The sequence below is a fragment of the Aeromonas sp. R1-1 genome (genome assembly GCF_040908495.1).
Taxonomy (GTDB): domain Bacteria; phylum Pseudomonadota; class Gammaproteobacteria; order Enterobacterales; family Aeromonadaceae; genus Aeromonas; species Aeromonas veronii.
Genome location: NZ_JBFODV010000281.1, coordinates 1 through 42,294, shown reverse-complemented (window position 1 = coordinate 42,294; position 42,294 = coordinate 1). Strand labels below are relative to the sequence as shown.

Sequence of the window (42,294 nt, the reverse complement as noted above, 5' to 3'; positions counted from 1 at the left end):
GGTGGCATTGACCCCCTTGTCGGTCAGCAGCAGCGGGCGACGGGCCCCGAGGCTGGCCAGCTCGCTGGCCAGCTGCTCCAGCGCCTGTTCACCGGCCAGCAGTTTGACCGGGCAGAAAAAATCGTAATAGCGGCTCATTTCAAGGCTCCTTGCGCGTTAGCCGGTCACCAGACCCAGATAGATGTTGCAGGCCCGGCCGATCTTGTTGGTCGGGGCTGGATAGTGGCGCAGCAGCGGCCGCGCGATAAAGGCGGGCAGGATCAGGGACTGCAACTGTTCAAGCCCCCGTACCAGATGCATGGCAACGGTCAGGTCCCCCTCCACCAGCAGCCGGTTTTCGCCAAATGCCTGATTGACCCCGAGCCGAAAACTCAGGGCGCGAAAGGCGATATTGGGATGCTTGAAGCGCACCCGCAGCGGATGAATGGTGGCATGGGGGGCGACTGGCGCACCGGGATACCAGCGGCCCCCCTGCTTGTGCATGTTCATGGCGTAGCCGATGCCGCCCACTTCGAGGCGGATTGCCAACCCGTCCGGCAACGGCGCCAATTCGCGGCGTACCGCCTCATCGGTGCGGGCGGCGCGGCAGAGGGTACGACCCACCACCCAGAGCAGTGTGGTGATCCAGAGGCGGCGGCCAAGTGCGGCCAGAGATTCAACGGTCGGAGTTGTCATAGGGGTTGGCTCCTGAGATGGCTGACCAGAAGAGGGCGAACGCACTGGCTTGCCAGTAGTCGTCCTCTCCCAGCTCCGGTTGATCGACAAACAGTGATGCGCAGGCGAGGAACTGGCCCTGACACACCTCCAGCAACAGTGGCGCGGGGGCCTGCATCAGCTCGCCGCTGGCCTGCCCCTTTGCCAGCAGGGCAGGCAGAAAGCGCAGGGCATCGTTCAGGATCTGGCTGCGGGCTGGTCTGGCCAACAGCGGAGAGTGAAAGAAGCCCAGCACGAATTTGAGCTCATTGGGGTTAGCCTGCATCCACTCCATCGCCAGCTGCCAGTAGTGGCGGGTCTGGTCGTACAGCGGCAGGGTGGGATCTGCTTCATGGATGGCGCTCCCCATCCGGGTTTTCACATCCTGATAGAGGGCGAGGATCAGTGCCTCCTTGCTCGGAAAGTGGTGGAACAGAGTGCCGTTGGCCACCCCGGCCGCCTTGGCGATACGGGCGGTGGCGGCCCCCTGCAGGCCATCTTCGGCGCAGAGGGCGAGGGCGGCATCCAGGATCTGGCGGCGCTTGTCGGTCATGGTTTGTGGCTGCGGGATAGCCTGGTTCATGGTCATCTCCATCAGCGCAGGAAGAAGGCCATCATCAGCTTCTGGATCCAGCTGTGGTAGGGCGGATGGATCAGGGAGCCGGTGGTGAACTTGCCGCGGGTCAGCACGGTTTTTGCCTTGGAGAAGGTAAGAAACCCCTCGTGGCCGTGATAGTGGCCCATGCCGGAGGCGCCGATGCCGCCAAACGGCACATCGTCGGCAGCCACCTGAAACAGGCTCTCGTTGATCGCCATGCCGCCGGAGTGGGTCTCCCGGGTCACTCGTGCCTGCAGCTCGGGGTCAAAGCTCATCAGATAGAGGGCCAGCGGGCGGGGTCGCTCGGCCACATAGGCGAGTGCCTCCTCCAGGGTGTCGTAGGGAATGAGCGGCAGCAGCGGCCCGAAGATCTCCTGCTGCATCACCTGACACTGACCCGGCACCCCGGTCAGCAGGTGGGGCACCAGCAGGCGACGCTGGTCATCGCGGGCCGGGCTGCCACAGGGGTGGAGCTGGGCACCCGCCTGCTCGGCTTCATCCAGCCAGCTGACGAGACGTTGATACTGGCGGTCGTTGATGATGGCGCCGTAGTCAGCACTATTGAGCCCCTGCGGGTAGAGCTTGCTGAAGTGGCGGCGATAGGCGGCGATAAAGTTATCCACCTCGCTGCGGGGCAGCAGCACATAGTCGGGGGCGACGCAGATCTGCCCGGCGTTGAGGCTCTTGCCGAAGATCATCCGCTCGACCGCGGTGACGACCGGCATGTCGGGGGCGATGAGACAGGGGCTCTTGCCACCCAGCTCAAGGGTGAGGGGGGTGAGCTGGGGCGCGGCGGCAGCCATCACCAGCTTGCCCACCATGGTGGAGCCGGTAAAGAGCAGGTGATCGAACGGCAGTGAGCTGAACGCCGCCGCCATCTGGGCATCTCCCTCGATGATGGCGATCTCGTTTTCGTCAAACACGCTGGTGAGCATGGTGCGCAGCACGGCATTGGTATGGGGGGTGAACTCGGAGAGTTTCAGCATCGCCCGGTTGCCCGCTGCGATGGCGGTGATGAGGGGGCCGAGGCTCAGCATCACCGGAAAGTTCCATGGCACGATAATGCCGACCACCCCGAGCGGCTGGAAGTGCACCTCTACTTTGGCGGGGGCCAGCAGCAGGCCGGTGTGGCGGCGGTGGGGCTGCATCCAGCGTTTGAGCCGCTTCTGGGTGTAGTTGATCTGCATGATGCAGGGCAGCACATCGGCGATCAGGCTGTCGTAGTGGCTGCGCTGGCCATAATCTGCTGCCAGCGCCTTGCACAGCTGCCCCTTGTGGGCGAGCAATGCCTGCTTGAGTTTGGTCAGCTGCGCCCGGCGCTCGGCCAGGGTTGGCATGGGGTGAGCCAGACTCGCCCGCTTGAGCCGCGCCAGCTGATCCGGCAGGGACAATTTGATGGCGAGGATATCCTCAGGAGTGTGTTGAAGCTGCGCCGCACCCATGTTGTTCTCCGCATGAAAAATGACCGACTGATTAGTCGGTCTAAATCTAGCTGTTTGTTACCGGAATGTAAAGCTGGCAAGCTGTCTGCCGTTCACCACGAGCTGGACGCAAGAGAGAACTGTGTGTCTCCCCACACTTTTGTGGTTTGCTCGTTGGTGACTTATCTAATAAGGGGTAGTTTTTGGCTATTAACCTACACGGAGAGAGCACTATGACCAGGGAACTGAACAGCTTGTTGGCCCGGCTTGAAGATGTGGTTGAGCGGATGCCGGATTGCTTCAACACCTACGAATTCGCCCAGAAGCTGGCACTGCAATATCAGCCGGAATTCTTTGCCGCGGGCCACTCTCTGGCCGAGCACGAGGGCAAGGTACTGCGGGTGCTGCACCAGAAGATCGCCGAAGCGCTGGCAGGCAGCGAGATGGTGATTGAAGGGGCACTGCTCCCCTGCGTCACCCCTTGGGGGGAGAAGGCGACCTCACCACGCTGGCACCGCAAACACTGAGGATCCGGTCAGGCAGATCACTGCCAGATAGCAGATAACGAACAACGATAAAGGGCGCGGCGCTGGCAACAGGGCCGCGTTTTTTATGCTAATTGTCACCAGCAGCGCCCCCGCTGCCGGGAGCAAAGGCCCGCTCTGTGATCCCATGCCGGGATACGAGGCCGTCAGCCGGGTAGACTCTCCCTTTTGTCGCAGGGTTTGTCACCGTAGGAATTTATCATGACCCATAAAATCATTCTGGATACCGATCCGGGTATCGACGATGCCATGGCCATCCTGTTTGCCGAGGCCCACCCCGCCATCGAGCTGCTCGCCATCACCACAGTTTTTGGTAACGCCACCATCGACAATGGCACCCGCAACGCCCTCTGGCTCAAGCAGAAGTACGGCATGAAGGTGGATGTGGCCAAAGGCGCTGCCGCCCCGCTGCTGCGCGAGCCGGTCGGCCCCACCACCATAGTCCACGGCCCGAGCGGCTTTGGCGACATGGAGGCGGGGGAGGTGACCATAACCCCGGATCCCCGCCCCGCTTGGCAATATATTGTCGAGGCGGTGAAAGCCGCGCCGGGGGAGATCACCCTCGTCACTATCGGCCCGCTGACAAATCTGGCGCTGGCGCTACAACAGGCGCCCGAGATTGTCTCTCTGGTGAAACAGGTGGTAGTGATGGGCGGCGCCTTTGGCGTCAACGGCCATCGCGGCAACGTGACCCCCTATGCCGAGGCCAATATCCACGACGATCCCGATGCCGCCGACCGGGTCTTTACCGCCGATTGGCCGGTAGTGATCATCGGGCTGGATGTGACTCAGCAGAGCTTCTTCAGCAGCGCCTATTTGGATGAGCTCAGGGACAAGGCAGGGGAGCCGGGCCGCTTCCTGTGGGATGTGAGCCGCTTCTACCTGCGCTTCTACTCCGAGAAGCTGGGGCTCTCCGGTTGCCATGTCCACGACCCGTCCGCCATCGCCTATGTGATTGATCCGACCCTCTTTACCCTGCGCGAGGGGCCGGTGCGGGTGATCACCAGCGGCCCGGCCATCGGCCACACCCTGCAAAAGTTCGATGGCAAACGCCACTCCCACGATGACTGGGCAGCCTATCGCCCGCAGCAGGTCGGGGTGGCGGTGCGCGATGAAGCCTTGCTGGCGCTCTATCGCGAGACGCTGGTGGGCTGGGGCAAGGATTGCTGAGCTAAGAGGCGCTATTGCGCTGACGCGGGGGCTGTGATCGGCGCCAAACAATCGGAGCGCACGGCCGCTTATACTGCCTTATATCAAGAGCTTGGGAGGGATGAAGATGGCCTGGATTTCCTTGATAGTGGCGATAGCCCTGATCTGGTGGTTGATGAAGCTGGGGCGTGGCGCCCTGTTCGAGATCCGTCTTGCACCCGGCAAGGTAGTGGTCAAGCAGGGCAAGGTGTCACCCGCCTTTATTGAGCATGCCAAGCAGATCCTGCGCCACGACACGGTGCGTGGGCGCATTGTGGGGCAGCGCGATGGCGATGGTGTAAAGCTGATCTTCTCCCGCTCCATCCCCGAGCCGGTGGCCCAGCGGTTTCGCAATATCTTCCCCTATGGCGATTACCGCCAGCCAACGGCGCCACTGCCGGGGCCAAAATCCCGCAAGGGATAAGCACCGGAACCTGGTTCATCAATAGCAAACGGGCCTCCAGTGGAGGCCCGTTTTTTATGGCACTTGGCCAAGAGAGAGCTGACCGCCCTTACTCCTTGCCGTGCAGCTCGCGCTGGGCCTTGACCGCCGCCGCCTTGACGGCGGTGCCTTCATTGCCCCAGGAGGCGCGCAGGGTGTTGACCAGCTCGGCGAGCCGCTCGTCATCCATGGTCCAGCCATAGCCCGGCATGTGGTAACCCAGATGGCCGTGGGTGACCGGGGTCTCGGCACCGTGCAGCAGCACATTGATCAGGCTCGACGGATCGCTCGCCAGCACGGTGCGGTTGTTGACCAGCGAGGGGATGACGTGGTCATTGCCCTGGCCGTTGACCCCGTGACAGGTGGAGCAGTACATGGCGTAGTCCGCCTTGCCGCTGGCACTGGCGTAGGCGCGGGCCCCTTTCTCCGCCACCGGTTCATCTTTCAGATCGGTGAGATAGGTGGCGATGCTGGCCAGATCGGCGTCGCTGAAATACTGGCTGCTGTGAGTGATCACTTCCCCCATGGGGCCCGCGACCGCTTCATGCTGGCTGCGGCCGGTTTTCAGCAGGTCGATCAGCGCCTGCTTGCTGTAACGGCTGCCGCGAATATCGGGGGCATACCAGCCATCCAGCGCCGCACCGCTCAGGTAGACAGGGTCCGCCTCGGTCAGCGCTTTCTCCTGCATGCCAAGCCCGCGCGGAGTGTGGCAGCTGCCGCAGTGACCGGCACCCTGCACCAGATAGGCGCCACGGTTCCACTCTTCGCTCTTGCCTGCGACCGGGGTGAAGCGGCTGTCATCGTGGTAGACCCAGTTCCAGCCCATCAGCGGCCAGCGCATGTTGAGCGGCCAGGGGATGTCGCTCTCCTTGTTGGCGATGGCCAGCGGTTGCACCTCCTTCATCAGGTAGTGATAGAGATCTTCGAGATCTTTATCGCTCATCTTGGCGTAGGCGGTGTAGGGCATGGCCGGATAGAGGCGATGCCCGTCGCGGGCCACCCCTTCGCGCATCACCTTGATGAACTCCGGCAGGCTGTAGTTGCCGATACCGTGGGTCTTGTCGGGGGTGATGTTGGTGGCAAATACGGTACCGATAGGGGTCGGGAACCCTTTGCCGCCCGCCAGCGGCTTGCTGGTTTCGCTGGTGTGGCAGGCGGCGCAATCGCCCAGCTTGGCCACGTATTCGCCTGCCGACATGGCGGGGGCTGCGTTGGCGGCAAGGGCGGGCAGGGCTAGCAGCAGGGCGCTGGCGGTCAGTGACAGGGCGCGGTTCATTGGGCACCTCCCTTGCTCATGGCTACCAGCTCGTTGACGGCGCGCCACGCTTCGTCGATGGCGGCGTGGGCGTAGGGGCTCCAGCCTGCATCCGAGTTGGCGATGGTTATGTTGCCGATCGGCTGGCGACCCAGTTCAATCCATTTTTCGCACTGCGCTTCGTCATCAAACAGGGTGTTGGTGACATAGGAGTAACCGTGAGACCAGCGGTTGACCGTGATGGCGAGGATGTCCTGCTCATGGTTGAAACCGGCGCTGCCGAGCATCCCCTGCAGCTGTTCGCGGATCATCTGTTCATGCTGCTCGAACGGCATGCCGAGGATCATGGCGCGCCCCTTGCGGGACTGTTCGCGGGCCGACAGACCGCTGCCCGGCAGGGTCGGCACATAGACCATGTGCAGGCACATCGGCTGATCCGGGCTCTTGGGATGCTCGTAGCCACCCATGCTGACCGGATAGTCGAGCTTGACCCGGCTGTAGGGTGCGGCGGGGGAGTAGACCTCGTGTACCCCCAGCTTGACGAAGGCTTGCCAGTTCTTGACCACCACCTTGGTGTAGACCAGCGGCGCCTTGGCATTCTGGCGCAGCGCCTCCTTCTGGGGCTCCGGCATCTCGGGCACCATGTAGGGGATCATCATGTTGTAGCCAGCCATGATCGACTGTTTGGCCCGCACCCGGTGCAGTTTCCCCTCCTTGATGTAGGTGACATCCACCGCCAGCTTGCCGTCGGCGAGGCGCACGTTTTTGGCCTGCAGGGCGGTACTGCCAAGACGCAGCTGCACCTTGTGCTCAGGCAGGTCGAGCTTGCTGTAGTCAAACTTGGCCAACACCACATCCTGCATGGTGTGACCCGGCGCCACCTGCGGAATGAGCTTGCGCACCATCAGGCGGGTGAGACCGGCGTTGCCATCGGGGAAGTGGAAGATGTAGGGGTCGTCCAGCTCCGCCTGCTCCTCGGCATCCAGCGGCGTCAGATTGAGGCCGTCGAAACCCGGCAAGGCGCAGAGGCGTGCATCGGCGCAGGCGGTGGCGTCGATGCCGACCGCCTGGAAGTCGTTGGTGCGCTGCTGGAAGTAAGTGATCGCCCGCTCGCTGAGACCCACTTTATCGCGCAGGAAGGTGGTGTAGCTGTTGCGAGTCACCCACTCGTCCTGCTGCTCGCGGGTCATGCCGCTCAGGTAGTCGATCTTCGATTCGTGCAGGGCCAACAGGGCGGCCTTGTCGGCATCATCGAGGGGGAAGTCACCGATAAATTCTGCCAGCGGCCGGCCGTTCAGGCGATCGCGCGGGATATCGTCCGCTACGTTGTGGCCCGGATCGCCGTTCACTATCTTGTTGACGCCAAAATGCTTCTCGTCGAAATAGACGCCGCGGCTCAGCCCCAGATCCGGATAGAAGGTCTGCTGGAAACCGGCGGCCAGCTCGTCGATGTTGACCTCCAGCGCCTTGAGCAGACCGAGCGCCACCGGGCTGTAGACCGAACGCGGTGATTGCAGGGATTCGCTGCCGCCGTAACCCAGACGCAGGCCATCGGGGGTGGTGAACTCGTTGCGCTTGGCGTGGCCGCCAAAGTCGTCGTGGTTGTCGAGCAGCAGGATCTTTTTATCCGCGCCGAGCAGTTGCTGATAGAAGCAGGCGGCGGCCAGACCGCTGATCCCGGCGCCGACGATCACCAGATCGTACTCTCCCTCTAGGGGAATATTGGCAAAATCATACTGCTTGCCGTCACGGGCGATGCTGTGGGCCGGTTCGAAAGAGCCCGGGTGGTTGCCGCGCAGGCCGGTGAGGGCGGGCGGGTAGGCCAGGGTTTTATCCGCCAGCGTGCTGCCGCCTTCGGCAGCCTTGAGCAGATTGATGGGGGCGACGCCTGCCGCAATGGTGATGGCAACGCCGTTGAGAAAATCTCTGCGTGTAATACTCATGGCTATCCCTGTGTTAGGAGAAGTAATGAATAAGTGGATTCATTATGGGAGGGAGACACAGATCCTGTTCAGGATTGGGCGCCGAATCTACCGCTATCCTCACGCTGAGTCCATACGATTGCTAATGGATTATTAAGCACCATTTTCCTGCTTGTGACGAGAGTGATGCGCTGATGGGGGGGATTTGCCCTGTTGCAGGGCAAATTATCTCTCGGCTCGGTCGGTCAATGATTGCCGCAGCTGATTAGTTTGGGAGGCGTTCGGGCGTCATTGTCGACTCGGGGGGATGATCGCGCTAAGCTCTTAACTACTTGTTTTATCAACTCTCTTTTTTATTCATAGGCATAAAGGCCACTCAGGAGGCGCAATGAACTGGTATATCTCGGTCCTCAAGCAATATGCGGTATTCAGCGGGCGGGCCCGTCGCACCGAATACTGGATGTTTGTGCTGTGCAACGTCATCGTCATGCTGTTGCTCGGCATGGTGGACAAGCTGATTGGCGGCGACAAGGAGCTGATCAGCTCCATCTATTCGCTGGCTGTGCTGCTGCCCTCGCTGGCGGTGGCGGCCCGTCGCCTGCACGACACCGATCACAGCGCTTGGTGGCTGTTGCTCGGACTCATCCCCGTTATCGGCACCCTGGTGCTTATCTACTTTATGGTTTGCAATGGCCAGCAGGGGCCAAACCGCTTCGGTGACGATCCCAAAGCGCCCCCCTCGCAGGGCTTTATCGTCAGCTAACGGGCGAGGCTTGGCTAATAATCGGTCAATAAAAAGAGAGGGAGGCATCACGCCTCCCTCTCTTTTTCGTGTTGATGGCGGATCAACGCTCGATTAGCGGGGCGGATCGGTAGCTCCACATGCCGTAGGTGCGCAGGGCGTCGCGGTAGATGCCGAGCAGCTCGCTCTCGCTCGGGGTGGCCAGCTCCTCGAGGGGCTTGTCGGGGTAGCTGACGCTCGCCACCTTGATGTTGGCCGGGCCAATCTGGTCGCAGGCGATTTCCAGTACCGTCTGGCCGCGGCGTACATGGCTGGCGGAGCTTACCAGCACCGCATAGTCAATCTGGTGGCGGGCGAGGGCATAGGCGCTGTAGAGGGCGTTATCCACCGTGCTGGTGGCGTAGTTCTCTTCAATCAGGCGGCTGCGGTCGATGCCGTGGTTGGCCAGCCAGTCAGCCATCAGCTTGCCCTCGGTCTGGCGGTTCTGGGGCACGCCGCCGGTCAGGATGATCAGCGCTTCCGGATCGGCCTTGGCCAGCTCAAGGGTGGTTTGCAGCCGGCCCAGCAGGATCTTGTCCATGCTGCCGTCGGGATTGAGAGCGTAGCCCAGGGTGACGATGGCGCGTTTGCCCTCCCTGCTGGCCTTCACCTGATCCTCGGTCAGTTCGGTTTGCAGCGGGGCGGCGGTGATCCGCTGCACCCGGGCGATGATCTCTTCCAGATCGGCGGCGCGGCCACTGTTGCGATCCGCCACTTTCGCCAGATAGCTGCGGGAAGCCTCCTTGTTACCCTTCACCAGCTGCCAGAGGGCGAGATAGCTGTTGATGTCGAGATCATCGGGGGCGACGGCCTGCGCCTGCTCCAGCAAGGTGATGGCGCGGCTCAGGTTGCCGTTGTAGATCTGGGCGTTGGCCGCCGAGATGAGCAGGTCGGTGCGGTAGGGCTCAAGCTGGTAGGCGGCCAGCAGCCGCTCGGTCACCAGCTCCATATTGCTCGGCATCTTGGCGGTAAAACCGGCGTGGGAGATCTTGGCTGGCGACTTGTAGATCTGCAGCGCTTCGCCGAGCAGCATGTCCACCGCCTGGCGCTTGCTGACCAGGGTATTGAGGTCGTGCTCCATTTGCATCGAGCTCTCGGCCGCTTGCAGGGCGAGGGGCGAGAGCGCCAGCAGGCCGCCGAGGGTGAGGGCAAGAAGGGTCTGTTTCATCAAAAGGTCCTCTGTCGGGCTGAATCGCGCCGTGGTGCGCCGGCTTGTGGGCCGATGGGATAAGGCAAATATGCGTCGATTCAGTCTGTTAGTGCCAAAGAGGGGGCAATATAGCAGCTAACGGCGTGGCAAACTGTGAGTCGGGACGGGTCGTCGGGTGATGCCACTCCTGTGGCCGCAAAAATGGCCGCAACGGGTCAGCTGCCATCTGAAAAGGGCAGGGGGAGCGTGACTCCCCCTCCCTCTGTTGCGATGCAAGACAGATGGGGTGTCAATCCATCTGTTGGTGAGTGTTCGCGGTCAGTTCCACATCGGGGAGACACGGGCTTCCAGTGTCTCCTGCTGTTCTTCGGGCATATCGCTGAAGAAGTTGAGGTGAGTCTGCTCCTCCACCTCGCGCACCGACACCCGGTAGTCGGCGATCTGGCTGATGGGCACCTCTTCCTGCGGCATGATAAAGGCGATGGCCTGCAGTTTGGCCGGATCCATCACGATCTTGTAGTAGGCGCTCGGGATCGCCACACCCTGACCGATGGACTCTTCAGAGCCGGTAAAGATGGGGCCGGTGATCACCTGCACATCCTTGCGGGAGACCGCCCACTTGTTCACCTTGTCCTCCAGCACGCGCCACGCCTTCTGGTTGAGCACCCCGATCTGCGGCGTCATGTTGCTCAGCAGGAAGCTCTCTTTCATGGTGTTCTTGTTCGATTTCATGTCCCCCGCCGGGGCCTGATGGCCACGGTCGTAGCCCGAGCCCTTGTAGTCGGAGAGGGTGGCGCGGTAGGCGACCGGGATCTCCCTGTCCTCGGCGAAGGCATCCTTGCGCGGCACTGTGCCCTGTGCGCTCTGGGCGGTCATCCGGTAGGAGACCCAGTCCGCCACCTTGTAGTCGTAGTTGTAGCCGACGGCATACCCTTCACGGCAGAGCTTCTGATCCGATTCGGAGGGCAGGCCGAAGCGCACGTGCTCACCGCACTCCCAGTGGGCGGCCAGCAAGGGGGTGGCAGTGAGGGTGAGGGTAACAGCCAGAACCAATTTATTGATTTTTATCATTTTTGTGATGCTCCAGTTTAGTAGGCGGAGCCATTTGACATGAGATCTGACCAGCGCTTCAATTGCTGTTTTTTTACACGTCACCGTTCTGTGACGGCTCGCCAAGATCCGTGATGTGACTGGTTAATATGTTTTAAATCAGTGGCTTGGTCGGTGGGATGATATGCGGTTGCTCGGCAGGCAACGAAAAGGAGCCCGTGATGGGCCCCTTGTACTGGTTGGTCTGACTGCTATCAGGCGGCGTTGGCCTTGTTGCCCAGCGTGCGGGCCAACAGTGCTTCCGGATTGTGGATCGCCTCCTTGGTCTTCACGTCGATGACCTCGATATCGGTGAAGCGCTCGCGGTTCTTGATAGCCACGTCGTGGGCGAAGATGACGCAGCGGGCGTTGGCGACATCCTTGGCGGTAATGCGGTTGATGATGCCGTTGGCGCCCTGGGTCTCGACCTTGATCTTGATCCCCTGCTGGGCAGCGGCCTTCTGCAGGCTTTTGGCGGCCAGGAAGGTGTGGGCTACGCCAGACGGGCAGGCAGTGATGGCCAGTACGTCCGCTTCTCCTTCCGCTTCAATGACTTCGAAGTAGGTTTGGGTGGCGGTCACGTCATCTTCTTCGCTCACCGGCTTCTTCAGCAGGTTGACGATGATGGCGGTGGTCAGGGCGCCGAGGATGGTACCCAAGATGTAGCCCATCTTGCCTTCAACAACCGGCAGGACAATCCAGCCACCCCAGGGGGCGTGGTTGATACTGTGCATCATGAAGCCGGTGATGTTGCCGACGATGCCGCCTGCGACGATGGCCGGGATAACACGCATGGGGTCAGCCGCGGCGAACGGGATAGCACCTTCACTGATCCCGATCATGCCCATGATGGCGGCCGCTTTACCGGATTCACGCTCCTCTTTCTTGTAACGCTTCGGAGACATAAAGGTCGCCAGTGCCATACCGAGCGGCGGTACACAGATGGCGATACCGACGCCGCCCATCAGCCAGGGCTGGGTGTTGACCTGAGTCTGGGCAAACAGGGTCGCAACCTTGTTGACCGGGCCGCCCATATCGAAGGCGGTCATACCACCCAGAATGGCACCCAGCATCACTTTACCTGAGCCCGCCATGCTGGAGAGCCAGTGGTTCATCCCTTCCATCATGGCGGCGATCGGGGCACCGATCCCCCACATCACGATGCCACACACCAGGAAGGTACCGATCAGCGGATAGATGAAGATGGAACCAAGGGAGGCCATTGAGTCAGGCAGCTTGATCCGTTTGAGCTGATTGACCACGAAACCTGCGATAAAGCCAACCAGAATGGCGCCAAGGAAACCGGTTTGATAGTGCTGAACGGCAATCCAGGAGCCGATCATGCCCGGGGCCAGGCCCGGCTTGTCAGCCAGCGAGTAGGCGATGTAGCCACCCAGTACGGCAGTAAACAGAGTCAGACCGGCGATACCCATGGTGGCCATGTCTTTGAGGAAGCCCGCCTCCGGCACGGCGCCCTTGCCGCTCATCATCACCGACAATGACAGCAGCACACCGCCTGCCACGATGAAGGGGATCATGTGGGAGGTACCAAACAGCAGGTGCTGCTTCATGGTGTTGAGGCGATCCTTGAAGGTGCGCTCTTCGGGGGCCGCCGGGGCAGTGGCTGCCGGTTTGGCGGCTGGCGCCGGTTTTTCCGCTTTCGGGCCTTGCTTGAGCAGGGTCAGGGCTTGTTCGACAGTGGTGGCCGCCTTCATCTGCTCGATAAAACCCGGTTCCAGCAGACGGGTAGAGAGCTCCGCCAGCACTTCGATGTGGTGGTTGGCGCCGCCATCCGGTGAGGCGATCATGAAGATCAGCTGGGTCGGCTTGCCATCTTCGGCGCCGTACTCGATACCTTGGCGGCTGACACCGATGGCAATGGCCGGACGACTGACCGCCTTGCTCTTGGCGTGGGGCAGGGCGACACCCTGCTCGAAGCCGGTGCAGTCCAGCTGCTCGCGGGCCCAGATATCCTTGACGAATTGCTGTTGATCAGACACGGCGCCATCGCGCGCCAGCATCTGTGCCATCTCGTCGAACAGGGCCTCCTTGCTGGTGGCCTTCAACTCCAGGCAGATGAGTCTGCCGTTGGTCATGGTGGGTAACATATTACTCTCCTGGCTCCGTTGCCGAGCCGCATGATGGGGGGAACAATTGACCTAGATATTGTTCTCCCGTTGGCGCGGTGCCGAAATCGGACAAATGTGCCGTTTACTGGATTTTTGTGCTGGCAAGAATGAGCTGTGACTCTCATCTCGTTTTGGTGTGATGATTAAATTCTATGTGGACATGAATTTAGTCATTTAATATCAATAGCTTATTTTGGTTTTGTTCGTGCAAAATCTTATCTGAGTGTCCAGGTCGATGATGAGTTTCCTGTGATGGAATGGATATTTGTGTGATTTGTTATGGGTCAATAGTGTGAGCTGGTTGGCAAATAGCAGGCGCATCAAGTGATTTTATTGTCACTAAGTTGGGAGGGAGATAACTCTATGAGTCTGGTCAACCGTGTGATTAAGCGGTGAAAGGGGATGGCAGGGGATAAAAAACAAGGGCCATCATTGATGGCCCTTGTGCATATTCGGATGAGGCGTAGCCCCAGGATGTGCGAGTTAGCAGCGGTTGCCGGCGCGGGCGACCCGTCCTTCGGCCAGCAGTTGATAACTGCCAGTCGCTGCAGGAATAAAAGCTGATTGCCCCTTTTCCAGACGCAGTGACTGTTCGCCTTGCTTGAGGGTCACTGTGTCATCGATGGCAAACAGGATCTCGGCGCTGGCAGTTGTGAGCTGATGCTCGCCAGCCGGGTAGACGCTGAAAGTGAAGTCAGGTACCGGCACGTCGAAGTGCTGTACCGCACCATCACAGCGGGGGGCCAGCAGGATCTGGTCGTCCGGCTTGGGCAAGCAGCGGGTGCAATCCAAGAGCTCTGCCACATCGATGTATTTGGGGGTGAGGCCGGCGCGCAGCACGTTGTCCGAGTTGGCCATGATCTCGAGGCCGGTGCCGCGCACATAGGCGTGCGGGGTGCAGGCATCGAGGAACATCGCCTGACCGGGCTCAAGCGTCACCACGTTGAGCAGCAGCGGCGAGAACAGACCCACATCTCCCGGGTACTGGGCCGCCAGACTGGTGATGAGGGCAAATGTCTCCTCATCCTGATGGGCGGCGGCATAGGTCAGCAGCCCTGCCAACGCCTCGTCCTTGCGCGCCCCTTCCAGTACCAGCAGCTGGTGGAAGAAGTGCTGCAGGCCCGCTTCATTCTGGCTGGCGGCAAGGGCTGCGGTCAGATCGGCGATGGCCGTCAGATTGACCCGCTCGAACAGTGCCAGAATGGCCGGGATGGCGCGAAAGCCGTTCATCGCCTGATAGGGGGTGAGGGCAAAGACCAGCTCAGGTTTGTGGTTCGGGTCCTTGTAGTTGCGATTGCTCGCCTTGATATCGATGCCTGCGGCCTCCTCTTTGGCAACGCCCGCTTCGGCCTGAGCCTTGCTCGGGTGCACCTGAATGGAGAGAGCCTTCTCGGCACACAACACCTTGAACAGGAACGGCAGGCTGCCAAAACGGGCGAAGGTGGCCTCACCCAGCGCGGCGGCCGGAGCCCTGTCGATCACCGAAGAGAGCTTTTGCACACTGCCCGCCAGCGTCACCTCGGAGCAGCCGTTGGGGTGAGCCCCCATCCAGAGCTCGGCCTGGGGTTTGCCTTGCGGGTTGGGAATGCCAAACAGGGTGGTGAGGGAGTCATGACTGCCCCAGTCATAGCCTTGAATCGGGTTTTGCATCAACAGAAAGGAGGGCAGATCGCTACTGCTCATAAGGGACGCCTCGTCTAGTTTGAAGAAAATCGGGTGCAGAAAAGGGTGGCATTACTGCTGTGGACCGGACTATAACATGGGCGGTCGTGCGCGCCGCAACCGCTTGCCTCTCTCTTGATCAGGATCACCATGTCTCTCATCTTCAGCCAACTGCTCGACGGAGCCCTGAGCGAACAGGTTCCATTTGACCAAATCTGGTTTGCCAGTGAACAGGGGGTGCCACCCAGTTTCAGCTATCAGGTCAACTTTCCCCGCCTCGAGCTGGTCTTTAGCGGCGAGTATCTCAACCAAATTTGGGACAGGGAGGAGGGGGTCAGAGAGATCAGTGTATTGCCGGGACAGGCGCTCTATATCCCTCCCAACGGCTGGAACAAGCCGCTCTGGACCACCGACTGCTCAGTACTGAGCCTGCTGTTTGGCAAGCGCCAGCTCGGCTTCAGCCTGGTGAGCAAGCGCCGTGAAGATCCGGACTTTTTCGATGTGCAAAAACACAGCATCATGGCGCGAGCGGGTCATGTGATCGAACACATTTTGGCGGCGCTGAACGTACTGACCGAGGATCCCGGTCGTTCCCCCACCGATGATCACCTGCTGCAGGCCCTGCTGGCGAGTGCCCGTCAGCTGTTGCTGGAGTCCGCCACGGATCGGCCACGGGGGGCAGAGCTCTTTCACGGGATCTGCATCTATATCCAAGAGAACTTTCACCGTCCCATCACCCGTGACTCCATTGCCCACCGCTTCAACGTCTCGGCCAGCCATCTCTCCCACCTGTTCCGCGAGCAGGGTCATATGCGCCTTGCCGATTACATCAGCTGGGTGCGGATCGATCGGGCCAAATTCATGCTGAAAAAGTACCGTTTTCGTCTTGAAGAGGTGGCCAGTCGCTGCGGTTACAGTGACGTGAACTACTTCTGCCGGGTGTTCAAACAGAAGACCGGCTTGACCCCTTCGCAGTACCGTTCCCTGAGTCAGCCGCAGGCTGCGGCCAGCGAGCTGGAGGGATAACGGGGCTGTGTCGGGAAGGCGTGGTGACGGCGCACTGGCGGGTGGCTACCTCTTTGGTCTGACATGCTTTCTTGTCGTTTTATTATGAAAATGAATGGGCTAAGATGGCCGCGCGCAACAAACAAGTTGATAACAAACGGAAGTTAGGAGATGCCGATGGAAAGCAAAGTAGTAATCCCGACCCAGGGTCAGAAAATCACAGTCGATGCCAACGGCAAGCTGCAGGTTCCCAACCATCCGATCATTCCGTTTATTGAAGGGGATGGCATCGGTGTTGACGTAACCCCTGCCATGTTGAATGTGGTGAATGCTGCGGTCGAGAAAGCCTACAAGGGCGAGCGCAAGATCGCCTGGATGGAGATCTATACCGGCGAGAAATCGACTCATGTCTATGGCGAAGGTGCCTGGCTGCCGGCCGAAACCCTGGATTTCATTCGCGAATACTGCGTGGCCATCAAGGGCCCGCTGACTACTCCGGTCGGTGGCGGTATCCGCTCCCTCAACGTGGCCCTGCGTCAGGAGCTGGATCTCTACATCTGCCTGCGCCCGGTGCGTTACTACGACGGCACCCCGAGCCCGGTGAAACGTCCTGATCTGACCGACATGGTGATCTTCCGCGAAAACGCCGAAGACATCTACGCCGGCATCGAGTGGAAGGCCGACAGTGCCGAAGCGAACAAGGTGATCGCCTTCCTGCAAAACGAGATGGGCGTGAAGAAAATTCGCTTCCCCGAGTCCTGTGGTATCGGCATCAAGCCGATGTCCAAGGCCGGTACCGAGCGTCTGGTGCGTGCCGCCATCGAGTATGCCATCGACAACGATCGCGACTCTGTGACTCTGGTGCACAAGGGCAACATCATGAAGTTCACCGAAGGTGCCTTCAAGGATTGGGGCTATGCTCTGGCCCAGAACGAGTACGGTGCCCAGCTGATCGATGGCGGCCCATGGTGCTCCTTCAATAACCCGAAAACCGGCAAGACCATCGTCATCAAGGATGTCATCGCCGACGCCTTCCTGCAGCAGATCCTGCTGCGCCCGGCCGAGTATGACGTCATCGCCTGTATGAACCTCAACGGCGACTACATCTCCGACGCGCTGGCCGCTCAGGTAGGCGGTATCGGTATCGCACCGGGTGCCAACATCGGTGACGGCGTGGCCCTGTTCGAGGCGACCCACGGTACTGCGCCGAAATATGCCGGTCAGGACAAGGTTAACCCGGGTTCCCTCATCCTCTCCGCCGAGATGATGCTGCGCCACATGGGTTGGGTCGAAGCGGCCGATCTCATCATCAAGGGGATGGAAGCGGCGATCCGCAACAAGACCGTCACCTATGACTTCGAGCGTCTGATGGAAGGGGCCACCCTGCGCTCCTGCTCCCAGTTTGCTCAGGACATGATCGACCAGATGTAATCTGCTGCTTGCCAGAAACGCAAAACCGGCGCCATGTGCGCCGGTTTTTTATCGTGAAAGAGTGCAGGGGCTTATTGCGCCTGCTCTACGTGTTGCTGATAGCGTTGCTGCCATTTGCTGGTTTCTGCTTCATCACCCTGGGCCTTCCAGAAGGCGCAGATGGTGTTGGCAAGTTCCGAAGCCATCGCGTGATCTCCGTCACGTCGACTCATCAGATAATCTCCCAGCCAGCTTTGATATTGTTTCATTACCCGATCTCCTTATCTCATGTGCCCTTGAGGGTGCCCACCTTGACGGAAGCCTGTCGGCTCATCCTGGGGGGAACATCATCAGGCATGATGGTGCAAAGTCACGACCCGGGCAGAGAGCCCGATGGGCCATCTGGCGGCGAACGTGACGCGAGATGTCAAAAAATGAGCGCCATTTTAGCACAAACTGACCAACTTGGGGAAATTGTCGCCATGGATTGCGACAGAACTGCCCCATCCCCTTGTTCCCAAAACAGAAAACCCGCCGTGATGGCGGGTTGATTTGCAGATAAAAGTGGCGAAACAGCCTAGATCTTGGCGCTGGCCAGGTACTTTGCCATCTCTTCGGCGGGCACCATGCCACCGCCGGTGGCCCACACAAGATGGGTGGCCTGTGCCATGGTTGCGGCATCGCAACCGCGCCCGGTGAGCCACTCGGGATTAGCTGCCACCCGCCACGGGCCAGCCATACCAGCCAGAGCGGAGGGCTCGAGTGTGATCTGCTCATCGCGCGCCAGCAGCCCCAGCAGGTCATACATCTCCTGATCGCTCAGGGTGTAGAAGCCCGCCAGTAACCGCTCCATGGCGCGGCCGACGAAGCCGGAGGCGCGACCTACCGCGAGGCCGTCGGCTGCGGTGAGGTTATCGATGCCCAGATCCTGCACCGCAATGGCATCGTGCAATCCGGTGTGGACCCCCAGCAACATGCAGGGGGAGTGAGTGGGCTCGGCGAAGAAGCAGTGGACGTTGTCTCCGAACGCGAGCTTGAGACCAAAGGCCACGCCGCCCGGGCCGCCACCCACGCCGCAAGGGAGGTAGACAAACAGCGGGTGGTCGGCATCCACCTTGATACCCATCTGGTCGAACTGCTTTTTCACCCGCTCGCCCGCCACCGAGTAGCCGAGGAACAGGGTGCAGGAGTTCTCGTCATCGATAAAGAAGCAGTTGGGATCGCGCTCGGCCTCTTTGCGCCCCTGCTCCACCGCCACCCCGTAATCTTCGGCATATTCGACCACGATGACGCCGTGTTCACGCAGCTTGCGCTTCTTCCACTCTCGCGCATCGGCTGACATGTGGACGGTGACGGTAAAGCCGAGCTTGGCGCTCATGATGCCGATGGACATGCCAAGGTTGCCGGTGGAGCCCACTGCGATGCTGTACTGGCTGAAGAACTGGCGAAACTCGTCGTTGAACAGTTTGCGGTAGTCATCCTCTTCGCAGAGCAGACCAGCCTTGATCGCCAACTGTTCGGCGTGAGTCAGCACCTCGTAGATACCGCCACGGGCCTTGATGGAGCCTGAGATGGGCAGGTGGCTGTCTTTTTTCAGCAGCAGTCGACCGGTGACCTCAACCCCGTAGCGCTGGTTGAGCGTAGCCTGCATCGCCGGAATAGCGGCGATCTCGGACTCCAGAATACCGTTGCTGGGGCGGGTCTCGGGGAAGGCTTCGCACATGTAGGGGGCGAAGCGGGCCAGCCGAGCGGAAGCGTCCGCCACATTGTTGTTATCGAGCCCCACATAGGGCAGACCGGCAGCCAGAGTGGTGGTGTTGGGGTTGAACCAGGTGACTGGCTCAAGCGCGATCAGGGATTGCACCAGTGGAAATTGCGCTGTGAGCTGTTGTACGTCGATGTTTTTCATAGTGTTCTCGGTCTTGTTACACGATAAAGGAGAGCAGGAAGGTACCGGCCAGCGCCATTAGGGAGGCGACAAAGGTGGCGGTGGTGTAGTACTTGAGCGTTTCGTTCAGGGTGGCGCCGCAATACTGCTTGACCAGCCAGAACAGAGAGTCAGTCACCATGGTGCAGCCAATGGCACCGGAGCCGATGGCCAGGGTCATGATCTCCGGGCTGATGTTCGGGTAGTGCACCATGATGGGGGAGACGATGGCGGTGGCGCCCATCATGGCGACGGTGGCGGAGCCCACAGCGGCGTGCAGCACGATAGCCACCAGCCAGGCGAGCAGAATGGGGTGCATATCCAGCTGGGAGAGGATGGTGGCCAGGCTATCGCCCAGGCCGCTTGCCTTGAGCACCCCATTGAAGGCGCCACCCGCACCGATGATGAGCAGAATGTTGGCGATGGAGGAGAAGCACTCCTCGGTCTTGTTAAGCAGTCCCTCCATCTTCATTTGCTGGCGGATCCCCAGCACGTAGTAGGCGGTGAAGGCTGCGATAAACATGGCGGTGATGGGGTTGCCGATAAACTCCAGCACGGTGTAGAGGTGGCTGGCGTGCTCCATATTGAGCTCGGCGACCGTCTTGGCAAGCATCAGCAGGATGGGCAGCAGCACGGTAAAGAGCGAGGCGCTTAAGGTCGGGAGAGTTGCCTCATCGCGCGCCTTGATGTCGGCAAAGGCAGCGGGTACCTCCTTGAATGGAATCCGGTTACCCAGCAGCTTGAGGAACAGCGGACCGCCCACCAGCGAGGCAAACAGCCCGACCGCCAGACCATAGACGATGACGGATCCCACATCGGCGCCCAGCTGATTGGTGACGTAGAGGGCTGCCGGGTGGGGCGGTACGATGCAGTGCACGGCCATCAGGGCGGTGCAGAGCGGAATGGCCAGGGTCAGCAGCGAGGTTCTGGTCTTGCGGGCTATGGAGAAGGCGAGCGGGATCAGCAGTACTACCCCCACTTCGACAAACAGGGTGATGCCGCACACCAGACCGACCAGTACCATGATGACCTGTGGTGAGAGCCAGCGGCATCTCTGCAGGGCGAGGCCGATGCGCTCTGCAGCCCCCGACACCTCCATCATCTTGCCGAGTATGGTGCCAAGACCGATGACGGCGGCGAGAAAACCGAGGGTGCCACCAATGCCCGCTTCCATGGCGCTGACCATCTTGAGAGGGTTCATCCCCATCAGGGTGCCCACATAGAAGCTGGCCAGCAGCAGGGCAAGGAAAGGATGCACCTTGCCCTTCACTATGGTGACCACGATAAGAACGATGCTACTTAGCAAGGTAGCGATGACCCATACCTCTGAACTCATACTGCGCCTCGACATCTGTTGTGTGTGATTGTTTATGCGCTTATTGAATGAAAATGGGGCGGGGCTGACAAATGATGAAATCGACCACTTGGGTGAGTTGAGGTGATGCAAAGGCGCTACATTGGTCACAATTTATCGAAATCACACTCTTTGGGTCTTTTGGTTTCATCCTGAAGGTGGCCTGTGGGTGTATCATCGGCGGCTATTGCGAAGAGGGGGATGAATGTATAACGGGGATAATTACATATCGCGCAACAAGCTGCTGAGCGGCTACCAGTTGGCCAAGCTGCACACCTTCGAGGCGGCCGCCCGCCACGGATCCTTTGCCATGGCAGCTGATGAGCTGTCGCTGAGCCCCAGTGCCGTGAGTCACCGGATCAGCGCGCTGGAAGAGGAGCTGGGGTTCAAGCTCTTTGAGCGTTTTCACCGCAAGGTGGTACTGACGGCGGATGGGCAGCGGGTGTTCTGGGCGCTCAAATCCTCGCTGGAGTTCATCAATCAGGAGATCCTGGAGATCAAGAATCAGGAGCTCTCCGGTACCCTGACCATCTATTCGCGTCCCTCCATCGCCCAGTGCTGGCTGGTGCCCAGGTTGGCTGATTTCTCCCGCCTGCATCCGCAGATCGAGCTCAATATCATCACCGGTAACGAGAACATCAACCTGCATGGTTATGGCATCGATTTGACCCTCTATTTCGATGAGAAGAGCCCGGAGCGGCTTGCCATCCACCCACTGATGGATGAGTTCATGCTGCCGGTCTGCAGCCCGGAATATGCCGAGCAGCACGGGCTTGTCGGCAATCCAGCCAACTTGTCTTTGTGCCGTCTGCTTCATGATCGGCAGGCATGGGGATTTGACTCGGATACCGACGAATGGAGCAGCTGGGCTCGCCACGGCGGGGTCAGCCTGGAGGCATGCCAGCTGAGCATGGGTTTTGATCGCTCGGATCTCGCCATCATCGCCGCCATGAATCACGCCGGGATCGCCATGGGGCGCAAGAATCTGGTGAGCAAGCGACTGGCACGCAACGAGCTGGTGGCCCCTTTTGCCGGGCTGGAGGTCAAGTGCGAGCAGCGTTATTACATGGCGACCCTGCCCAATCGGGCGTGTCCCAAGATCCAGGCCTTTATCGACTGGGCGCAGGAAATGGCTGCCGAGATGGAATGAACAGAGGCCGGTGCGCAAGAGCAAAATGAAGATGGTAAAGCGCGAGTGAACGAAGGTAGCGGTTTAACGTAGCGGGAAAATTGGGGGAGAGGGGTTGGCTGATGGTGGTTGGTCGCAAGTGGCCTTGCTGCCAACACCGGGTGGCTGGCAGCAAGGCAACGGTCGGGATCAGGTGGTCTTTTCCAGATGGTTCTGGTAAATCTGCTGCCACTTGTCCAGTTCGTTTTCATCACCCTGCTGCTGCCAGAACTCGCAGATGGAACTCGCCATCTCGCATGCCATGGCGTGGTCACCGTCACGGCGACTCATCAGGTATTGCCCCAGCCAGCTTTGATACTGTTTCATTGCACGATCTCCTTATCTATTTAACCCTTGATACTGCAGCTGTGGGACACCCGTCCGGCAGTGTTGCGCCACACTCCACTTTCGCCGCGCGTTGCTTGTTATCGCCGCGCTTGTTGTCAATCAGGACAGAGAGCGTATGAGAAAGCGGCGAAAGTGTTAAAAATTGGTCACCACCTTATCACAAAATGGTGTGATATGCAGGCTTTGGGGCCAATTGAGTTATAAGCACGGGTTGTGTGTCCCGACATAGCGACAGGAATTGACGGAGAGTATCGGCACGCAACTTGTGCCGCAAGCAGGCGTTTGAGTGGTTACTGGGTTACCCGACGTGCCTGCCAGTAGCGACTGTTCCAGTAGACGTTGTCGAGGCGGGAGCGGATCACTCCCTTGCTGGTGGAGGCGTGAATAAACTCGCCGGCACCTGTGTAGACCCCCACATGGTACTGTTGCCAGCCGGTCTTGAAGAAGACCAGATCCCCGTGTTGCAGCCGGTAGCGATCCACTGGTTTGCCAATGCTGGCCTGAGATTCGGTGGTTCTTGGCAGGTTAAAGCCCAGCACCTGACTGTAGGCGAGCTGGGTGAAGGCGGAGCAGTCTAGCCCGGCGCGGCTGGCGCCGCCCATCCGGTAGGGCACTCCGCGCCACTGTTGGTAGAAGCCATCAAAGGCACTGCTCTGCCGGGGGGCCGGAGGTGGCTCTGGCGTGCTGGAACAGGCGGCCAGCAGCAGAGTCAGCAGGGATAGCAACAGCTTGCGATACATCGGGCTCTCTCCACGGACGGGTCTACCAAACGAGACATTTATCGAGCGCCATATCCTGCCAAATCGTTCTGGGGGCAGGAGGGCACGCGACAACTTTTCCATCATAAACAGGGATCTGGCTCCAGACCTAGTCTCCGAGAGGAAAAATGTGGTGGGGAACTGAAAAACGCCAACCCGAGGGCTGGCGTTTGTTGTCACTCGTTGTGGCTGATCAGCGGTTTAAGCAGCTCGGCCAGCTTGTAGAAGGTCTGCACCCGGGTGGTGCTGGGGCGCCAGACCAGCCCGATCTCGCGATAGGAGGTCTCTCCCGGCAGCGGGATGGCCACCAGATCGGAGTTGGCAAGAATGCCGGCATCGATGGCCATCTGCGGCAGGAAGGTGGTGCCAAGACCCGCTTCCACCATCTGTACCAGGGTGTGCAGGCTGGTGGCGGCGAACGGGTTGATCTTGCTCTTGTCCCGCAGGCGGCAGGCGCTCACTGCGTGCTCGGTGAGGCAGTGCTCCCGCTCCAGCAGGAAGATGCTCTGGTTGGGCAGCTCCTTGTAGTCGAACGGGGTATGCAGACCGGCCGCCATGCTGGCGGGCATCACCATGTGGAACGGATCCTGGCCGACGGTCTTGCAGTGAAATCCACCGATCTCGATGGGCAGGGCGAGGATCAGCAAGTCGAGCTGACCCTGTTCCAGCTGCTTGAGCAGATTGCTGGTGGTGTCTTCACGCAGCAACAATTCGAGGTCAGGATAGGTTTTGCTGCATTCTTTGAGCAGCTTGCTCAGCAGGAAGGGGGCGATGGTGGGAATGCAGCCCAGACGTACCGTCCCCTGCATCACGCCGCCCTGATGTTGCCCGAGCTCCATGAGATCCCGCGCATCGGAGAGCAAATTGCGAGCGCGCTCGACGATTTCCATGCCGACCGGGGTCATAATGAAGCTCTTGTGGTCCCGTTCCACCAGTTGCAGGTTCATCATGTCCTCCAGCGTCTGGATCCCGGTACTCAGGGTCGACTGGCTGACATGACAGGCCTTGGCGGCGCGGTTGAAGTTCTTGTGCTCATCGAGAGCGACCAGATATTGCAGCTGTTTGAGGCTGGGCCAACGTTGCATAGAAAAACCCGATTAATGCTATCTATTTAATTTGATTTAACTAATCTACCACCGGGTCTATAGTTTGTCGCTTGAATTAGATGGACTTGGCTCTAGGTAGCCCAATCCTCACCGGATTGTTCACTTCACATAAAGAGGAATTGAATATGGTATTGGTAGGCCGTCCCGCACCCGATTTTACCGCCGCAGCTGTTCTGGGTAATGGCGAGATCGTTGATTCATTCAACCTGTCATCCCACATCAAAGGCAAAGCTGCCGTTGTCTTCTTTTATCCGCTCGATTTCACCTTCGTCTGCCCGTCCGAGCTGATTGCCTTCGATCACCGTTATGAAGAGTTCCAGAAGCGTGGCGTGGAAGTGATCGGTGTTTCCATCGATTCCCAGTTCTCCCACAATGCATGGCGCAACACCAAAGTGGAAGATGGCGGTATCGGTCAGGTCAAGTACCCGCTGATCGCCGACGTGAAACACGAAATCTGCAAAGCCTATGACGTTGAGCATCCGGAAGCCGGTGTGGCGTTCCGTGGTTCCTTCCTGATTGACAAGAACGGTGTCGTTCGCCATCAGGTTGTCAACGATCTGCCGCTGGGCCGCAACATCGACGAGATGCTGCGCATGGTCGATGCCCTGCAATTCCACGAAGAGCACGGCGAAGTGTGCCCGGCTCAGTGGGAAAAAGGCAAAAAAGGTATGCAAGCCTCTCCGGACGGCGTTGCCAAGTACCTGTCCGAGAATGCTGACTCCCTGTAATCGGGCTGCACTCTCCTTGAAGAACCGGCGTCTTGGCGCCGGTTTTTTTATACCTGAGATTTATCTATCTCCTGACATTGCGGTCACACTCTTCTCGTTCCATCGTTCCATCGTTCCATCGTTCCATCGTTCCATCGTTCCATCGTTCCATCGTTCCATCGTTCCATCGTTCCATCGTTCCATCGTTCCATCGCTCTCCTTGCTACTCCAAGCTGCCGTTCGCTGGCGTACTCGTCGTTTCGAAATGAGGTGCTGACCCTATGGTTGGGAACGGGATGTGCCGACAGACAATAGCCATAAAAAAAGCGCGCCATAGGCGCGCTCAGTTCACAAGCGGGGGAGCTATTCCTCAAAGATCCCGAAGTGCTCCTTGGCGAAATTGACCCGCTGCTCCACGTTCATCTTCACCTGTCCCAGCTTCTCGATGGTCTTGAGGTTGGGCACCAGGCCGCGACCGTTGGCGATCTGGATGGCAAGACCAGGGCGGGCGTTGAGCTCCAGCAGCATGGGGCCGCGGAACTTGTCCAGCACCATGTCAGTACCGATATAGCCTAGACCCGACATCTCGTAGCAGGAGGCGGCCAGGGTGAGCAGGGTATCCCAGTGTGGGACCTTGAGCTCATAGAGGTCGAGGCCGGTATCCGGGTGGTGGCGCAGCGGATTGCCAAACTGCACTGCCCGCAGGGCACGACCGGTACGCAGGCACAGACCCACCCCCACGGCGCCCTGGTGCAGGTTCGCCTTGCCGTCGGAGGCGGCGGTGGAGAGGCGCATCATCGCCATCACCGGGAACCCTTTGAAGATGATCACTCGGGCATCGGGTACCCCTTCAAAAGAGTAGCCGTCGAACACATCATCAAAGTTGATGAGGCCTTCGACCAGCGCCACGTCGGGCTTGCCGCCAAGGGAATAGAGCCCCGCCAGAATGTTGGAGACATGGCGCTCCAGATCCTGACCGTTGGAGGCGCTGCCGTTGGGTTTATAGAAGAGGCCATCTTCCTGACGCAGGATCACCAGGATCCCCTTGCCGCCCGAGCCACGGGCCGGCTTGATGCAGAAGCCCGGCCAATCTTTTACCAGCTCGGTGATGCGACCCACATCGTGCTGGGCACGGATGGTACCGATCAGCTCAGGCACGGTAACCCCTGCATCCAGCGCAATTTGCTTGGTCTGCAGCTTGTCATCCACCAGCGGATAGAGGCTGCGCGGATTGTAGCGGCTGATGTAGGAGTGGTTGCGCTTGTTCATGCCGAGGATGCCTGATTGGGACAGGCTCCACGGGGTTGTGTATTTTTCCCAGAACCACATCGGTTACTTGTCCTTACCCGGGGTGACGCCAGATTTCATCTCGTCCACCAGCGGCTTGAAGCGCTTCAGTTCGCTCAGCTTGTAGCCGGTGTAGTTACCCATCAACAGCACGGTCGCCATCAGCACCAGCTGCAGGCCGAGGAAGTTGAAGGTGAGGTGACGAATAAGCTCGTTATCCATGGCCAGATAGGCGATGACGGCAACCAGCAGAGAGCCACCACCCTGACGGAACACCTCTTTCGGGCCCTCTTCTTCCCACAGGATGGACATCCGTTCGATGGTCCAGGAGAGGATGATCATCGGGAAGAAGGTGATCTTCATACCGTCGGTCAGCCCCAGCTTGAAGGCGAACGCGGAGAAGATACCGATCATCGAGATAACCATGATGATGATGGCCGATATTCGGGCGACCAGCAGCAGGTTAAGCCGAGACAGATAGGAGCGAATGATGAGACCGGTGCCGACAATCAGCAGGAAGCCGATGAGACCGGTGACTAGCGAGGTCTGGATAAAGGCGACCGCGATCAGCACCGGCATAAAGGTACCGGAGGTCTTGATCCCCACCAGCACCCGCAGGAACACCACCATCAGCACGCCGATCGGGATCAGCAGCAAGCCCTTGAACAGGGTCTGCTCTTCCAGCGGCAGGCTGTGGATGGAGAAGTTCATCATCTCTGATTTTTCGAACTTCTGCGCCAGTGCCACGCTCACCGGCTGCTCTTGCTCGATCATCGAGAAGCTGACACGGGAGTTGTGACCACCGGTCACGTCCAGCAGGGCGCCGGAGTTATACTCCCACAGCAGCAGGTTGGCCGGACGACCCTGTTCACCGGTTTGCGGGTTGAACAGCTTGTAGTCGGTCGGGCTGTTGAATACCTGCAGGTAATCCACCAGCTCCTGACGACGGCGGCCATCTTCCAGATTCAGGGCATGCACCACGCGGGTCGGCACGTCAGCATTGTTGAGCAGCTCGGCTATCAGGTTGGCGCGGCTCTTGTGCTTTTTCAGCAGTTCGGCATTCTGCTCCTGCTTCTCGATCTCCTTGATGATCTCGCGAGTCAGGGTGTAGCCGTCGGCAGAGCGCTCCTGTGCCCGCTCGAGGATCTGCTTCATGGCGGTGGCGTAAGGCTCACTCTCGATCTGCTTCTCGATGGCAGGCGGCTGCGGATTGGCGGCCGGTTTGGCATGGGCATCCGCCATCATGTCGACGCGGTAGTAGAGCTCCTGACGGCCGGAGGCGGTGCGGATGGACCACTCGGCGCGGGCATCGCCATCTTTCTCGACAAAGGAGAGGCCGTAGCCGGGGCTGGCGGCGTTCTCGTTCATCAGGGTGAAACCGGGCTGGGTGCCCGGAATGGCCAGGGAGGCGATCACCGGCTCACCGGTCGCCTCAAACTCCAGCTTGGCTTCGATGGACCAGATTTGGCGCTTTTCACCGGGCGTCAGCGGCACATCCAACGCGATATGGTGATAGATCGTCATCCCCAGGCCGACAATGTACAGCAGGGCTACCAGCAAATAGAACGGCTTACGGGAAACCATGGATTATTTCACATCCTTGAGCTTGGGTTTGGGTTGGATATATTCGCGGGCCACATCAACCACGGCGATGTCTTTCAAAAATTCGCGACCCAGCAGCACAGGGAAGGTCATGTCGCTACGGTCTTTCAGGGTAAATTCGGCTTTCTCGGTCATGTCGCCAATGCGCACGGCCAGACGCACTACCGGACGGCGGTCCAGATCGTCGGCAGAGGCCTGACGCACCCGTACATGGCGTACCAGCGGCGCTTCGATCTGGATCTTGTCGTCCACTTCCTGATGGCTCAGGAAGAAGCGCACCCAGTTTTTGCCGTTGCGCTCGAAAATGGTGATCTCCTGCGCACTGATGGAGGAGGTGGTCGCACCGGTATCGACCCGCGCCTGGAAGGCGTCGTTGGCCGCATCAACCCAGATCCACTCGGCTTCACCGACCATCAGTTTGCCATCGATGGTGTGACCCTGATTGGGGGCCGGGCACTTCTCGGTGGGGATGGCCATCGGCTTGGGCGGCTCGGAGGGGAGGGTGGCGAGCTTGTGGTCTACTTGCTTGACGGACTCTTTCATATTGGTGACATCTGTGTTGAGCTGAACCAGCAGGTGCTGTTGCTGCACATACTGCTTCTGTTGCTGTTCCATGGATGTTTGCAGGCGCTGCTCGCTCTGGCTCAGCTCGCTACGAAGCTCGGCCAGCGTCAGAGCAGGAACCTGAGGCGCTTTTTCCATATTGACACACCCGCCGAGACTAAGCAGGGAGAGCAGGGTCATTCCTTTTAATTTGCTTTTCATGTCATTCATTTAACTGTGCTTCCTGGAATTGGGTCAGTGTAACTTCCTGAATCGCCATCGGCTAGTCTTTGGCCTTGCGGGCAATCAGTACGGCACGTTTCGGCGCCGGGTGTCCTTCTACCGTGAGTGCCGGATTGTCTGGATCCAGATAGTCACTCAGGGATTCATTAATCATCCAGTCGGTACGACGCTGTTCGTCGGTGCTGGTCATATTCTCGTCTACTATCCGCACATCGGTGAAGCCGCAGCGCTCGACCCACAGCTTGAGAGCGCGGCTTGAGGGAATAAACCAGACGTTGCGCATCTTGCCGTAACGATCGGTGGGCATCAGCACGTCGTTGACCCCGCCGTCAATCACTAGCGTCTCCAGCACCAGCTCGCCATCATCTTTCAATTGATTGCGCAGTTGCTCGATGTGCTCGATGGGGGATTTGCGGTGATAGAGCACCCCCATGGAGAAGACGGTGTCAAAGGCACGCAGTTCCGGCAGCTCCTGAATGCCGAGCGGCAACAGGTGAGCGCGCTGATCGCCGCCGGTGAAGTGACGAATGGCCTCGAACTGGCAGAGGAACAGCGGGCTCGGGTCGATGCCGACTGCAAGCCGAGCCCCTTCACCCACCATGCGCCAGAGGTGGTAGCCGCTGCCGCAACCCACATCCAGCACGTAACGGCCGTCGAGCGGGCTGATATGGGGCAGCACCCGATCCCACTTCCAGTCAGAGCGCCACTCGGTGTCGATGTGGATGCCGTGCACGGTGAACGGCCCCTTGCGCCAGGGCATGAAGTGGCGCAGCAGGCTCTCGACCTTCTTGCGTTCACCTTCGCCAAGGCTCTCGGCCGAGCCAATCTCGACCCGGCTTTTCAGCTCGACGTTGCCGGGAGCCACCTGCGGCAGCTTGTTGAGGGCGCGATTCCAGCGCGGCAGGTCGCCATGCTGGTTGTCATGTTGCCAGGCGTGCAGCTGGGCTGGCAGGGTATGCAGCCAGTGGCTCAGCCGGTTTTTGGCAATCAGTTGATAGAAATTGGCAAAGTCGATCATGGCTGGGCGTCGCTGGATTTGATGGCAATCATGGAGCCGAAGTTGAAGCACTGGAACCAGAGATCCTGATGGACGAAACCGGCATCCCGCAGACGGGTCTGATGCACCGGCAGGCTGTCGGTGCGCATCACATTCTCAAGGGCAGTACGTTTCTGGCTGATCTCCAGCTCGCTGTAGCCATTGGCTCGCTTGAAGTCGAGATGCAGATCGATGAGCAGCTCGTTGACCGGTTCATCTTCAAAGCGGAACTTTTCGCTCAGGATCAGGATCCCGCCCGGGCGCAGCCCATCGTGAATGCGCTGGATCAGGGCGGCCCGTTTCTCTGGCTCGACAAACTGCAGAGTGAAGTTGAGTACCACCACGGAGGCGTTCTCGATCTCGATGTCGCAGATATCCGCCTCTACCAGCTCCACCGGCACCTCGGATTTAAAACCGGAGAGGTGGGCGCGGGCACGCTCGATCATCGGGTGGGAGAGATCCACCGCGGTGATGCGACAACCGGGCTGGCTGACATGGCGACGCATCGCCTGGGTCGCGGCGCCCAGTGAGCAGCCGAGATCATAGAGTCGGCTCTCGGGTTGGGCGTAGCGGGCGGCCATCATGCCGATGGCAGAGATGATGTTGCTGTAACCCGGCACCGAGCGCTGGATCATATCGGGAAACACGTCGACGACCTGTTCGTCAAAACAGAAGTCACCCAATCGGGCGATCGGGGCGGCAAAAATTTGATCTTTGGTATGCATGCTGGCGCAACCTGACAGTCGGGACATCACCCGGCTGTATTGTTCAATTGAGTCGTTGGGTGACACCCATCAGAGTAGATTTATCACCTGTTTACGAACGGGGTGGCTGGTCATGAAATCCTTTGGACCTGTCCTGTTCGTACGGGCCATGTTCCGAACCCTTACTTGGGGCGGTAGTGTAGAGGATTGATGGCCGTTTGTCTTGACGCCAGGGCTTGCCACGCCACAAAAAAGTACTTTTTTTACAGCGAAACGATGGCCACATAATGGGTTGGCTAAAAGCGCAGCACTCCCTGCCGTGCGCGATCGTTTTCCCCCGGCCAGGGGGCCATCTCCTGCTCCAGCAAGCGGGTGATCTGGCGGGCCAGCTCAGGTGCCTGGGCGTTGTCGGCAGTATGTATATAGAGGTAGAGATCCTTGTCCTCGGAAAGCCACTGGCGCCAGTGGGGGAGCCAGCTGGGCAGGAAGGGGTGATTGGCCGCCGGATCCGGCAGGCCGATAAAGCGGACCATGGGGGCGTTGGCGGTGGCCAGCAGATGCACCGGCAGGCGTGGCTTCTTGCCCTGGGCATCGACAAGGGCTGGCGTGGTTGCTGGCACCGAGAAGAGTGGCCGGCTGTCGAGCATCACCCGGTTCACTCCCTGTTCCATCAGCAGCCGGTTCAATGCCCGCTCGGCCTCCCCCTTGGCGAAGAACTCAGGGTGACGCACTTCAATGGCGTAGCGAAACTCCCGCGGCAGCCGATCGATGAAGGCCGCCAGTCTGGCCAGCCCCTGTGGCCCGAAACGGGCGGGCAACTGCAGAGTGAGCAGCCCCAGCTTGTCGTGTAGTGGCGCGAGCAGACGAATAAAGTCGGCGACTTGCTTGTCTGCGCTCACCAGATCGCTTTGGTGGCTGATGGTTTGCGGAAACTTGAAGTTGAAACGAAAGTGATTAGGCACCGCATCGGCCCAGCGCTGTACCGTGTCCTGTGTCGGCAGGGCGTAGAAGGTGGTGTTACCCTCCACCGAGTTGAAGACGGCCGCGTAGTGGGCGAGGTGTTCGGCAGGCTTGGCGCCAAGGCCCAGCAACTGGCCGGGCCAGCTGGGGTGGGACCACTGCGGCAGGCCCAAATAGAGGCTCATGATGGCTATTCTCTTCGCTCTTGGTGCATTCGTGCCGATTTTTTGCCCGCTTTTTGCCATCGAGTGCAAAAAACTGGCGAAAGGAGGCTGCTGGCCATTTTACCCAAAAGGGGGTTTTCCTCTATAATGCCAGCCCTTTTGTTTTTCAATTTCTTGTGACCCATGCCTATCTACGAATATCGTTGCGACGTCTGTGGCCATGAATTGGCAAAACTGCAAAAGCTTTCCGATGCCCCCCTGACCGACTGTCCGGCCTGTAGCAAGCCGAATCTGGTCAAGCTGATATCGGCGGCAGGCTTCCGGCTCAAGGGAACCGGATGGTACGAGACTGATTTCAAACCGGGTAAGAAAAAGAATCTGGCCAGCTGTGAGACAGACGGTGCTTGCCAGTCGTGCCCGGCGGCCCAAGGTTAACCGTCTCTCTACAATTTCGAAGGAAGAAGTCCATGCGCTCTATCTATTGCGGACAGGTCAATGAGGCCCATGCAGGGCAGACCATTACATTGTGCGGTTGGGTTCATCGTCGTCGTGATCTCGGCGGTCTGATCTTTATCGATATGCGCGACCGGGAAGGGGTCGTTCAGGTGTTCTTCGATCCGGACAAGCCGGACGCGTTCGCCCTGGCCTCCGAGCTGCGCGGCGAGTTCTGCATCCAGGTGACCGGCGTGGTGCGCACCCGTCCCGAGTCCCAGCGCAACAGCGACATGGCCACTGGCGCCATCGAAGTGTTCGCCCACGAACTCAACATCATCAACCGTGCCGAGCCGCTGCCGCTGGACTTCAACCAGGTCAACAGCGAAGAGATCAGCCTCAAGTATCGCTACCTGGATCTGCGTCGTCCCGAGATGGCCAAGTACCTGAAGACCCGTGCCAAGGCCAGCGCCTTCGTACGCCGCTTCATGGACGAGCACGGCTTCCTCGATATCGAGACCCCGATGCTGACCAAGGCCACCCCGGAAGGCGCCCGTGACTATCTGGTGCCGAGCCGCGTGCACAAGGGCAAGTTCTACGCTCTGCCGCAATCTCCCCAGCTGTTCAAGCAGTTGCTGATGATGTCCGGCTTCGACCGCTACTACCAGATCGTCAAGTGCTTCCGTGACGAAGACTTGCGTGCCGACCGCCAGCCGGAATTCACCCAGATCGACGTGGAGACCTCCTTCATGACCGCGCCGCAGGTGCGTGAAGTGATGGAAGAGATGATCCGCAAACTGTGGCTGCACATCCTGAACGTGGATCTGGGCGACTTCCCGATCATGACCTTCGACGAAGCCATGCGTCGCTACGGCTCCGACAAGCCGGACCTGCGTCTGCCGATGGAGCTGGTCGATGTGGCTGATCTGCTGACTGCTGTCGAGTTCGCCGTGTTCGCGGGCCCCGCCAACGATCCGAAAGGCCGTGTGGCAGCCCTGAAAGTACCGGGTGGTGCCGAGCTCTCTCGCAAGCAGATCGACGAATACACCAAGTTTGTCGGCATCTACGGTGCCAAGGGCCTGGCCTGGATGAAGGTCAACGAAGCGGCCAATGGTATCGAAGGCGTGCAGTCTCCGGTTGCCAAGTTCCTCTCTGACGAGATCGTGCGCGAGATCCTGGCCCGTACCGGCGCAGCCGATGGCGACATCATCTTCTTTGGCGCTGACAGCAAGAAAGTGGTCTGCGATGCCATGGGCGCCCTGCGTCTGAAAGTGGGTCGCGATCTGGGCCTGCTGGAGAACAGCTGGAAACCGCTGTGGGTCATCGACTTCCCGATGTTCGAGGAAGATGGTGAAGGTGGTCTGGCCGCCATGCACCACCCGTTCACCGCGCCGAGCAACATGAGCCCGGCCGAGCTGAAAGCCAACCCTGTGGGCGCTTACGCCAACGCCTACGACATGGTGATCAACGGCTACGAAGTGGGTGGCGGCTCTGTCCGTATCCACAACAGCGAGATGCAATCCACCGTGTTCGATATCCTGGGTATCACCCCGGCCGAGCAGCGTCTGAAGTTTGGCTTCCTGCTGGATGCCCTGAAGTACGGCACCCCGCCGCACGCCGGTCTGGCCTTCGGTCTGGACCGTCTCAGCATGCTGCTGACCGGCACCGAAAACATTCGGGACGTCATCGCCTTCCCGAAAACGACCGCGGCCGCCTGTCTGATGACAGACGCCCCCAGCCTTGCCAATGCCGCCCAACTGGGTGAGCTGGCGATTGCAACCACCGTCAAGGGCGACGAGTAAGCCGATACCGGCACCGGAGGCCGCCGCCGTGCGGCCTCTGTGTTTCCCTTGGGTTAGTCATGATCAGTGTTACTGACATTTAAAAAATAACGGAGAGTCTCTATGGCAGGTCACAGTAAATGGGCCAACATCAAACACCGCAAGGCCGCTCAGGACGCCAAGCGTGGCAAGATCTTCACCAAGCTGATCCGCGAAATCACTACCTCCGCGCGTCTGGGTGATGCCGATCCGGCCAACAACCCGCGTCTGCGTGCTGCGGTGACTGCCGCCCTGACCAACAACATGACCCGCGACACCATCAACCGTGCCATTCAGCGTGGCGCCGGTGGTGGCGATGGCGAACAGCTCGAGACCATCGTGTACGAAGGTTACGGCCCGGCTGGCTCTGCCGTGATGGTAGAGTGCCTGACCGACAACCGTAACCGTACCGTAGCCGAAGTGCGTCACGCCTTCAGCAAGTGCGGTGGCAACCTGGGCACCGACGGCTCCGTTGCCTATCTGTTCAGCAAGAAAGGTTTGCTGACTTTCGTGGGTGTGGACGAGGATGCCCTGATGGATGCCGCGCTGGAAGCGGGCGCCGATGACGTGGTCACCGAAGAGGATGGCACCATCGAGGTGTACACCACCCCGAACGACTTCGGTACCGTGCTGGACGGTCTGGAAGCTGCCGGCTTCAAGGCCCAGAGCGCCGAAGTGACCATGATCCCCTCCACCGAAGCGGAGCTGGATGCCGAGACTGCACCCAAGCTGATGCGTCTGATTGACATGCTGGAAGATCTGGACGACGTGCAAGAGGTGTATCACAACGGCTCCATCTCCGATGAAGTCGCTGCGACCCTCTGATCGCTGAATCGTGCTCTCCCGATGGCAGCCTGATGGCTGCCATTTTTTTATCTTTGCATCGTGGCAACTGCTGATGTGTCGGTTGAGCAACCAGTGCAATCACTCGATAATCCATCTTTGGGTATCAGCTACAGCACCTGACTCAGGAACTGGCGCAGGCGCGGGGAGGGGGGATTGTCGAAAAACTCCGTTGGTTTCTCGTCCACCAGCAGTTCGCCACTCTCCATAAAGAGCACCCGATCCGCCACTTCCCGGGCAAAGCCCATCTCGTGGGTCACCACCACCATGGTCATCCCTTCGCGGGCGAGCCCCTTCATGACGTCCAGCACTTCCCCCACCATTTCGGGATCGAGCGCGCTGGTGGGTTCGTCGAAGAGCATGATGCGCGGCTGCATGGCGAGCGCCCGGGCGATGGCCACCCGCTGCTGTTGACCACCGGAGAGCTGGGAGGGGTAGCTGCCCACTTTGGCCGAGAGCCCCACTTTCAGCAACAGGGCCTTGGCGCGATCTTCGGCCTCCTTGCGGGGCAGTTTGCGCACCTTTTGCGGGGCGAGGCAGATGTTCTCCAGCACCGTCAGGTGGGGAAAGAGGTTGAAGGACTGGAACACCATGCCCACCTCTTCCCGCAGCTTGTTGACATCGCCCGGCTCGGTCAGGCTGATGCCGTCGACCACGATGTTGCCGTCGTTGATGGTCTCCAGCTGGTTGAGGGTGCGCAGGAAGGTGGACTTGCCCGAGCCACTGGGGCCGACGATCACCACCACTTCCCCTTCGGCGACCTGGGTGCTGACCTTTTTCAAGGCGTGCACTTCGCTGCCGTAGAACTTCTCTACGCCGGTCGCTTTGATTATGGGATCAGTTGCTGCGCGCATATTTCACCTCGAGACGGCGTACCAGGAAGGAGAGGGTGCCGGTCAGCACCAGATAGAGCAGGGCCACGGTAAACCACACCTCGAACGGGCTGAAGGTGGAGCTCACCACCTCGCGCCCCGCCTTGGTCAGATCGGTGATGGAGATGACCGAGACTAGCGAGGAGTCCTTGATCAGGTTGATGAACTGGCCTGCCAGCGGTGGCAGCACCCGCTTGAACGCCTGCGGCAGGATGACGTAGCGCATGGTCTGGGCGGAGGTCATACCCAGGCTGCGGCCCGCCTCCATCTGCCCCTTGTGGATGGAGCTGATACCGGCGCGGACGATCTCCGCCACATAGGCACCGGTAAAGACCGCCAGTGCCGCGACCCCGGCGGTGAAGCGATCGAGGTTCAGCACGGTACCGATAAAGAAGTAGACAATAAAGATCTGCACCAGCAGCGGCGTACCGCGGATCAGCTCCACATAGGTGATGGCCAGATTGCGCAGGGCCGGATTGGGGGAGAGGCGCGCCAGCCCGGCCAGGGTGCCAAGCAAAATGGCGAAGATGCCTGTCACCAGCGAGAGCTTGACGGTGACCCAGACGCCCCAGGCGATGGGGCCTGCGGTCCAGCTCAGTTGGGTGTCGAGGGTATCGCCACGAAAAACGGTATCCCCTTCGGCGACTTGTACGCCGGTACTGGCAATGGCTTGCCGCACATTGGGGTCGAGATCGTCTTGCAGGAACAGCTTGCCCTTCTCGGCCTCGCTGGTGCCCGCCATCACGGTGCCGTCAAATTCGGCCAGATTCTTCTGCTCCGCCTGATAGGCGATGTATTGGGGAATGCGTTCCCAGCGCCAGGTGTAATCCACTGACTGGACAGCCTTGTAGATGCCGAATACGGCAACCAGCAGCATCAGCAGGAAAACCCCATGCCAGAGCAGCTGATTGGGTTGTTTTTCCATCTGTCTTGTCGGTTTGGGTGTGTGCACAGTCACAACCTCTTCTCGTTATTGTGTGGGGAGCTGCGTGGTGCAGGGGCGGCAATGTGCCGCCCCCCGGAGGTTATTTGAGCTGGTTCAGCCAGGCGTTGGATTCGAACCACTTCTTGTAGAGACGGTCGTAGCTGCCATCGCCCTTGATCTGGCGCAGGTAGTTGTTGAACCAGTTGAGGGTGTCCTGGTCCCCTTTGCGGATGGCCCAGGCCAGCGGCTCGAAGGTGAACGGTTTGTCGAGGTGCACCACGGCGCCCTGATTCTGGGAGGCGAAAATAGCGTTGTAGGGCAGGTCATAGACGAACGCATCGACCTTGCCGTTGATCACTTCCAGCTTGGCGTCATCCTGGGTTTCAAACTGCAGCAGGGTGGCTTTGGGGATCAGGCGCTTGACTGCCTGCTCGCCGGTGGTGCCGAGCTTGACCGCGATCTTGTATTTCGGGTCGTTGAGGTCGCTGAAGGATTTGATTTCGCCCGCTTTCTCTTTGCGCAGGACTATGGTCTGGCCGACCACGATGTAAGGATCGGCAAAGTTGACCCGCAGGTTGCGCTGGGGAGTGACGGTCATGCCGCCCATGATGACGTCGAACTTGTTGGTCAGCAGCGCCGGAATGATGCCATCCCAAGCGGTGTTGACGAATTCGACCTTCACGCCCATCTCTTTGGCGACCATCTTGGCAAGATCCACATCAAAGCCGATGTATTGGCCCTGCTTGTTGGTCATCTCGAAGGGTTGATAGCCAGCATCAAAGCCGACTCGCAGCACGCCGCGTTCGAGCACGGCATCCAGGGTGGAGGTAGGGGCAGGGGTCGGAGCCGCCGTGGCGATCCCGCAAAACAGCAGGGTAGAAAGAATCAGTATTTTGATCATAAATGACGTCTCTGTCGGTGGTGTGTTCGGCCTTGAACCTGATCCCGTGCGACTCCGTGGCACAAGAGACTGCTGCATCCGGCAACAGGCAAGACAGGATGAATGTCTTGAGCGGGACAAAAGCCCCATATGAGATGCTATGAATAGTGGTTGAGTGAAAAATGTACCAAAAACAGATTGTGTCAGAAGACTCAACAGGTTAGAGACATTTATTGCTCATGGCTTCATTCATAAAATCACACGAAAACAACATATCTATCTAATTGAGTGGGTTCAAGCCCAAATTATCCCCAAGACATTTTGTTACATTGAGAGGGGCTCGTATGTGGCTTTAGTCTGGTTGGGCTTATCTTTCTTGCATATCTCAAACCTGCTATAGCGGAATGGTGTGAGTTATCTGGTGGTGTGAAAAACAGACGAACAATATGTTTTTATTGTGAAAACAGTCAGGGTCTCTGGGTCTTGGCAAACGGTTCTCATATACTCACTTACCTCCCTCTGCCTGGTTTTGATATGGATGTCTCGTTGTTGCTGAAGCTGGATGTATTTACCCTGATGGTGATGGCATTGGGGGGATATAGCCTCGGGTTTATCACGCTCTCCATTATCTGGTCGACCCACCGGGAGATCCCGGGCATCGGGTTATGGTGGTGGTCCAGTCTCTGTGCGCTGGTGGCCCAGATACTTTTCTCGTTACAGGCATTTTTCCCCAGCCCCTCCGGCATCTGGCTGGCCAATACCCTGATCACGCTCTGCATTGTGTTGATGCCGCCGGCGCTGCAGCGCTTTTTCGGACAGCCCCCGAACTGGCGTGCCGGGGGGCTCTTTATGCTGGTCTATCTGCTGCTTCTGAGCTGGTGCATTGTGGAGGGGGGGATGGCATCCCGGGTGTTACTGGCTTGCTTGAGTTACATGGTGCTGGGTGCTGTGATCGTCTATCTGGTCTGGCGCCACGGTTACCCCCACTATCTGCCGGCGGTGATGGTCTTTACCCTGGTCAACGTGCTGCTCTACGCCTTCTACTTGATGCGGCTCTGGTTCCTCTGGCAGGACAACGTACAGATGCTGATGGATAAGAGCGGGGTCAATGTGCTGCCCTTCCTCTCCATGCTGATGGGGAGCTATCTTTCTACCTTCGGGGTGCTGCTGCTCTGTACCCAGTACCGTGCGCTGGCGCTGCGCCAGCAGGCGAGCCACGACCCTCTTACCGGTCTGCTCAACCGGCGTGGCTTTATGGAGCAGCTGAAGCAGCAAAAGTGGGGTGACAGTGGCGCGCTGGCGGTGCTCGACATCGATGATTTCAAGCAGATCAATGACCAGCATGGCCATGAGGTGGGTGATCGGGTGCTGGCCGAGCTCGGTGCCTATCTGGGTAGTCAGCCCGATCTGGTGTGCAGTCGTTTCGGTGGCGAGGAGTTTGTGCTGCTCTTCTCGCAGCCCGGCGTGCTGGCCCTGCAGCGCTGCGAGGGATTGCTGGAGGAGGTCGCGAACCGCGACATGGGGGGGCTCTACATCACGGTCAGTATGGGACTCTCCCACTGGCAAGGGGAGTGGCACTTTGACCCTCTGTTCACTCAGGCCGACCATGCGCTCTACAGTGCCAAGCGGCAAGGCAAGAACCGGGTCTGTCAGGCTGGTCGGGAGGTGTAACTCCCGTTCAGTCCGGTATTACGTTATCTCGGCAGTCTGGGGGCGCGGTGCCTGCGCCTTGAGGAAGGGGAGCAGCAGCAGGGCCGAGACGCCTGCCGCCACCGAGATCACCACGAAGAAGCCGTTCCAGTGCCAGATCTCCATCACCTTGGCCAGCGGATAGCCTGACAGCGCCGCCCCCATGTAGGCAAACAGGCCGACAAAGCCGGTGGCCGCTCCCGCCGAGTTTTTGTGAGAGCACTCCGCTGCCGCCATGCCGATCAGCATCTGGGGGCCGAACACGAAAAAGCCGATGGTAAAGAAGCAGGCCGCCTGCATCACATAGCTGAAGAAGGGCATCAGCCAGAGCGATCCTACCGCCAGCAGGATCCCAACCGCAAAGATCAGGTTCATCGGGCCACGGTTGCCGTTGAACAGCTTGTCCGATCCCCAGCCCGCCACCAGAGCACCGATAAAGCCTCCCACCTCGAACATGGAGATGGCCGAGTTGGCGCTCATCAGATTGAAGCCACGCTGCTCGGTCATGTAGAGATTGCCCCAGTCATTGATGGCGGTGCGCACCACATAGACCAGTACGTAACAGCAGGCGAGCAGCCAGATATAGGGGTTGCCCAGCACATATTTGCGCAGGATCTGGCGGTGGGAGAGCCCCGCATCCTGGGTCTGCTGGGCCAGCTCCATGGCATCCTTGCGCCACTCGCCCACAGTGGGCAATCCCATGGCGCTCGGGGTATCCCGCAGCCGCCAGCAGAGGAACAATCCCGCGATGATGGCGATAAGGCCGGGCACTATCATGCCGTAGCGCCAGCCATGCTGCAGAGCGATGGTGCTGACGATAAGGGGAATGAGCGCCCCGCCGACGTTGTGGGCTGTGTTCCAGGCCGACCACCAGACCCCGCGCTCGGTGCGCGAATACCAGCTGGTGAGCAGCTTGGAGCAGGGGGGCCACCCCCAGCCCTGGAAGAAGGCGTTGGCGACCCAGAGGGCGGCAAACATCCAGAGTGCCGACGAGAGGCCGAACAGGATATTGATAACGCCGGTGGCCATCAGTCCGACACCCATGAAGTAGCGCGGGTTGGCGCGGTCACTGATGATGCCGGAGAAGAACTTGGAGCAGCCGTAGGTGATGTAGAACAGAGTCCACAGCATGCCGATATCGGACTTGTCCAGCATGCCGCTCGCCAGCATGTCCGGCATGGCGAAGTTGAAGCTCTTGCGGGTGAAGTAGAAGACCGCGTAGCCCAGATACATGGTCAGCAGCAGGTGCAGCCGCCAGTGGCGATAGGTGGCATCGATCTCGGCCTGATCCCGGATAAGGGGCCGGGGCGGCGCGCTTCTCATAAAACTCAGCACAGGCAGGCCCTCTGGTGGTGATTAGCCATGGCTCTCTTCCCGTCTGCGACTGGGCAGATTGACCGTCAGCTGGGTGCCGTGAATGCAGGAGAGTTGCAGACTGCCCCCGAGCGCTTGTACCCGCTCGCGAATACCGAGCAAGCCATAGCCCTGTTGCGGGCGGCTTTCCGGCAGACCGCGGCCATCATCTTCCAGCACCAGTTGCAACTGCTCGCCGCTGGTCCGGGCGCGAATGGTGACCGAGTGGGCGTTGGCATGTTTGACCACGTTGTTGAGCCCCTCCTGACAGACCCGAAACAGGGTGACCCGCTGGGCATCGGAGAGGTCCCCATCCGCCAGCTGCCACTCCAGCCGGGTGACGATGCCGTGACGCTCCAGCTCCAGCTCCCTCAGCAGTGCTCGTACCGCCTGTTCAAGAGTCATGTCGTCGAGCTGGCGCGGGCGCAGCCGCCCGAGCAGACCGCGCACCGCGTCGTAGATCCCGAGCGACAGCGTGTCGATCAGGGCGCTGCTCTGGCCCACCCCGGCATTATCGGGGGCGAGGCGGCGCACGATCCCTGCCTGGGTACGAATGGCTGTGATGGTCTGGCCGATGTCGTCGTGCAGCTCGCGCGCCACCTCCTTGCGGATGCTCTCCTCGGTCTCCAGCAGCCGCTCGGTGAGTTGGCGATTATGGGCGAGCTGGCGGGTCAGCGCCTGATTGAGTTCGCGCTGGCGCTGGATCCCGGCACCCAGCAGCAGACCGGTGAGGCTCTGGGCCAGCAGGGAGAGCAGCAGATCGAGGGGGTGATCGTGCCAGGCCTGACTGGCCAGCAGGGCGATGGTATTCATCAGGGTGGCGAGCAGCGCCCCTTGCCAGCCGTAGCGCCACGCCATGGCGATGATGGGGATGGCCAGACAAAACGGGGTAAAGCGCACCAGCGAGTTGGGCAATCCCAGTTGCAGCCAGAGGCTCAATACGAACAGCAGCAGATACCAGACCAGATGGCGAAAGCGCCACTCTACCGGCTGATCCACCAGCGCAGGCCCCAGCGGCACCCAAGTGGCGCGGGTGAGGTAGTGCCAGATCAGCATGCAGGTGGAGGTCAGCGTCAGCCCGCCGGTCAGGCTGAGCAGCAGGGCCGAGAGGCCATCTTCCCCGGCCAGATGCCAGAGCAGGGCTTGCAGCAGCGCCGCCGCCGTGACGGTGGCGAGCAGCAGCAACAGTTGCTGCCAGTCGTTGCGCACCTGCTGGCGGCGGGCAATGAGCAGCGGTAGCAGGGTCAGCAGACTGCCCGCGACCAGCCAAGGCCAGTGGGGCAGCCCCACTTCCAGATTGAGCCAGTAGAGCAGCAGCCCTTCGCACAGCAACAGCGGCGGCCAGTAGTGGCCGGGACTTTGCAGCAGCAAGCCAAGGCGCAGGCCGAAGGGGAACAGCAGCACCGCCAGCGCAGGGCCACCCGCCAGATGCAGGCTGATGCTCCAGAGGCAAAACCAGCCGGCGGCAAAGATGAAGCAGGCCGCCAGCGCGATGGCGACATAGCTGGCAAAACGGGAGATCACCAGCTATCCAGCATGCGGTGGGCCAGCTCGACGTTGTTGCTGACCTTGAGCTTGTCCATCAGGTTGGCGCGATGGACGTGGACGGTTTTGGGGGATAGGCCAAGTTGCTCGGCGATGGCCTTCACCTCCAGCCCTTGCGCCAGCAACTGGGCAATCTCCCGCTCCCGATTGGTGAGGGGATCCCGGCTGCTGCTGGCCAGTTTCTGGGCGATGTCCGGCGTCAGATAACACCCCCCCTGGGCGGCGGTGCGCACGGCGGCGATCAGCTCGTCCGGGCTGCAGCGCTTGGAGAGAAATCCCTTGGCGCCGGTTTGCAAGGCTTGCTCGATGAGGGCGGGGCTGTCGTGCACCGAGAGCATGACCACCGCAAGGCCGGAGGGGAGCTGCTTGAGCAGCTCCAGCCCCGACTGGTCGGGCATCGAGATGTCGCAGACACAGACCCGCGCCCCGCTGCCTGGCAGGCCGGCAAGGGCGTCGCTGGCGGAGCCGAATTCGGCGACCACCTGCAGGTCGGGCTCCAGATTGAGCAGTTGGGCAAAACCGGATCGGACGATCTGGTGATCGTCGATGAGGGCAATTTTTATCATGATGTCAGCCTGAAATTCGGTGCGTCATGACCATGACGCGGCCAACAAGATACCTGCCCCCCGAGTCAGGCTCAAGCAGCAGCAGGAAAAGGGGCTAAAAACCGGGGGGCAAGGTGCGCAAAGCTTGATCGGGATCAGCTGGCAAGGGCGAGCAAGCGGGCTGATCAACAGG

At 59.9% G+C, this 42,294-nt stretch carries 39 protein-coding genes and 1 pseudogene; 12 read left to right on the top strand and 28 right to left on the bottom strand.

Features of this window, described 5'->3' with window-relative positions; translation table 11 throughout:
* From AB5Y92_RS19130 to AB5Y92_RS19115, 4 genes and pseudogenes are all read right to left on the bottom strand, one after another.
* Window positions 1-138, bottom strand: a pseudogene (locus tag AB5Y92_RS19130) (alcohol dehydrogenase); the annotation flags it as partial.
* 18 nt (window positions 139-156) lie between these two features.
* Window positions 157-675: a hypothetical protein gene (locus tag AB5Y92_RS19125; RefSeq protein ID WP_201937199.1), complete on the bottom strand. Its 519-nt coding sequence runs from the start codon at window positions 673-675 to the stop codon at window positions 157-159.
* Window positions 656-1,276: a TetR/AcrR family transcriptional regulator gene (locus AB5Y92_RS19120; protein ID WP_069555480.1), complete on the bottom strand. Its 621-nt coding sequence runs from the start codon at window positions 1,274-1,276 to the stop codon at window positions 656-658. The genes AB5Y92_RS19125 and AB5Y92_RS19120 overlap by 20 nt, the downstream gene beginning before the upstream one ends.
* Window positions 1,277-1,287: 11 nt before the next feature.
* Window positions 1,288-2,733: a coniferyl aldehyde dehydrogenase gene (locus tag AB5Y92_RS19115; RefSeq protein ID WP_076494233.1), complete on the bottom strand. Its 1,446-nt coding sequence runs from the start codon at window positions 2,731-2,733 to the stop codon at window positions 1,288-1,290.
* 212 nt (window positions 2,734-2,945) lie between these two features.
* On the opposite strand from AB5Y92_RS19115, the gene AB5Y92_RS19110 reads away from it, so the two are divergent.
* The 3 genes from AB5Y92_RS19110 (at window position 2,946) to AB5Y92_RS19100 (ending at window position 4,869) form a co-directional block, all read left to right on the top strand.
* Window positions 2,946-3,239, top strand: a complete 294-nt coding sequence (locus tag AB5Y92_RS19110) for a hypothetical protein (protein WP_005353197.1) — start codon at window positions 2,946-2,948, stop codon at window positions 3,237-3,239.
* A gap of 219 nt (window positions 3,240-3,458) precedes the next feature.
* Complete coding sequence (locus tag AB5Y92_RS19105; RefSeq protein WP_368227398.1) at window positions 3,459-4,427, top strand: nucleoside hydrolase; 969 nt, start codon at window positions 3,459-3,461, stop codon at window positions 4,425-4,427.
* 106 nt (window positions 4,428-4,533) lie between these two features.
* Window positions 4,534-4,869 (top strand): DUF3634 family protein, encoded by a 336-nt coding sequence (locus AB5Y92_RS19100; protein ID WP_005353195.1) that lies wholly within the window; start codon window positions 4,534-4,536, stop codon window positions 4,867-4,869.
* An 88-nt stretch (window positions 4,870-4,957) separates the two neighbouring features.
* Here AB5Y92_RS19100 and AB5Y92_RS19095 read toward each other — a convergent pair whose 3' ends face one another.
* Entirely contained in the window at window positions 4,958-6,163 is a 1,206-nt protein-coding gene (locus AB5Y92_RS19095) for a cytochrome c (protein WP_139741367.1), read from the bottom strand.
* On the bottom strand, window positions 6,160-8,085 hold the full coding sequence (locus AB5Y92_RS19090; protein WP_368227397.1) for an NAD(P)-binding protein: 1,926 nt from the start codon (window positions 8,083-8,085) through the stop codon (window positions 6,160-6,162). Before AB5Y92_RS19090 ends, AB5Y92_RS19095 begins: the two co-directional genes overlap by 4 nt.
* A gap of 367 nt (window positions 8,086-8,452) precedes the next feature.
* On the opposite strand from AB5Y92_RS19090, the gene AB5Y92_RS19085 reads away from it, so the two are divergent.
* Window positions 8,453-8,827 (top strand): DUF805 domain-containing protein, encoded by a 375-nt coding sequence (locus AB5Y92_RS19085; protein ID WP_368227396.1) that lies wholly within the window; start codon window positions 8,453-8,455, stop codon window positions 8,825-8,827.
* Window positions 8,828-8,909: 82 nt separating this feature from the next.
* Here the strand turns inward: AB5Y92_RS19085 and AB5Y92_RS19080 are convergent, their stop codons facing one another.
* From AB5Y92_RS19080 to manA, 4 genes are all read right to left on the bottom strand, one after another.
* Window positions 8,910-10,013 carry an ElyC/SanA/YdcF family protein gene (locus tag AB5Y92_RS19080; RefSeq protein WP_368227395.1) on the bottom strand — a complete coding sequence of 368 codons (1,104 nt, stop codon included), beginning with the start codon at window positions 10,011-10,013 and terminating at the stop codon, window positions 8,910-8,912.
* A gap of 300 nt (window positions 10,014-10,313) precedes the next feature.
* Complete coding sequence (locus tag AB5Y92_RS19075; RefSeq protein WP_368227394.1) at window positions 10,314-11,066, bottom strand: DNA/RNA non-specific endonuclease; 753 nt, start codon at window positions 11,064-11,066, stop codon at window positions 10,314-10,316.
* Window positions 11,067-11,299: 233 nt separating this feature from the next.
* Entirely contained in the window at window positions 11,300-13,192 is a 1,893-nt protein-coding gene (locus AB5Y92_RS19070; protein WP_368227393.1) for a PTS fructose transporter subunit EIIC, read from the bottom strand.
* 504 nt (window positions 13,193-13,696) lie between these two features.
* Complete coding sequence (gene manA / locus AB5Y92_RS19065; RefSeq protein ID WP_368227392.1) at window positions 13,697-14,896, bottom strand: mannose-6-phosphate isomerase, class I; 1,200 nt, start codon at window positions 14,894-14,896, stop codon at window positions 13,697-13,699.
* Between the two features lie 129 nt (window positions 14,897-15,025).
* Between manA and AB5Y92_RS19060 the strand changes: the two genes are divergently transcribed.
* Both AB5Y92_RS19060 and icd read left to right on the top strand, forming a co-directional pair.
* Complete coding sequence (locus AB5Y92_RS19060; RefSeq protein ID WP_005361632.1) at window positions 15,026-15,901, top strand: AraC family transcriptional regulator; 876 nt, start codon at window positions 15,026-15,028, stop codon at window positions 15,899-15,901.
* A 156-nt stretch (window positions 15,902-16,057) separates the two neighbouring features.
* Window positions 16,058-17,311 (top strand): NADP-dependent isocitrate dehydrogenase, encoded by a 1,254-nt coding sequence (gene icd, locus AB5Y92_RS19055; protein WP_040067883.1) that lies wholly within the window; start codon window positions 16,058-16,060, stop codon window positions 17,309-17,311.
* 71 nt (window positions 17,312-17,382) lie between these two features.
* Here icd and AB5Y92_RS19050 read toward each other — a convergent pair whose 3' ends face one another.
* The 3 genes from AB5Y92_RS19050 to dsdX all read right to left on the bottom strand — a co-directional run bounded on the left by AB5Y92_RS19050 (window position 17,383) and on the right by dsdX (window position 20,553).
* Window positions 17,383-17,559, bottom strand: a complete 177-nt coding sequence (locus AB5Y92_RS19050) for a hypothetical protein (protein WP_005337712.1) — start codon at window positions 17,557-17,559, stop codon at window positions 17,383-17,385.
* 308 nt (window positions 17,560-17,867) lie between these two features.
* Window positions 17,868-19,199 carry a D-serine ammonia-lyase gene (locus tag AB5Y92_RS19045; RefSeq protein WP_368227391.1) on the bottom strand — a complete coding sequence of 444 codons (1,332 nt, stop codon included), beginning with the start codon at window positions 19,197-19,199 and terminating at the stop codon, window positions 17,868-17,870.
* A 16-nt stretch (window positions 19,200-19,215) separates the two neighbouring features.
* Complete coding sequence (dsdX, locus tag AB5Y92_RS19040; RefSeq protein ID WP_368227390.1) at window positions 19,216-20,553, bottom strand: D-serine transporter DsdX; 1,338 nt, start codon at window positions 20,551-20,553, stop codon at window positions 19,216-19,218.
* Window positions 20,554-20,776: 223 nt separating this feature from the next.
* On the opposite strand from dsdX, the gene dsdC reads away from it, so the two are divergent.
* A complete protein-coding gene (gene dsdC, locus AB5Y92_RS19035) occupies window positions 20,777-21,721 on the top strand; it encodes a DNA-binding transcriptional regulator DsdC (RefSeq protein WP_164536469.1) in 945 nt (314 codons plus the stop codon).
* Window positions 21,722-21,889: 168 nt separating this feature from the next.
* Here dsdC and AB5Y92_RS19030 read toward each other — a convergent pair whose 3' ends face one another.
* From AB5Y92_RS19030 to AB5Y92_RS19020, 3 genes are all read right to left on the bottom strand, one after another.
* Window positions 21,890-22,066 (bottom strand): hypothetical protein, encoded by a 177-nt coding sequence (locus AB5Y92_RS19030; RefSeq protein ID WP_005337704.1) that lies wholly within the window; start codon window positions 22,064-22,066, stop codon window positions 21,890-21,892.
* 311 nt (window positions 22,067-22,377) lie between these two features.
* Window positions 22,378-22,827, bottom strand: coding sequence for a C40 family peptidase (locus AB5Y92_RS19025; protein ID WP_005337703.1), 450 nt, complete (start codon window positions 22,825-22,827; stop codon window positions 22,378-22,380).
* A 194-nt stretch (window positions 22,828-23,021) separates the two neighbouring features.
* Window positions 23,022-23,930, bottom strand: coding sequence for a hydrogen peroxide-inducible genes activator (locus AB5Y92_RS19020; protein WP_005337702.1), 909 nt, complete (start codon window positions 23,928-23,930; stop codon window positions 23,022-23,024).
* Between the two features lie 146 nt (window positions 23,931-24,076).
* Here AB5Y92_RS19020 and AB5Y92_RS19015 point away from each other — a divergent pair, with 146 nt between their 5' ends.
* A complete protein-coding gene (locus AB5Y92_RS19015) occupies window positions 24,077-24,679 on the top strand; it encodes a peroxiredoxin C (protein WP_005337701.1) in 603 nt (200 codons plus the stop codon).
* Between the two features lie 342 nt (window positions 24,680-25,021).
* On the opposite strand, the gene AB5Y92_RS19010 is transcribed toward AB5Y92_RS19015, so the two are convergent.
* From AB5Y92_RS19010 to AB5Y92_RS18985, 6 genes are all read right to left on the bottom strand, one after another.
* On the bottom strand, window positions 25,022-25,987 hold the full coding sequence (locus AB5Y92_RS19010; protein WP_164536470.1) for an alpha-L-glutamate ligase-like protein: 966 nt from the start codon (window positions 25,985-25,987) through the stop codon (window positions 25,022-25,024).
* Between the two features lie 3 nt (window positions 25,988-25,990).
* Window positions 25,991-27,529, bottom strand: coding sequence for an inactive transglutaminase family protein (locus tag AB5Y92_RS19005; RefSeq protein ID WP_005337699.1), 1,539 nt, complete (start codon window positions 27,527-27,529; stop codon window positions 25,991-25,993).
* A gap of 3 nt (window positions 27,530-27,532) precedes the next feature.
* Window positions 27,533-28,321, bottom strand: a complete 789-nt coding sequence (locus AB5Y92_RS19000) for an ATP-dependent zinc protease (RefSeq protein ID WP_005337698.1) — start codon at window positions 28,319-28,321, stop codon at window positions 27,533-27,535.
* A gap of 52 nt (window positions 28,322-28,373) precedes the next feature.
* Window positions 28,374-29,351 (bottom strand): tRNA 5-methoxyuridine(34)/uridine 5-oxyacetic acid(34) synthase CmoB, encoded by a 978-nt coding sequence (cmoB, locus tag AB5Y92_RS18995; protein WP_164536471.1) that lies wholly within the window; start codon window positions 29,349-29,351, stop codon window positions 28,374-28,376.
* Entirely contained in the window at window positions 29,348-30,094 is a 747-nt protein-coding gene (gene cmoA, locus AB5Y92_RS18990) for a carboxy-S-adenosyl-L-methionine synthase CmoA (RefSeq protein WP_164536472.1), read from the bottom strand. The genes cmoB and cmoA overlap by 4 nt, the downstream gene beginning before the upstream one ends.
* A 275-nt stretch (window positions 30,095-30,369) precedes the next feature.
* Entirely contained in the window at window positions 30,370-31,218 is an 849-nt protein-coding gene (locus AB5Y92_RS18985; protein WP_201986098.1) for a DUF72 domain-containing protein, read from the bottom strand.
* A 162-nt stretch (window positions 31,219-31,380) separates the two neighbouring features.
* On the opposite strand from AB5Y92_RS18985, the gene AB5Y92_RS18980 reads away from it, so the two are divergent.
* From AB5Y92_RS18980 to AB5Y92_RS18970, 3 genes are all read left to right on the top strand, one after another.
* Window positions 31,381-31,632 (top strand): FmdB family zinc ribbon protein, encoded by a 252-nt coding sequence (locus AB5Y92_RS18980; protein ID WP_005337686.1) that lies wholly within the window; start codon window positions 31,381-31,383, stop codon window positions 31,630-31,632.
* A 32-nt stretch (window positions 31,633-31,664) separates the two neighbouring features.
* Window positions 31,665-33,431 (top strand): aspartate--tRNA ligase, encoded by a 1,767-nt coding sequence (gene aspS, locus AB5Y92_RS18975; protein ID WP_201986100.1) that lies wholly within the window; start codon window positions 31,665-31,667, stop codon window positions 33,429-33,431.
* 102 nt (window positions 33,432-33,533) lie between these two features.
* On the top strand, window positions 33,534-34,274 hold the full coding sequence (locus tag AB5Y92_RS18970) for a YebC/PmpR family DNA-binding transcriptional regulator (protein WP_005337681.1): 741 nt from the start codon (window positions 33,534-33,536) through the stop codon (window positions 34,272-34,274).
* A gap of 128 nt (window positions 34,275-34,402) precedes the next feature.
* Here the strand turns inward: AB5Y92_RS18970 and AB5Y92_RS18965 are convergent, their stop codons facing one another.
* The 3 genes from AB5Y92_RS18965 to AB5Y92_RS18955 all read right to left on the bottom strand — a co-directional run bounded on the left by AB5Y92_RS18965 (window position 34,403) and on the right by AB5Y92_RS18955 (window position 36,990).
* Window positions 34,403-35,146, bottom strand: coding sequence for an amino acid ABC transporter ATP-binding protein (locus AB5Y92_RS18965; protein ID WP_368227389.1), 744 nt, complete (start codon window positions 35,144-35,146; stop codon window positions 34,403-34,405).
* Window positions 35,130-36,089 carry an amino acid ABC transporter permease gene (locus AB5Y92_RS18960; RefSeq protein WP_368227388.1) on the bottom strand — a complete coding sequence of 320 codons (960 nt, stop codon included), beginning with the start codon at window positions 36,087-36,089 and terminating at the stop codon, window positions 35,130-35,132. The genes AB5Y92_RS18965 and AB5Y92_RS18960 overlap by 17 nt, the downstream gene beginning before the upstream one ends.
* A gap of 100 nt (window positions 36,090-36,189) precedes the next feature.
* The gene (locus AB5Y92_RS18955) at window positions 36,190-36,990 is read right to left on the bottom strand and encodes a transporter substrate-binding domain-containing protein (protein ID WP_164536476.1); all 801 of its coding nucleotides are present in this window, start codon (window positions 36,988-36,990) and stop codon (window positions 36,190-36,192) included.
* A gap of 513 nt (window positions 36,991-37,503) precedes the next feature.
* On the opposite strand from AB5Y92_RS18955, the gene AB5Y92_RS18950 reads away from it, so the two are divergent.
* Window positions 37,504-38,640: a GGDEF domain-containing protein gene (locus tag AB5Y92_RS18950; RefSeq protein ID WP_206876218.1), complete on the top strand. Its 1,137-nt coding sequence runs from the start codon at window positions 37,504-37,506 to the stop codon at window positions 38,638-38,640.
* Window positions 38,641-38,658: 18 nt separating this feature from the next.
* Here the strand turns inward: AB5Y92_RS18950 and AB5Y92_RS18945 are convergent, their stop codons facing one another.
* Genes AB5Y92_RS18945 through uhpA form a run of 3 tightly spaced genes read right to left on the bottom strand, consistent with a single transcriptional unit; the run spans window position 38,659 to window position 42,122 of the window.
* Window positions 38,659-39,993: an MFS transporter gene (locus tag AB5Y92_RS18945; protein WP_201986103.1), complete on the bottom strand. Its 1,335-nt coding sequence runs from the start codon at window positions 39,991-39,993 to the stop codon at window positions 38,659-38,661.
* 21 nt (window positions 39,994-40,014) lie between these two features.
* Entirely contained in the window at window positions 40,015-41,535 is a 1,521-nt protein-coding gene (gene uhpB / locus AB5Y92_RS18940) for a signal transduction histidine-protein kinase/phosphatase UhpB (RefSeq protein ID WP_005334072.1), read from the bottom strand.
* Complete coding sequence (gene uhpA, locus AB5Y92_RS18935) at window positions 41,532-42,122, bottom strand: transcriptional regulator UhpA (RefSeq protein ID WP_021231026.1); 591 nt, start codon at window positions 42,120-42,122, stop codon at window positions 41,532-41,534. The genes uhpB and uhpA overlap by 4 nt, the downstream gene beginning before the upstream one ends.
* Window positions 42,123-42,294: the final 172 nt, after the last annotated feature.

What these genes read in the sequence shown, in the direction of transcription:
- AB5Y92_RS19125 (WP_201937199.1), bottom strand. Translation starts at nt 675, where the DNA reads ATGACAACTCCGACCGTTGAATCTCTGGCCGCACTTGGCCGCCGCCTC.
- AB5Y92_RS19120 (WP_069555480.1), bottom strand. Translation starts at nt 1,276, where the DNA reads ATGAACCAGGCTATCCCGCAGCCACAAACCATGACCGACAAGCGCCGC.
- AB5Y92_RS19115 (WP_076494233.1), bottom strand. Translation starts at nt 2,733, where the DNA reads ATGGGTGCGGCGCAGCTTCAACACACTCCTGAGGATATCCTCGCCATC.
- AB5Y92_RS19110 (WP_005353197.1), top strand. Translation starts at nt 2,946, where the DNA reads ATGACCAGGGAACTGAACAGCTTGTTGGCCCGGCTTGAAGATGTGGTT.
- AB5Y92_RS19105 (WP_368227398.1), top strand. Translation starts at nt 3,459, where the DNA reads ATGACCCATAAAATCATTCTGGATACCGATCCGGGTATCGACGATGCC.
- AB5Y92_RS19100 (WP_005353195.1), top strand. Translation starts at nt 4,534, where the DNA reads ATGGCCTGGATTTCCTTGATAGTGGCGATAGCCCTGATCTGGTGGTTG.
- AB5Y92_RS19095 (WP_139741367.1), bottom strand. Translation starts at nt 6,163, where the DNA reads ATGAACCGCGCCCTGTCACTGACCGCCAGCGCCCTGCTGCTAGCCCTG.
- AB5Y92_RS19090 (WP_368227397.1), bottom strand. Translation starts at nt 8,085, where the DNA reads ATGAGTATTACACGCAGAGATTTTCTCAACGGCGTTGCCATCACCATT.
- AB5Y92_RS19085 (WP_368227396.1), top strand. Translation starts at nt 8,453, where the DNA reads ATGAACTGGTATATCTCGGTCCTCAAGCAATATGCGGTATTCAGCGGG.
- AB5Y92_RS19080 (WP_368227395.1), bottom strand. Translation starts at nt 10,013, where the DNA reads ATGAAACAGACCCTTCTTGCCCTCACCCTCGGCGGCCTGCTGGCGCTC.
- AB5Y92_RS19075 (WP_368227394.1), bottom strand. Translation starts at nt 11,066, where the DNA reads ATGATAAAAATCAATAAATTGGTTCTGGCTGTTACCCTCACCCTCACT.
- AB5Y92_RS19070 (WP_368227393.1), bottom strand. Translation starts at nt 13,192, where the DNA reads ATGTTACCCACCATGACCAACGGCAGACTCATCTGCCTGGAGTTGAAG.
- manA (WP_368227392.1), bottom strand. Translation starts at nt 14,896, where the DNA reads ATGAGCAGTAGCGATCTGCCCTCCTTTCTGTTGATGCAAAACCCGATT.
- AB5Y92_RS19060 (WP_005361632.1), top strand. Translation starts at nt 15,026, where the DNA reads ATGTCTCTCATCTTCAGCCAACTGCTCGACGGAGCCCTGAGCGAACAG.
- icd (WP_040067883.1), top strand. Translation starts at nt 16,058, where the DNA reads ATGGAAAGCAAAGTAGTAATCCCGACCCAGGGTCAGAAAATCACAGTC.
- AB5Y92_RS19050 (WP_005337712.1), bottom strand. Translation starts at nt 17,559, where the DNA reads ATGAAACAATATCAAAGCTGGCTGGGAGATTATCTGATGAGTCGACGT.
- AB5Y92_RS19045 (WP_368227391.1), bottom strand. Translation starts at nt 19,199, where the DNA reads ATGAAAAACATCGACGTACAACAGCTCACAGCGCAATTTCCACTGGTG.
- dsdX (WP_368227390.1), bottom strand. Translation starts at nt 20,553, where the DNA reads ATGAGTTCAGAGGTATGGGTCATCGCTACCTTGCTAAGTAGCATCGTT.
- dsdC (WP_164536469.1), top strand. Translation starts at nt 20,777, where the DNA reads ATGTATAACGGGGATAATTACATATCGCGCAACAAGCTGCTGAGCGGC.
- AB5Y92_RS19030 (WP_005337704.1), bottom strand. Translation starts at nt 22,066, where the DNA reads ATGAAACAGTATCAAAGCTGGCTGGGGCAATACCTGATGAGTCGCCGT.
- AB5Y92_RS19025 (WP_005337703.1), bottom strand. Translation starts at nt 22,827, where the DNA reads ATGTATCGCAAGCTGTTGCTATCCCTGCTGACTCTGCTGCTGGCCGCC.
- AB5Y92_RS19020 (WP_005337702.1), bottom strand. Translation starts at nt 23,930, where the DNA reads ATGCAACGTTGGCCCAGCCTCAAACAGCTGCAATATCTGGTCGCTCTC.
- AB5Y92_RS19015 (WP_005337701.1), top strand. Translation starts at nt 24,077, where the DNA reads ATGGTATTGGTAGGCCGTCCCGCACCCGATTTTACCGCCGCAGCTGTT.
- AB5Y92_RS19010 (WP_164536470.1), bottom strand. Translation starts at nt 25,987, where the DNA reads ATGTGGTTCTGGGAAAAATACACAACCCCGTGGAGCCTGTCCCAATCA.
- AB5Y92_RS19005 (WP_005337699.1), bottom strand. Translation starts at nt 27,529, where the DNA reads ATGGTTTCCCGTAAGCCGTTCTATTTGCTGGTAGCCCTGCTGTACATT.
- AB5Y92_RS19000 (WP_005337698.1), bottom strand. Translation starts at nt 28,321, where the DNA reads ATGAATGACATGAAAAGCAAATTAAAAGGAATGACCCTGCTCTCCCTG.
- cmoB (WP_164536471.1), bottom strand. Translation starts at nt 29,351, where the DNA reads ATGATCGACTTTGCCAATTTCTATCAACTGATTGCCAAAAACCGGCTG.
- cmoA (WP_164536472.1), bottom strand. Translation starts at nt 30,094, where the DNA reads ATGCATACCAAAGATCAAATTTTTGCCGCCCCGATCGCCCGATTGGGT.
- AB5Y92_RS18985 (WP_201986098.1), bottom strand. Translation starts at nt 31,218, where the DNA reads ATGAGCCTCTATTTGGGCCTGCCGCAGTGGTCCCACCCCAGCTGGCCC.
- AB5Y92_RS18980 (WP_005337686.1), top strand. Translation starts at nt 31,381, where the DNA reads ATGCCTATCTACGAATATCGTTGCGACGTCTGTGGCCATGAATTGGCA.
- aspS (WP_201986100.1), top strand. Translation starts at nt 31,665, where the DNA reads ATGCGCTCTATCTATTGCGGACAGGTCAATGAGGCCCATGCAGGGCAG.
- AB5Y92_RS18970 (WP_005337681.1), top strand. Translation starts at nt 33,534, where the DNA reads ATGGCAGGTCACAGTAAATGGGCCAACATCAAACACCGCAAGGCCGCT.
- AB5Y92_RS18965 (WP_368227389.1), bottom strand. Translation starts at nt 35,146, where the DNA reads ATGCGCGCAGCAACTGATCCCATAATCAAAGCGACCGGCGTAGAGAAG.
- AB5Y92_RS18960 (WP_368227388.1), bottom strand. Translation starts at nt 36,089, where the DNA reads ATGGAAAAACAACCCAATCAGCTGCTCTGGCATGGGGTTTTCCTGCTG.
- AB5Y92_RS18955 (WP_164536476.1), bottom strand. Translation starts at nt 36,990, where the DNA reads ATGATCAAAATACTGATTCTTTCTACCCTGCTGTTTTGCGGGATCGCC.
- AB5Y92_RS18950 (WP_206876218.1), top strand. Translation starts at nt 37,504, where the DNA reads ATGGATGTCTCGTTGTTGCTGAAGCTGGATGTATTTACCCTGATGGTG.
- uhpA (WP_021231026.1), bottom strand. Translation starts at nt 42,122, where the DNA reads ATGATAAAAATTGCCCTCATCGACGATCACCAGATCGTCCGATCCGGT.